Genomic DNA, 57,671 nt, shown 5'->3' with positions numbered 1-57,671 from the left:
GTCAAGCTTGGTGCCATCATTGTAGAAGGAGTTGATGCGGTTCTCCATTTCGTTCTGGGCCTTCTGACGATCCCAGTTGTCGATGCCGATGGACTGCCATTCGGTCTCGTCGGCAGGAACCTTGCCGGACTTGGCCTGCAGCACGCCGGACTTGTAGTACTTGCCGAGCACGGACCATGCGCCCTTGAAGTAGTAGCCCGCATTGTTGTCGGTCGGGGAACCGGCCATGAGCTCGACGTTGAACGGGCCCTTCTTGCCATCCTTGAGGCCGAGAGCCTTCTCGATGTACTCGCCCTGCATCTTGCCGACCTCCTCAAGCGAGAAGGTGGCGTAGTAGTCGACGGCGTCGGTGTTCATGATCAGGCGATCGTAGGCGATGATCTTTGCACCGTTGGACTGGGCCTGTTCGCAGGCGGCGCCGGTGGAGGTGCCATCGATGGACGCGACGACCACGTAGTCCATGCCATTGTTGGCCATGTTCTGAATCTGGGAGGTCTGCAGATCGGTCTTGCCGTCCGCGTACTGCAGGGTGACCTTGTAGCCATAGCCTTCCAGCTGCTTCTTCAGATTGGAACCGTCGATCTTCCAACGTTCGAGCATCTGCTCCGGCATGGAGATGCCGATGTTCACATCGGAGGCGTCTTTGGATGAGCTGGAGCCGGAATTACCGCCACGGGAACTTCCGCAGGCAGCCAGAGGGATGAGCATTGCGGTCGCGGCAATGGCAGCGATGGCCTTGGTCCACTTGTTCATGAGATTCCTTTCGCCGATGAAACTGAATCTTGCGATTTCTCTTCCTTGAGAGTCACATGCTCGTTCATGTGACCTGCAACAATTCTAACACTTAGTTCAATGATTAAACATATTATTTCTGCGTTTCCAATGGAAATACTGAAATTCCAGTGAAATTTAGTACACTCATCTAACTTACTAAGTGGCAATTCAGTAAGCGTTGTCACATTTTAAAGATTCAACATTGAGGTCTTATTTCGTAGGTTTCGAAAAAATTTTGTTCTCCAAACTTTCAAATTTTCGCAACACGCCGTATAGGGGTGCATATGTCGTACATATCACCCCTCCATCCCTCCATGAATCGGAGTCCCGTCACGGCCAGCCTTCAGATCATGCCCTCGACCTCGGCGAAGGCGGGGTCGTGATCAGGTATTTCACGGATCACACGAGCCGGATTGCCTACCGCGATGGAGTTTTCGGGAATGTCACGCGTCACCACGGAACCGGCGCCGATGATGGAGTTCGAGCCGATGGTGACACCTGGCGTGACGGTCACGTTCGTACCGAACCATACGTTGCTGCCGATGGTGACCGGCGAGGCATGCTCCCAGCCTGCAAGTCGGGTGGCGGCATCCTTGGCATGGTTCGGAGTGGCGATGGTGCAACGCGGACCAATCAGGCAATCCTCGCCGATGGTCACGTAGCCGCCGCCCACCACCATGAAGTCCTTGTTGAGGAAGGTGCCGCGGCCGATCGTAAGGCCGATGCCATAATCCACGTTGAACGGCGGCGTGAATTGGACACCTTCCCCCGCTCCCGGAATCAGCTCATGGAACAGGCGGTAGGCCTCATCGGGATCAGCGAAGAAGATGCGATTGATCTTCGCACAGGTCTGCATGGCCTGCGCCGTGAACTTCGGCAACGACTTCGACTTGCGGTACTGCGTCGGTTCGCCGCCGAACAGCTTGGTCAGATCCTCATCGGACGCGATCAACGCTTCCAGATCCCGTGCCATACTCTCCCACCTTCCGCTTTCCGTTTATGCTGTGAACGCCCACGCAATATGTTATTTCGACCATCTAACAAATTGGCGAATCGGGCAGGACGATACGGAATGGTGGCAGCAAAGTACCGTCGTCATCGCAGATGAGACCGGATTCAAGATCGTTGCACCATGCGTAGCGCACTTCGCGCGGCCTGCGGGCCGGTATACGCACTTTGATGTCGGCACCGTCGATGACGGCCTGGGCCCTCCTCTGTTTTTCGGCATCATTCCAGAAAAGGACGATCCCTTCCGGATCGGCACCATCCAACGTGGTCAGACTGAGGTCAGTAGCTTGCAATGGACGGCCTGCATACGTTGCCCATGTGGTATGAACGGTCAGCCACCCTTCGCCGCATTCCACGGTATCGGCACGGGGAACGGACCGACACCTCTCGCCATACACCAAATCCAACGCTGCCTCATACAGGCGCGTGGCGATGAGCCGCTTATCATGCGGATGCAGGTCGTTCCATTCACCAGCATCCAAAGTCACCACCGTGGCCACATCCGGGATCCGGCACGCAACCTCCCATTGCCCTTCGCGAACCAACGGCCAACCGTCATCTTCAGCGCAATCAATTGAACAGTTCGGCAGCTGCACGACCAGGAACGGCAGACGATCCTGCTTCCATTCGCTCCGCCACAGACCAATCATGGCTTCCAGCATGTCAGCGTATCTTGACGCCGATTCCCCTGTGTTGGATTCGCCCTGATACCACAACGCGGCACGTACCGCATAGGGGAAGCAGGGCGCAAGCATGGCATTGTACAGACCGGTCGGCTTCCAGCGTACAAAGTCCTCGAATGGGCAATCCTCCTGCACTTTGGCGGTGACGGCATACCGCCATTCGCCGGACAGGTCGTAGGTGATACCGCCCACGATGAGGATCATCGGCTTGTCTGGAGTCACACGTCCGCCCGGACGTTCGACAACAAGACGGACGCGAATCTCATTGATACCCTCATGCAGGATGCCGGCATCCAGGGAGTAGTCACGCGGCTCGTACAGGTTGCTCCGGCCGCCGACCAGCATACCGTTGACCCATGTATGGTCGGCATCGTTCATGGTACCCAAGCGAAGCAACGCATCGTGCGCATCCACACCGACTGGAAGTTCCACGGTTCTTTTCAATTCCATTTCACCACGGAAGTCATCCAGACCACGTTCAGCGAACCAGCCGGGCAGCGTAATATCCCGCCAAACGGCACCAGCGGGTTCCTCGGCCTTGTCTTTTGGGCAAGGCCAGTCGTTCATCGGCACCCACTCGTGATGGGCATCCCCCACGACCGGGTATCCCAACGCCTGATACCAGTGATCGCGAGCAACGATGGAATCGGCGCTGCGACGTTCTGCCACGCCCTCACCAAGGTATGGGCCGAGTTCGGCCAATGCCTCGGGAAAAGCTTCCAACGCGGCTGCATCCATCCACGATTCGATTGGCGACCCGCCCAGCGAAACGTTCAGCAGGCCGACCGGAACATCGAACCGTTCGCGGATTCTTTTGCCGAAGAAGTAGGCGAGCGCGGAGAAATCCCCCAATGTTTCGGCATCGCAGCCGTACCAAGCGGCACGACCATGGTCGGTATGAGGGCCGGTGAAGTCGCATTCGGGAATCACCTTGTACTGGCGCAGCAACGGATCGGCTGCATGCTCCCATTCCTGCGGATAGTCGGCATGCACCCACTTCATGGGCAATTCCATGTTCGATTGCCCGGAGCACAGAAACACCTCGCCGACATAGCAATCGCGTTCCAAGCGCTCACCTGAAGAGGAGCGGATTTTCATTGCAAACGGCCCACCGGCATCGAGCGGTCCAAAATCGACGATCCAAGAACCATCCGGTTGCACAATCGCGGTAGCGGACTGTTCCTGCAGAGTAGCCATGACGGTATCACCGGCATCGGACCAACCCCATATATGAATGGTCTGTCCGGACTGCAGCACGCATCCGTCATTCAATAATTTCGGTAAAGTCAGCGCCATGGTCCATTTCCCTTGCATGCACACGTTCCGCCGACGCCCACTGAACGCGGCGGGAGATATGTATAGACATCCGTCCGCCGCCTTGGCAAGGCGTGACTATTCGTTATCGGGCAGCTCCCTATAGTCGAAGTAGCTGAAATCAGCCGTCGCATCATAACCGGACAGATCGCAGCAGGCCATGCCGACGAATGCGCCGGTGAAGAAGCCGCCATACCGCTGCACGATGTAATCGTCGGAGAGGATTTTCGCATCCAGCCGTACCGGAATCTCGGTGAAATGCTCTCCGTCGAGGGAATACTCATAGGAATAATATTCCGTGCGTACCTTGGTGCGCAACCATATGGCCTCGGCTTCCTGCGGCACCACGATGGCGTTGTCTTTGAGGAACGAGGTGTACTGGTTGAAGTCGTTCTGAGCCACTTCGATGACGCGGGTCCCGCGCTTCTCGTCCCAGGTTACGAACGCCCATGACCAGCACAGATCGTCGTAATAGTTCGTCAGTCCGGCCATCTGCATGTAGTTCGCCGGGTCGAAACGCACCTTGGTCTCGGCATTGAAGTTGAACGCCTGCCATCGGCGGGCCACCATCGACCGTTCGAATGTATTGCACAGAGATCCCTGTCCACGCAACGTAAGCTTGCCGCCGCCGACCTTGCCCATGGCTTCGGTGAACGGCACGCGTACGGTGTTCCAGTTCACGCCAAGCGTGTCGGATTCGAATTCATCATGTTCGTCGCGACTTAGTGGAGCCGTGGTTCCAATGGCATCCTTCGGAGCGTCCACATACCGCTGCCCACCTCGGCCACCGATAACGCGAGGCCAACCATCTTCATCCCACCGCACCTTCTGGATGGAGGTTTCGCGCCCAAGCGTACACCAGCCGCGTACGCCATGCGACGGTTCGGTGTCATGACGCCACGGGCGACCGCATAGGGAGGCGTAGTACCACTCCCCTGATGGCGTGTCCACAAGCGCGCCATGCCCTTGTTTCTGCAAGTAGAAGTCAGGAGTGTCGTAGTTGCCGATGAACGGACCGTCGGGCATGACGTCAAAAGAGCGTTCGTCGAGCGTACGCGAACGGGCCACGGATTCCTGATGCTCATACTGGGTGCCGCCTTCGGCTGCGAACAGGTAATACCAACCGTCCTTCTTGTACAGGTGCGGGCCCTCCACCACCTTCACCGCGGTACCGTCCCAGATCGTCCGCGCCGTTTCCGGCTTGAGCCGCATGGTATCCACATCGAACTCAGTAAGGGTGATGCCGTTGAACGGATGATGGTATTCACGGAAATCCCAGGTCTGCTGCACGAGGTACTTGCGCCCGTCATCGTCGTGGAACAGGCTGGAATCGAAGCCGACGCCATTGACGCGGATCGGATCACTCCACGGCCCATGGATGTCGTCGGCGGTGACCATGTAGTTGACGCAGTCCTTGAATGCGCCGTTGACCACCTTCACGTCGGTGTAGATGAGCCAGAATCTGTCATCCGCATAGCTGAGGTCGGGAGCCCAGATCCCGCCGGATGATGGATTGCCCTTCATATCAAGCTGACTGACACGGTTCAGCGGACTTGGCAATGTGTTCCAATGCACCAGATCCTTGGATTCATGCAGACGCACGCCGGGAAACCATTCGAAGGTGGAATTGGCGATGTAGTAGGTGTCATCGACTCGGATCATTGACGGATCGGCGTGGAAGCCAGTGAGTACGGGGTTGGAAATCTTCATGGTTTTGCCTCTTATGTGGGTAAAGGCCCGGAAGACGGAGAAGGAAGTACGCCCCAGGCACATTTTTTTGGTTTCGTCAGCCCTTGACGGCGCCTGTCAGACCGCCAACGATCTTCTTCTGGAAGATGGTGAAGCAAATTAGGGCAGGAAGCATGGCCAACGAGGTGAAGGCCAGCACTTGGGCCGTGTCGACGGAGTGTTCGGAACTGAACATCTGCACGCCAAGCGGCAAGGTGTACTTGCTCTCGTCGCTGAGCACGAACAGCGGCAGCATATAGGCGTTCCAACTGCCCACGAAAGTGAGGATGCCGGTAGTGGCTACGCCGGGCATGGACAGAGGAATGACCATACGCCAAAAGAATCCGAGACGGGAGCATCCGTCAAGCAGGCAGGCTTCCTCGAGCTCGTCCGGAATGGACTGGAGGAACGGCACCAGAATGATGATGGTCTGCGGTAGACCGAAAGCTATCTGGGGCAGGATCAGACCCAGTAGGGAGTTCGACAGGCCCAGGTTGCGAATCAGCAGATACAATGGCGTAATGCCGACGGTCATCGGGAACATCAGACCCGCAGAGAACAGCGCGTACATGAGCGGCGCATAACGAAACTTATATCTGGCGATGACGAAGCTCACCATGATGCCGAGTACGACCACACCGACCATGGTGGCAAGACCTACGATGGTGGAGTTACCCAGTTCGGTCCAGAAGATGTCGCTGGTGAATACGGAGACGTAGTTGTCAACCACCCATGGATTGGGCAGACCGGACGGATGGTTGGTGATTTGTGAGTTGGTACGGAAGCCACCGAAGATGATGTACAGCACCGGAGTGACGCAGATGGCCACCAATACCAGCGAGAAGAAATATACGATTGGATGTCCCCATGGCGTCTTGGAGGATACATGATAGCCGTTTTTCGCGGTGTACTTGCTTTTGACGGAACGCTTTGCGATATTTGCGGTAGTCATCACTTCACCTCACTTGCTGTTGCGGCGGCCTCGAGACGCCGTGCTTCCTTCGCACGCTTCGCCGTGCGCTTCTTGGCTTCCTTCTGCTCGGTCACGGCACCGTCCAGATCGCGATTGAGCACGTATTTTTGATAGGTCAGGGCAATGACCAAGGAGATCACGAAGATAATCAGAGCCACGGCGGAACCGTAACCATAATTGCCAGCTCCTCGGCCTTCGCGCACCATATAGGTGGCCATGGTGGACACACCTGCCGTGGTGGACACGTACTTGCCCCATACGATGTAAACCAAATCGAATAGCTGCAACGAACCAATTACCGACAGGAACACCCAGATGCGCAGAGTCGGAGCGAGCAGTGGCAGGGTAATACTTTTTTGCATCTGCCAGAATCCGGCACCATCAACGCGAGCCGCCTCGTAGAGTTCTTCCGGAATGGACTGCATGCCGGCAAGCATGAGGATCACAGCGAAACCGATGTACTTCCAGCTGATGAGCAACAGCAGAGTGAACATTGCGATTTTCGGATCGGCAAGCCAGTCGGGGCCATCAACGCCGAAATTTGCCAGGATCTCGTTGATGGCGCCTTTCTTCTGCAACAACAGGCTCCAACCGGTGCCGACAATCACTTCGGAGACAACGTATGGTACGAAGATGAGCGTACGAATCAGACCGCGCCCCTTGAACTTCTGGTTGAGGAGCAAAGCGAACAGGATGGCGAGAGGGGCCTGGATCACCAGAGATCCGATCACCACTTCGAACGTGTGCAAAATGGCCGCCTGGAAAGAAGGATCCTTCAATGCCGTGACATAGTTCTGGAATCCGACGAATTTACCGGTCTGGGATGGCGACCCGTAACCCTTCCACTGGTAGAAGCCGTAATATGCACCAAGAATGATCGGCAGAATCACGAAGCATGCAAACAGCAGGATCGCGGGCGCCGATAGGATAAATATTTCGATATTGCGACGTGCTTTGCCGTCAGACATGCTTTTGACTCTGCGTGCCTGAGGGGTTGCCCCATTATTGTTTTGAGTCGCCATGATTATCTCCACCACCAAGTTGTTTTATGTGAACAACAAGGCCGGACGAACTTTCAATCCGGCCTTGGATGTATGTGCGATACTTGCAATCAGCCCTTGGCTGCCGCGTCTTCCATTGCCTTGACGATGTCGGCCGCCGTGCCCTGACCGGAGAGCAAGTTCACTACACCGGAGTTGAGCGCGTTGCCGATGTTTCCGCCAAGCGCGGTATCCATCCACAATTGCATATCGTCGGAATTGCTCATGGCTTCGATAATCTGCTTGAGGTTATCGTCCGTAACGGAATCCATGGCCTCCTCAGATGCCGGAATAGTGCTGAATGCAGTGGCATATTCTTCCTGGTTGTCCTTCTCCGCCATGAAGTTGACGAAATCAACAGCTGCCTGCGGAGCCTCGGGATTAACGGAGAATCCGGTTGCGGCACCCATCAGAGCGCCTTTCTCGCCTTTGCCTCCGTCCACATCCGGGAAGGCGAAGAATCCAAGGTCGGCCATGGCCGTCTTATCAGGGGTCAGATCCTTGACCACACCAGGCTCCCAAGTGCCCATAAGCTCCATGGCTGCTTTGTGGTTAGCGAGCAGACCTGCGGAAGAGCTTGCGCCCTGCTGTGCCGTAGTGGTCAGGAAACCTTCATTAAAGGCGTCCATATCCAGCAACTCCTGAAGATCTTCCGCGGCTTTGGTCCAGCAGGAATCGGAGAAGTCCTTTTCATTGACACCCTTGGCATAGGCGTCAGTGGAGCATTCGCGCAGAGAGAGCCAGTAGTACCAATGGCCGGCCGGCCACGCATCCTTGCCTCCAAGAGCGATCGGTTCGATGCCCGCATCGCGTAACTTCTTGATGTCACTCTTCAACTCACTGAAGGTGGTCGGCACCTCGTCAATTCCCGCCTGTTCGAACAAATCCTTGGAGTACCAGATGCCTCCCGGCTGAACGGTGACCGGGACACCGTAGACCTTGTCGTCATAGGTGAAAGACTTCAGAGCGGATGCCATTTGGTTTTTGACCGTATCACTGATCTTGTCCGTCAGGTCCATGGTCTGGCCTGCATCGATCATATCCTTGGTCTTGGCACCGCCTAGGGCCATATACACATCCGGACCGGAAGACGGATCCTGCATGGCCGTAGTCAACTTGCCTTCGAAGTCCTCGTTCTGTATGGCCTGGATCTCAACCTTGACGCCGGTCTTCTTCTCGAAGGCGGCAGCCATATCCTCCCAGTACTGCTTGCCTGTGCCCGCAGTGGCATTATGCCAAAAAGTGATGGTGTTCTCGTCCTTGGCGCTGTTGCTGGAACCGCAAGCACACATGCCCACCACGGTGGCCATGGCAAGCGTTGCAGCTGCAATGGTCTTGAACTTCATTATCTTCTCCTTGTTTTCACTCATCATCGGCGAAATGATGACAACTTCGAAACGAACGATCCGGCAACATGAAACGTTCGGGAGCGCGCCTTCGCGACTTCATTGCCATCTTGTCCGAGCATTGGGGAATCAGTCTTTGATTCCTATCCGAAACTTTCGTTTCGTTTTCGTTGTAAGCTTACAATAGACGATGAGAATATTGAGAGTCAAGTTTTTCATTAAACCAACTAACTAAATTAGTTTCGTTGATTTTTCAGCATTTTTAAGTCTTATCCACTTTTCGAAAGTTTCGAAAATCAAAAACCGAAAGTTTCGTAAGTATCTTCACGTATTATGGAAAATGAAAGGGGCTCACATGGCCGCAGGAACACGCAGACAAACCAAGAAGTCATCCATCAGGCTGGCCGACATCGCCAGGGAAACCGGCTATTCCCTGGCCACGGTATCCAAGGCGCTCAACGGACGTGCGGACGTCTCCGAGGAAACCAGACAGGCCATCAACACCGTCCTCAGAAAATACGGTTATTCACGCAAGGCGACAACCGGCAAAAAACAGAAACTCATCGAAATCGTATTCCAGGACTTCGATAACGTTTGGGCCTTGGAGGTCATGCGCGGCGCCATCCGGGAGGCCAAACTGCATGACCTGAGCGTCATCACCACGGAAGGCGGCGATCGTCAGCACCCCGACTCGACCTGGATAGACAACATGCTACGCAGACAAATCGCCGGCGCCATCCTCGTTTTCTCCAACCTGACCCGCATCGAACAGAACAAACTGCATTCCCGAGGCATCCCCTTCGTGCTGTTCGACCCATTCGGAGATCCGGATCCTGCCACACTGTCCGTACAGGCGGACAATTGGACCGGCGGCGTGATCGCAACACGACATCTGCTCGCCCTCGGGCACAAACGCATCGGCATCATCACCGGCCCGGAGGAAATGATGTGCTCCAAGGCGCGTCTCGACGGATACACGTCCGCCCTCGCGGAACACGGCATTCCAGCCGACCCCGAACTCATCACCGAAGGCGACTTCACCACCCCAGGTGGCTATGCACAGGCCATCTCATTGTTGGAAAACCCGCACAGGCCAACCGCCATCTTCGCCGGCAGTGACCTGCAGGCGATGGGCGTGTACGAAGCGGCCAGGCAGCTTGGACTGCGCATCCCGGAGGACCTGTCGGTCGTCGGATTCGACGATGTACAGACTGCATCGTTCCTAGGACCCGCATTGACCACTGTTAAGCAGCCTCTGCAGGACATGGCTCGTGCCTCGGTGCGCATGCTCGTCGAAGCACTGACCACTGATGACGTACTGCAACCACACGTCATCATGCCCACGTCGCTGGTGGTACGTAACAGCACGCAGCAGCTGGACGAATAATCGGGACGAAACGGTCGGCCCGCACAGTCCCGCATATACGGGATCCGGCCTAGTCGGACAGTCCCGCCAAGCAACCGACAAAACCGCCAGCCCATTCCGTGCTCAGGAACCGCGCATCGAATTCGGCCAGAATCCGATCATCGTCCGCAAAACCGTCGTCAAAGGAAGAGCCGAGACCAACCGATCGTACGTCTTTCGCCACAATGACCATAAGACGATTGTCCCCAAAACGGACCATAACGCGAGATGGCAGGACATCCGACAGTCCAATTCGAGAGCAAACGATCCGCCCGCCACCGGCATGAAGCGAAGACTGCACAGCAGTATCCGTCAACGTGAATGTCGCATAATTGGCGGAATTCTGACGGATTATCAGGGAGCCGGACCCCGGCAGCGGCATCAGGCATGGCAATTGCGAGATCCTCTGATATCGCACGGCCTGCCCGTCACGAACGAAGACCACATCCGAAACGTTTTGCCGGACATCCAGCAGCATGGCCTTCGACTCAGCGGCAGTCCGCCCGACATGCGCCACCATATGGGCACGCCCCTCCTCGCGCAATTCCATCGTGATCGAGTCGGGCAGGCGCCCGATGTCTGCGCCAGCCATCGGCCAGCCCGGGTCATCTTCCGTCAAGATCGGTGTCTCGATCCCCCGCAACTTCCAACCAGCAGGTTCATGCTCCCATCGCATAGGAGTAACGAAACTCTCCCTACCCAAGTAACTCAACAGCTCACCCGGAGCTCCACCCGCGATCTCACGCACGCCAAGGCACACCATCCACCAACCGAATCGCGGGTGGTGCATCAGGTCCGCGTGACCGACGCATTGCACCGGTTCGGACATACCCAAATGACGGTGCGTGAGTATCGGATTCTTCCTATCGGCATGAAACGCGCGAATCGCATTGCCCAAGTAGCAACGTTCGCCTTCTCGCACCTGCGATATTCTTTCCCCTGATTCGACGGCGGTGCACTCATACTCGGCAAACGCTTCAGCAAGGGTCCGCGGCGCATGAATCCGCATGGCCATCTCACTATGCTCGAAGCTCGTCCCACCCTCAGCCGTCAGCAGATACACATAATCACCGATACGGTACAGATGCGGGCCCTCGGCCCATACCGCTTCCATACCATACCCACGCCAGATAACCGTTTTTCCCCGACCCGCTGGCGCGCCGTCCTCAATCAAAGACCAGGATTCCGGATCGATGCGTTGGGTCCAGATTTCAGTTTGGCCTTCCCATTGCGGATGAACGGCAGGTCTGGTTTGCGTCCAATACACGCTGCCGTCCCGGTCCTCGAACACATCCGGATCGATGCCTTCCGCACCGGAAATCCAGAACGGACCACGCCACGGCCCCTCAATCCTGTCGGCTTCGATGACGAAATTGCCATCGGACCGTGCCACATCATCCAGTTCCTCTTGACTGCAGCCTGCCGCAACCGCCTTGGCCATATCAACACGAGCCACCGTGCAGGCGATGACATACTTACCGGCCATCCTACGTAATGTCGGCGCATAGATTCCACCCGAATCCTCAACAAACGGAATCAGCAGACGCCGGGCCATATCGGAGTCGATGGCATCAGCCGCATGATTCCAATGGGAAAGATCTTCCGACACATGAATCGGCAGACCAGGAACAAGTTCGAATGAGGAATTGACCAACACGACCTGCTGACGCAGATCGTCCCAGATCCAACTCGGATCGGGATACATGCCGCTGAGAATTGGATTGGTGATAGTTGTTGTTGCAATCGTCATGGTTCGCACCTTTGCGGACAAACGGATCATATGGCAGAGAATCGAAAATTTCGGATTGATTCTCAAAACGGAAAATCGCCTGCGGGCCAATGCAGTCCCGCAGGCGACCTTCTTGGAAGGAGTATCAGGAAGGAAAAAGATAGGCGGGAACCGGGGCACGTAAGGCCCCGGTCCACCGAATATGACCCTGTTGCAGTCGGGCCGGACTGTGCGATTCAGTGATGAATCGAGTTCGGACGAATCCGGATCTTCGACTCAGGCCTCGGCCAGAGCCTCGACCATGTAGTTGTTGATCGTGGCCTTGACGGACTCGAGGTGATCGGACTTGGTGGCCTCGATGAGCTTGGCCTGCGGGATGTCCAGAGCGTACTCTTCGAGGGAGGCCAGGGTCGCGGTGCCATCCTCGATGGTCGCGCCGATGCCGGAATCGTAGGAGCTGTAACGCTCGGCCTGCAGGTTCTCGATGAACTTGTCCTCGTGCATCTTGGCCGCGACCAGGAGGCCTGCGGCGAAGGAGTCCATGCCGGCGATGTGGGAACGGAACAGATCCTCGGCATAGAAGGAGGTACGACGCGGCTTGGCGTCGAAGTTCAGGCCACCGTGAGGGCCGATCTGGCCGGCGGCGAGGACTTCCCACATCACGGTGGAGGTCTCATACAGGTCGGTCGGGAACTCATCCATATCCCAACCGATGAGCTTGTCACCCTGGTTGGCATCGAGGGAGCCGAGCACGCCGGCTTCGCGGGCGGTGCGTATCTCATGCTGGTAGGTGTGGCCGGCCAGGTTGGCGTGGTTGCCTTCCAAGTTCAGCTTCATGAAGTCGATGTCATAGGTCTTCAGGAAAGCGATGGCGGTGGATGCATCGAAGTCATACTGGTGCATCGTCGGTTCCTTGGCCTTTGGCTCGATCAGGAACTGGGCGTCCAGACCGATTTCCTGAGCGTACTCGTGGCACATGTGGAAGAACTTGGCCATGTGCTCCTGCTCGCGCTTCATCTGGGTGTTCCACAGGTTCTCATAGCCTTCGCGGCCGCCCCAGAACACGTAGTTCTCAGCGCCCAGACGCTTGGCGATCTCGAGGGAGTGCTTCAGCTGACCGCCGGAGTATGCGTAGATGTCGGCGAACGGGGAGGTGGAGGCGCCGGAAACGAAGCGCGGGTTGGTGAACAGGGAGGAGGTGTTCCACAGCAGCTTGACGCCGGTGGACTTCATGTTCTCCTCGATCTTGTCGACGATCTTGTCGAGGTTGGCGTCGGTCTCACGCAGGGTGTCGCCTTCCGGAGCGATGTCGCGATCGTGGAAGCAGAAGTATTCGACGCCGAGCTTCTGGAAGAACTCGAAGGCGTAGTCGACCTTGGCCAGGGACTGATCCATGGCGTTGGAATACTTGCCGTACCACGGACGCTGGGAGGTGCCGGTGCCGAACGGATCGACGAGCTCCTGATCGAAGGTGTGCCACCAGGCGACGCCGAAGCGCAGCCAGTCCTTCATCTTCTTGCCGGCGACGACCTTATCGGCGTCGTAGTAATGGAAAGCCAGACCTTCCTGCGGTCCCTTCTCGCGACCGACGTACGGAATCTTATCGATATCCCACAGACCCATGGGGTGCTCCTTTGCTGTTTGGTTTTACTTTGGTAAAGCATTCTTTCCGGCGGACTTCCGCCCGTCTTGATGTACATAATAAATTCATCTTCCTAAGTTTGTCAATTCGTTGAACTATTCGGCGTTTCCGTTGGGAAACAGCCGAATGCCGGCATGATGATAGAGTTGCCCATGTTTTGTGTGCACCACAGACAATGCAAAGCTGCGTGAAGGAGTTGATACCATGAGCGAAAACGTCGACACCATCTGTGTACAGGGAGGCTATCAGCCGGGCAACGGCGAATCCCGCACTCCCCCGATCATTCAGGCGACGACCTTCAAATACCAGTCCAGCGAACAGATGAGCCGCCTGTTCGACCTATCCGAATCCGGCTACTTCTACACTCGCCTGCAGAATCCGACCAACGACACCGTCGCCGCGAAAATCTGCGAGATGGAAGGCGGCGCGGCAGCGATGCTGACCTCATCCGGGCAGGCGGCGAATTTCTTCGCACTGTTCAACATCTGCAACAACGGCGACCACATCGTAGCCTCCTCCGCAATCTACGGCGGCACGTTCAATCTCATCAACGTGACCATGCGCAAGATGGGTATCGAGTGCACCTTCGTGAGTCCCGACTGCACCGAGGAAGAGCTCGAGGCGGCATTCCAGCCGAACACTAAGGCCGTGTTCGGCGAATCCATCTCCAATCCGGCGCTCATCGTATTGGACTTCGAGAAGTTCGCGAGCGCCGCACACCGTCATGGCGTGCCGCTGATCGTCGACAACACCTTCCCGACGCCGATCAACTGCCGCCCGTTCGAATACGGCGTGGACATCGTGACCCATGCCACCACCAAGTACATGGATGGCCACGGCTCCTGCGTGGGCGGTGCGATCGTGGATTCCGGCAATTTCGATTGGATGGCCCATGCGGAGAAGTTCCCGGGACTGACCACGCCGGACGAGTCCTACCATGGCGTGACCTATGCCACCGAATTCGGCAAGGCGGCCTACATCACCAAGGCCACCGCACAGCTCATGCGTGATTTCGGGTCCACGCCGGCACCGATCAACTCGTGGATCATGGGCATGCACATGGAATCATTGGGTGTGCGTATGGAGCGTCATTGCGCCAACGCGCTGGCCGTAGCCCAGTGGCTGGACGCCGATCCTCGCGTCAGCTGGGTAAGCTACCCGGGTCTCGAAGGCGACAGATACCATGCACTGGCCGAGAAGTACATGCCGAACGGCACCTGCGGCGTGATTTCCTTCGGCGTGCCGGGCGGGCGTGAGAAGGTCTCCGCATTCCTCGACCATCTGAAGATGGTGTCGATCGCCACGCATGTGGCCGATGCGCGCAGCTGCACGCTGTACCCGGCGGGCACCACGCATCGCCAGCTCTCCGAGGAGCAGCTTGAAGAGGCCGGTGTGGGCATCGATCTGGTGCGTCTGAGCTGCGGCATCGAAAACGCGGCCGACATCATCGCCGATCTCGATCAGGCCCTCGCCGCCGTGCGGTAACGCGCAACGGCGAACGGCGAATCTTCAAGTCCTGCTGCAAGGTCGCGGAACGAATCGCCTTCGCTCCGCGACCTTGCTTTGTCGGTTCCCTATCGGTCGGTCAGCGTCGATAGGTCCAACGGCCGTCCAGCATGGTGGCCATCACATGATCGGGCATGGCTCGCATGGCCTCCGGGGAGTCGATGGCGCTTGGGTCACGGTCCAACAGCACCAGGTCGGCGACGTCGCCGACCTGCAGGGTCGAGCGGCCTGTCGACGTGGATGACGCCAGGGCCGTCTCGAAATCAAGGCATTGTTCCGGCTGGAACGGTTCGCGTGCTGAGTCTTCCGTGCCGAACACCGCCGCGGAAACGGCCATCCAGGGGTCGAGCGGGGCCACGGGCGCGTCCGAGCCCATGAGCAGCCTTGTGCCGGTCTTGTGCAATGCGTTGAATGCATACGGGATGCCGGCCGGATCGCCCCAGAACCGTGTAATCACATCACGGTCGTCCATGGCGTGCTGGGGTTGGATGCTGGCGGCCAGACCGAGCCGGGCCAGCCTCGGAATATCGCGTTCCTTCAGCATTTGGGCGTGTTCGATGGAGCCCCGCGCATGGGTGTGTTCGGCGCAGTCGAGCACGATGGTGTTCGCCTCGTCGCCGATGGCATGGCAGGCGATGTCGAAACCGTGCTCGGTGGCAAGGCGCATGTACGATTCGATCTGCTCGGACGTATAGCTGAGCGTTCCGTACGTTTCGGGAGTGACGCCCGAATATGGTGTCGAGCAGTAGGCGGAACGGGTGTTGAGCGAGCCATCCGAAATCATCTTCATCGCACCGACGTGCCCCAGGCCGTGGCTTCCGGGAAGCTCGTCGCCGGTATGCCAGCCGTCGTCGATGGCCTGCCGAAGTCGTTCCGGATATACGCCGGCCTGAATGCGCAGGCCGTCAAGCCCCTTGCCGAAACGGCCGATCCATGCGTCGATGTTCTCCGCCATCTCGTAGTCACGCACCCCGACCACGCCCTTGCCGGCCGCGTCATGTTCGGCGTTGCGTAGCAGTCGCATGAGCTCTTCGTCGGCGCCGGGACCCTTGTCGAGTTTGCAGTAGGCGTCGAACCATTCCAGTTCTCCGACCAAGCCGGATTCGCCGACATGCACGCCCAGCATGCGGGCGGCCGCGGAATTCACCCAGCCGCAGTGCATATCGGCACTTGACAATGCCACGGGCTGGTCGTCCGTCACCGCATCGATCGCAGCCAGCGTAGGCTGTGCATCGTCGGCCCAGAGCGAGTGGCGGAACCGCATGCCGACGACATACCGACCCGGGTCGAGCGCGCCGGCCGCACGGCGTTCATCCAAATGCTTGCGGAGCATGCCGAGCGCTTCATCGGCGCTGCGGGCATCGATCAGATCGAGTCGCCCCAACGTATACGACCACTGGGTGAAATGCGTGTGGCAGTCCCACAGGCCGGGAATGACCCACGATCCGTCGGCATCGATCGTCTCGCCTTCGAACGGCTTCATCCATGCAGGCAGGATTCCGTCAATCGCATGATTCCGGATAACGATATCGACCGGGTCGGCCGACCCGATGCAACGGACGTTCCGTATGCGCAATGATTCACTCATGAGTCTTTCCTTGGAGCACATCAATATTCCCATCGCATACCTTAGCCTGACGGAATTCGAAAAGTCCTGTTTCATCTCAGCCTTGTGCCTCTCCGCGGCTCCACGATGTCGGCCGCAGGCCGATGGCACGGAATCCACCACCGGCGCGAGGGGCATCGAGTCGCCGCACAAAACCATGTAGGCTGAACACAGTATTCCCGACAAGGCGGCGAGACTTATGGACAACGACGACTATACGGCCAAAATGGTCGAGCTCATCGAGCTCATGCGTGCCATCGGCAATGACACCCAACAGTGCGAGGTCAAGGAGTGCGCCCGCAGGATCAGCACCACCATCACCGACACGTTGTCCGCGTTCTCCAACGGCAGCGGCGGGTACATCATTCTGGGATTGAGCGAGAAGAACGGCTTCACGCCGGTCGAGGGATTCAACGCGCGCTCCATGCAGGAGTCGCTGAGCCAGGCCTGCGAGAAGCTTACGCCCGTGGTGCGCCCGGTGGTCGTGACCTGCCCGTTCGAAGGCACGAATCTCGTATTCGCCGTGGTCGATGAGATGCTGCCACGCGAAAAACCTTGCTATTACACGGAAGCAGGCCCCTATAACGGTTCCTACATCCGCACCGGCGACGGCGACCGCCACCTGACGGCCTATGAGGTCGATCGGCTTCTCGAAGAGCAGCACCAGCCGGAAAACGATATCGCAATCGTCGACGGCGCCATAGCCGAAGACCTGAATCCCAAGCTGACCGAAGCGCTGCTCGCCAGCGAGCGCAGAAAGCATCCGCGCGCATTCGAGGGGCGGGAAGACATCGACATGCTGCTCGACCTACGCGTGCTGAGGGCGAAGCCGCCCACGGACTCCGCCGGCCGGACCGCCCGCCGCAAGGGCAAAAGCGCCAACGCCCTGGCGGGCCTGTGCCCCACGTTGGCGGGACTTCTGGCATTCGGCAACTACCCGCAGAAGTTCTTTCCGCGGTTGAATGTCACCGCGGCCATGTTTCCGGGCATCTCACGCGATGAGGTGTTCGCTTCGGGCAAGCGGCTGATTCACTGCGAAACCTTCGTCGGCACGATTCCCGCCATGGTGGAGGATGCGGTCGATGCGGTCATGCGGTGGACGCGCGGAGGCGCGGCCCATGACGGAGCCGCGTCTTCATCCATAACCGCAAGCGCGCCTTATTCCGCGGCCATATTGCGTGAAACCGTAGCAAACGCGCTGGTTCACCGTGACTACTCAGCCGATTCCCTCGGCACGCCCGTGCACGTCGACGTGTTCACCGACCGCATCGAAATCACGAATCCGGGAGGCCTGTTCGGTGCCGTGACCAGCCGCACGCTGAAGCGACCGATCTCCACCTCGACCCGCAATCCGTTCCTGTTCTCGCTGCTGCGTGCCACTACGCTCGCCGGTAGCGCCACGCTCAGCGACGACGGTACCGGATACGAGCAGATCGAGGCCATACTGCGCAATGAGCATCGCCCACCGGTGCGCATCGACAATTCCATCGGCTCGTTCCGCATTACGATTCCTACCGCCGGCCGCGTCGTGACGGGACCATCTTCATAGCAGGGCGAATATGCGGCGTGGAGACGACCGCTGCGCAGGAGGCCGTCATCCGGCGCCCTCTGCGTCGATTCCGTTTCGGCGCTACTGAAAATCGTTTGACATTATTACAATCATCCGTATGATCCATTCGTGATATCAAAGGAGATTCTTATGGACGCCGTCACCGTCTTCAACGATTTCGTGAACCTTGTCGAACGCGACGACCTGCCGATCGAGGCCGTCGCATTGGCGGACGGCGAGCGCATCATCGCCGAAAGGCATTTCGTACCCGACCAAAGCCGCAACATCTACTCGCATACGAAAAGCTACGTGTCGACGGCCATCGGCATCGCCGTCGAGGAAGGGGTGCTGAGCCTTGACAGCAGGTTGGTCGACGCATTCCCCGAATATGTGCCGGCCGATGCGCAACCGGAGTTGGGGCACGTCACGCTGCGCCACCTGCTGACCATGTCGAGCGGCTTCAACCATGCGTATCTGATGAGCCCCGACCGCCGTAGCGGCGTTGGAGCGCCGGATCATCTGCGATACATGTTCTCACGTCGAATCGAGGCGGCACCGGGCAGTGCGTTCTGCTATTCATCCGCCGACTCGTATCTGGCGGGCCGCATGCTTGAGCATGCCTGTGGCGAGCGTCTTGGCGAGTACCTGTACCGCACGATCTTCTCTCGTCTCGAGCAGGGGTGGCCGATTTGGGAGTGCGACCCGCAGGGGCATCCCACCGCCGGCGCGGGCATGTTCATGACGCTGGCCGACATGCTCAAACTCGGACAGGTCTACCTGAACGGCGGCACATGGCACGGCACGCGCATCGTGAGCGAGGCGTGGGTGGATGCCGCATCGAGCAGGCAGATCAAGACGCCGCATGACAACATCTGGACATGCGGCTACGGCTATCAGTTCTGGATGTCGCCGTACAAGGGCGCGTACCGTGCGGATGGCGCGTACGGCCAGATTACGACCGTGCTGCCGAAGCAGGGGCTGGTCGTCGCCGTGCAATGCCCGGAATCCGGCGATTTCGACAAGGTGATGCGCCCGGCGCTGCACGAACGCCTGTTCGGCCCGCTGACCGCCTGACCGAGGTTCCATCCAACCACGGGCCCATAAAAAACACCATTGGCGCTCCGCGTGTAGACGGGATATGGGATAATCGTGGGCGGTACTTTGCGTGAGGCACGGTCCGGGATCCGAACGCGGGATTTCCGTTGACCCATTCATGCAACACGCTGGAATTCCAACGTTTCTTAAGGATGGAACACAACATTGGCTGAATTCATTTATCAGATGATCAAGGCCCGCAAGGCTTACGGCGACCGCGTGATCCTCGATGACGTGACCCTGAGCTTCCTGCCGGGCGCCAAGATCGGCGTCGTCGGCCCGAACGGCATGGGTAAGTCCACGCTGCTCAAGATCATGGCCGGCATCGACACCGTCTCCAACGGCGAAGCCTACCTGACCCCGGGATTCACCGTCGGCATCCTGCAGCAGGAGCCGCCGCTGGATGAGACCAAGACCGTCGGCGAGAACATCAAGATGGCATTCGGCGAAATCGCCGAAAAGGTGGCCCGTTTCAACCAGATCGGTGAGGAGATGGCCAATCCGGATGCCGACTTCGATTCCCTGATGGAAGAGATGGGCAAGCTGCAGAACGATATCGACGCCGCCAACGGCTGGGATCTTGATTCCCAGCTTGAGCAGGCCATGGATGCCCTGCAGTGCCCGGATCCGGACACCCCGGTGACCGTGTGCTCCGGTGGCGAGCGCCGTCGTGTGGCACTGTGTAAGCTGCTGCTTGAGGCTCCGGACCTGCTGTTGCTCGACGAGCCCACCAACCACCTCGACGCCGAGTCCATCCTGTGGCTGGAGCAGTTCCTGCACCAGTACAAGGGCGCCGTCATCGCGGTCACCCACGACCGTTACTTCATGGACAACGTGGCCGAATGGATCTGCGAGGTCGATCGCGGCCACCTGTATCCATACAAGGGCAACTACACCACCTACCTGGAGACCAAGGCCAAGCGTATGGAGATCCAGGGCGCCAAGGACGCCAAGCTCGCCAAGCGCCTGAAGAACGAGCTCGACTGGGTGCGCTCCTCGCCGAAGGCCCGTCAGGCCAAGAACAAGGCCCGTCTGGAACGCTATGACCAGATGGAGCAGGAGGCACGCAACAACAAGAAGCTCGACTTCTCCGAAATCCAGATTCCGGCGGGCCCGCGTCTGGGCTCCACCGTTCTGGAAGCCGAGCACATCCATAAGGCGTTCGGCGATCGCGTGCTCATCGACGACCTGAGCTTCACCCTGCCGCGCAACGGCATCGTCGGCGTGATCGGTCCGAACGGCGTGGGCAAGTCCACCCTATTCAAGACCATCGTCGGCCTCGAGCCGCTGACTTCCGGCTCGCTCAAGATCGGCGACACCGTGAAGATCAGCTACGTCGACCAGAACCGTGCCGGTCTCGACCCGAACAAGAACCTGTGGGAAGCCGTGTCCGACGGCCTCGATTTCATCGACGTGGCCGGTGTGGAAGTGCCGACCCGTGCCTACGTGGCCTCCTTCGGCTTCAAGGGCTCCGACCAGCAGAAGCTCACCGGCGTGCTGTCCGGTGGCGAACGCAACCGTCTGAACCTGGCCCTGACCCTCAAGCAGGGCGGTAACCTGCTGCTGCTCGACGAACCGACCAACGACCTCGACGTCGAAACCTTGGAATCGCTTGAGAACGCGTTGCTTGCCTTCCCGGGCTGCGCCGTGGTGATCTCCCACGACCGTTGGTTCCTCGACCGCGTGGCCACGCACATCCTCGCATGGGAGGGCGATGATGAGAATCCGGCCAAGTGGTACTGGTTCGAGGGCAACTTCCAAGCCTATCAGGAGAACCGCGTGGCCCGCCTCGGCGAAGATGCGGCGCGTCCGCACCGTCTGCACCGCAAGCTGACCCGCTGATCGCACCGTCCGCACGGTTTTCAGCGTTAAGCGCAGATTTCAGCAAAGCACCATTCCTCGTTACGAGGGGTGGTGCTTTGCTGGTATTCCATCGTTTGCCGATTACCTGCCGTTCACTCTTCTCACGCAGTCGTTACAAAACAATCCGGCGAAATTTACCGCTTCTGCGTACACTCGAAGGCATTGAAAGCACGTTTCGCACCATAACAGAACCAGAATCGAGGCCCTTCATGACACAGCCAGAAGTCACACCGTTACAGCGACTGACGAAAGTGCTCAAGCTGGGTGCGCCTTCCACCTACCGCGATCATACGTATGTGAACGGCGAAAGCCTGTACTTCCCCACCGGCCGCGTCTACGGCGGGCAGGTGATCGCGCAGTCGCTGATCGCCGCATCGAAGACGGTGAACCCGTCGCGACTGCCCAATTCGATTCATGGCTACTTCATTTCGGCCGGCGATATTCGCCAGGATCTGCTATTCGACGTGGAAAACCTGCGCGATGGCCGTTCCTTCTCGGCACGCCGCGTGAACGTCACGCAGGCGCAGGGTTCGATTCTGACCGCCATCGCCAGTTTTCAGGAACATGGCCAGGAGGGCATCGAGTTCGCCGATCCGATGCCTGAGAACGTACCGGATCCGGAAACACTGATGAGCGCGAAGGAGATCATGGAACCGTATGCGGACCAATCGTCGTATGCCAAGTATTACGCGCAGAAGTCGCCGTTCGACATTCGTCACGTTACGCAGACCATTATGCTGGGTGCCGATACGAAGAGCGCCAGCAGGGATTCCGGCAAGCAGATGGTGTGGATGAAGGCGGACGGCGAAGTGGAGGTGCCGCAGGTCATGCACCGCGCGATGCTGGCGATGGGCTGCGATCAGGTCATGTTGGAGCCCGTGCTGCGCCGTGCGGGATTGAGTATTTCCACTCCTGGCATCTCGTTTGCCTCGATCGATCATTCGATGTGGTGGTATCGCGACATCGATATCAACCAGTGGCATCTGTACGTGCAGGATACGCCGACCGCCGCGCATGGCCGGGGCCTGGGTCAGGCGAAAGTATATACGCAGGATGGCACGTTGGTGGCGTGCATGGCGCAGGAGGCCATGATTCGCGTGCCAAAAGAGGATCTGCGGTAGGTTGTGAATTCCTCTTTTCGAGGTTCCCGCCTCCCCGTCAGAGGGAGGAGTTACGGGGTGCCCGGCGAAGGGAGGATTGGATGTGGGAGGACTTGGTGGCGGCGGCCGCATAGCGCTGGCGTTGGGAGGCCTCCTTCACCTTGGGGTTTTCGGGGCCGTCGATAGGCGGCAGCTGGCACAGCCACTCCCCCACGATGCCGATGATCATGTCGATCAGGCAGGCCACCGCCGCCACCGCGCATTCGATGACTGCCTGACGGTAGAATTCCGCCTCCATATGCGGCAGACTCGCCAGAATCTGCCCTCCATACCAACCGGCCAATGCCGCTCCCGCCAATCCCATGGCCTTGCATGACACCAGCGTGCCGAACGCCTTCTGCGGATCGAGCGGTTTTAGTTGCGCACGCTTGACCGGATCCTTCGTGGTGTACCTGTGCACCTGCAGCGCAAGGATCAGCACCATGATGCCCAATGCGATCAGCACCACCGACACCACCCACGGCGCGCCGATCAACGGCAGTCCGGAGATCTCACCGTATTTCGCCATGCCAAGCCCGGCAAGCAGGCCGAGTATCAAGGCCAGAACGTAATGCCACCAAGGGGTGCGACGTACTTTCATAGCGTATCTCCAATAATCCAGTTGTCGGTAAGCAGACCGACCCGTGATGCATCCGGGGCCATAGCCAGCAGGAACGATACTGGATCCTTTCCGAGCCGGGCATCCGGGTCCATGTCGAGCCATGGCGCGAGTACGGCCGCACGGCTGCCGGCGGTGGGCCACGGCACCTTGCAATTCGGTTCGTCGCAGACGACGCCCTCCATATCAACCAGATCGAGATCGAGGCCGCCACCGACCGATACCTCGATGGAACCGAGCACGGCAATCAGTTCGGGCGCACCCATTCGTGTGGAAATCTGCATGACGGCGGCCATGTTGTCGGGTTTGCCGTCGAGCTGGCTGACATGGTAAAGCGGCGAAATGCCCTCCACCTGATTACCGGGTATGCCGTCAATCGACACGATCGCCTTGCGGAACTGCCGTTCGGCGTCGGTGGAAGGGCTGTCCATGGAGATCACGGCTCGGCGCGATCGCACTGGGGATTCGAGTTGCCGTTGGTCGCCTCCGCCCTGTTGCGAAGCCGGTTCCCGACCGTGGGAGGCGGCGACGGAAGACGGATCAGTGCCGTCGGCGACCATCCAATCCTCGGCGAGTTCGCTGATATGTTCCCGGTCGGAGGATTCGAACAGCAACTGCGCCACGGAGCCGGCATGATCACCGACCAGCTCGGCGTCGGGGTCCAACGCCAGCCAAGGACCGAGCACAAAGGCGCGTTGCCATGCGCGTGGATGCGGCAACGTCAGATCCGGATCGTCGCTGACGGTGCCATCGAAGTCGATGATGTCAAGGTCGAGCGTGCGCGAAGTCCAATGGTCGGTGCGCACACGGCCATGGGAGGCCTCGATCCGCTGCAATCCCGCCAATAGTTCGGGTGCGGACAGTCTGGTGTTGACGGAGACGACCGCATTGTAGAAGTCGGGCGTGCCCGCCGGCATGCCCCATGCGTCGGTGCGATACAGCGGTGAGATGCCGGTGACCTGCGTGGACGCGAGTCCGTCGATGCAACGCACCGCATCACGCAGCGTGGAAACCACATCGCCTTGATTGCCTCCGATGGCGATGACGGCATGATGCGTGTCAGTGGTTTCGGGACGAGCCGTTTCGCGGGAGCGTTCCACGGTGACGCTGACATCGTCGAACGGCACGACGATCGGCGCATTCGGCTTGTGCACGGTAACCTGCGTACGTTGCACGGCGGGGTATCGCAGAATCATGTCGGCGATGCGGGCCGCCAGTCTCTCGATCAGATCGACATGCTCACCTTCGATGATGGCCACGATGCCCTTGGCGATGGCACCATAGTCCACGGTGTCGTCGAGGGTGTCGGAATGGCCTGCGGGAGCCAAATCAAGGGATAGCGTGGCGTCCACCACGAAGGTCTGTGCGCGTTCATACTCGAAGTCGAGCACGCCATGCCTGCCCGCCGCGCGGATTCCCGTCAGTCGAATCTGATCCATGCCGACCTTTCGTCCATCATTGCCTCCGTCAGAGGAGACATTACTTACCATATGCGCGCCAGGCGCTGCCGATGGCCACGGCATCGCGGGTTTTGGCCACGTCATGCACGCGCACCGCCCAGGCACCGTGTTCGGCGCTCAGAGCGCTGATGGCGGCGGTGGCGTTGTCCTTATCGGCCATGGTTGGTTCGTCGATGCCCGCCGCAGCCAGCATCGCGCCGACGAAGCGCTTGCGCGAAGCGCCGATCAGCACCGGATACCCGGTGGCGTTGAACCGTTCCAGCCCGGCCAGCAACGGCAGGTTATGCTCGATGCCCGGCTTGGAGAACCCCAAGCCCGGATCGATGATGACCTGTTCCGGCCCGACACCGGCGGCCAGCACCGCATCGACCTGCGCCATCAGCTCGTCGTATACGTCATTCAGCACGCCGTTCGCGTACACGGAGGTGTCGGCATCCGGCACCGTTCCGGCCGCCCCGGCCAGCCAACCCCGCCAGTGCTGTACGATGTACAGGCATTCGGAATGCGCGGCCACCACATGGGGCAGTTCGGCATCCAGCCGCCCGCCCGACACGTCATTGATGATCTGCGCGCCATGATCCAGCGCCGCAAGCGCCACCGAAGCGCGCGTGGTGTCGATGGACAGCACGGCGCCTTCGGGAATCAACGCGTCCACGGCCCCCAGCACGCGGGATCTCTCGTCTTCCTCGCTGACGCGTTTGGCACCGGGGCGGGTTGATTCGGCCCCGATGTCGATGATGTCGGCCCCCTGCCTCATCATCGCCTCGCCGTGCGCTTTGGCCCTTGCCGGGTCGAGCCACAGTCCGCCGTCGGAAAACGAGTCTTCGGTGATGTTGAGCACGCCCATCACCAGAGTGTGTTCGCTATCGTGAATCGCCTTCATATCCTGTGCCATCCTGTTCCCCTTCCGTTATATGGCCGCGCGGCATCTCACGAATGCTGTGACAGAATCAGGCTCATCGCCTCGGATCGTGTGGCGGCATCCCGCATACAGCCTCGCACGGCGGAGGTCACGGTACGCGACTGTGGCTTCTTGACGCCTCGCATGGCCATGCACATGTGGTCGCATTCGGTGACCACGATCACGCCACGCGCCTCGATGCCGGTCATCAATGCGTCGGCGACCTGCTGGGTGAGGCGTTCCTGCACCTGCGGGCGGCGGGCATACAGCTCCACCAGCCGTGCCAGCTTGCTCAGACCCGCCACCTGCCCGTTCGATGGAATGTAGCCGACATGGGCCACGCCGTGGAACGGCAGCAAATGGTGCTCGCATACGGAGAACAGTTCGATGTCGCGCACCAGTACCATTTCGTCGGTGTCGACCTTGAACTTGGTCTTCAGCACCTCCTGCGGACCATGGCCCAGACCCGCGAACAGCTCCTTGCAGGCACGACCGATACGGTCGGGGGTATCGAGCAGACCTTCACGGTCCGGATCCTCGCCGATGGATCGCAGAAACAGACGTACCGCCTGGCGAACGCCTTCCTCGTCATAGCCGACAGGCCCGGCCGCATGAGCGGCGCGGGCCTTGTTGTCGTCAAGCGTGGTATCGAATACTTCGGTATCGCTCATCAGTTGGTCAATCCTGCGCTTTTCTTCAGGGATTCGGGAATCTCCACCGGAGGCTTGTCCGAATCGGGACGCCGGCTGTCGCTCAGCCACACGTCACGCTTCGGCGCCTTCTTGATGTTGGCGAAGATCGCGGCCAGTTCCTTTTCGTTGAGCGTCTCCTTGACGAGCAGCTGACGTACCAGCTCGTCGAGGATGTCACGGTTCTCGTTGATGACGTTCCACGCTTCGGTATGCGCCGTCTCGACGAGCTTCAGGACCTCCTCGTCGATGATTTCGGCGGTGCGGCCGGAATACTTGTGGTTGAGGGATCCCAGATCGCCCTGGTCGTCGTCGGACCATTTGATGGCGCCGAGCTTGGAGGAGAAGCCATAGTCGAGCACCATCTGGCGGGCGATGCTCGTCGCCTTCTCGATGTCGTTGGATGCACCGGTGGTCGGGTCGTGGAACACGACCTCTTCGGCGGTGCGGCCGCCCATGGCATAGGCCATCTGGTCGAGCAGCTGGTTGCGCGACATGGAGTAGCGGTCCTCGGTGGGCATCACGGCGGTATAGCCGAGCGCACGGCCTCGCGGCAGAATGGTGACCTTGGTGACCGGATCGGTGTCGTTCATGGCGGCGGCGACCAAGGCGTGGCCGCCTTCATGGTAGGCGGTGTTGCGCAGTTCCTCGAGGGCCATGCCCTTGGAACGGCGCTTCGGACCGGCCTGCACGCGGTCGATGGCCTCGTCGATGGCGCGGTTGTCGATCAGCTGGGCACCGGCACGGGCGCACAGCAGCGCGGCCTCGTTGAGCACGTTGGCCAGATCGGCGCCGGTGAAGCCCGGCGTACGCACGGCGATCATGTGCAGATCGACGTCCGGCACGAACGGCTTGCCCTTGGCATGCACCTTCAAAATGGCCTCACGGCCTTCCAGATCAGGCGCCTCCACGGCCACCTGGCGATCGAAACGGCCCGGACGCAGCAGTGCCGGATCAAGCACGTCGGGGCGGTTGGTCGCGGCGATGATGATCAGGTTGGTGTCATTGTTGAAACCGTCCATCTCAACAAGCAGCTGGTTCAGGGTCTGCTCGCGCTCGTCGTGGCCGCCGCTCATGCCGGAACCGCCACGCTTGCGGCCGACCGCATCGATCTCATCGATGAAGATGATGGCCGGGGCGTTCTTCTTGGCCTCGTCGAACAGGTCGCGCACGCGGGATGCGCCAAGACCGACGAACATCTCCACGAAGTCGGAACCCGCCATGGAGTAGAACGGCACGCCGGCCTCGCCTGCGATGGCTCGCGCCAGCAGCGTCTTACCGGTGCCCGGAGGGCCGTACAGCAGCACACCGCGTGGGATGCGGGCGCCCAGTGCCTTGTATCGGGACGGATCCTTGAGGAAGTCCTTGATCTCTTCGACCTCCTGCACGGCGGCGTCCTCGCCGGCCACGTCGGAGAACTTGGTGGTCGGGGTCTGGCCTTCGAGCAGCTTGCCGTTGTTCTTCTTGCCGCCCATGCCGAACATGCCGCCGGCTCCGCCCATGCGGCTCATGAGGAACCAGAACAGCGCGAAGAAGATGATGAACGGCAGGATCGAGGTGAGCAGATAGGTCCAGACACTGGTCTGCTGCATGGTCGCCGTCCACCCCTGGGTCGGGTCGGCCTTCTGCACGGCCTTGACCACGGCGGCGCTCTGCGCGTACGTGTAGTAGAACTGTACGTTCTTGCCGTAGTTCTTGACCTTGCCGGTCGTGGGATCGGTGGCCGAATAGTCGGACTTCAGCTTGAGCTTGACCTGCTGCGTGTTATCGACGATCTGCGCGTACTCGACGTTGTTGCCGTTGAGGATCTGCATGCCGTCCTTGGTGTCGATGGTCTGCGATCCGGTGCCCGCGAACAGCTGGAACATCGTCACGGCAAGCAATGCCACGACCACCACCCATAGCCATGGGGACTGCCAGAACGGACGGGGGCCATTGCCTCCATTGCCGTTGTTGCCGCCATCGTTGCCACCGCGTCCGAACGGATTGGTAAACGGATTACCGTTGTTCGGACGGTTCGAATTGCCGCCGTTGTTCTGCGGCGGCTGGCCTGAAGGAAAACTCATGCCTGACCTCCTTGGTAAACTGCCGGCTTCAGCACCGCGATCGAATCAAGATTGCGGTAATGTTCGTCATAATCCAGACCGAAGCCGACCACGAATTCGTCGGGAATCTCATATCCCTTATATTTCACATCCACATTCACCTTGCGGCGGGCGGGCTTTTCCAGCAGCGCAAAGATCTCCACGGAAGCGGCACCGCGGCGCTTCAGCTCGTCGACAAGCCACGCCAACGTGATGCCGGAATCGATGATGTCTTCGACGATCAGCACGTGGCGCCCACGCACATCGGTCGACAAATCCTGACGAACGGTGACCGTACCGCTTGATTCGGTGCCGGACCCATAGCTTGATAGGCTCATGAAGTCCATCTGCACCGGAATGCTCATCGCCTGCGCAAAGGCGGCGATGGTGTTCACAGCCCCCTTGAGCACGCACACCAGCAGCGGATTCCTGCCGCGGTAGTCTTCACTGGCCTGGGCCGCGGCATGGTTGATGATGTCTTCAATCTGTGTTTTGGTGATCAGTTCGTGATCGATGTCTTCTTGTACGTCAGCGATTCGCATGCCCACCATCTTGGCACACGCGAATGACGTGTTTCTGGCGATTGGCTGAATATCCACTGGGAAGTGTCACGCCGCGCTGGCCATGCCAGTCGGTGATGAGCCGGTCAATCTGTCTGACCTGCCGCGCGGAGCACGCGATGCCGGCCTGTCCGAGCGCATGGGCGATGACACGCAACCGGATCGCCTCATGCTGCGTCCGCAACGTAACGACATCGAACCGCACTTGGTCTCCATCGAACGTCACGGCCCGTTCCATGATCTCCTGCGCCCGCTCGTTGAGATACTCCCGGTCGGTTTGCGCAAGCCCCGCACCGATCGAAAGCCGCGACACGACATCGGCCCCTGCAAAACGCCGCAGGTACGGCATCAGATCATGCCGCACACGCGAACGAAGCGGATAGTCCGCCGGCAACGGGTCGCTCGGCGGCAAGCCGTCGCCTTGGACCGTATCGGGGCCGTTGGTCGGATCGTCCCACCATGTGAGCTCCAGATCCCCGCAGATGCCGGTGGTCTCCTCCCGCGTCACGTCCAGCCAGGGGCGCAGGAACGTCACGCCGTCACGGCTGAACGAGCCTTCCATGCCGGCGATGGCGTCGAGCCCGGCGGAGCGCAGCAGCCCGATAAGCACCGTCTCGGCCTGATCGTTCCTCGTATGCGCCAGCAGCACGGCCGCTGCATCCGAGCATTCCTCGACGATGGCGGAATACCGGGCCTCCCTGGCTGCGGCTTCGACACCCTGCCCGGTGCCGTGCACTTCGATGGCGCGCACACGTACCGGATCAAGTCCCAGCGCCCTGCAACGGCGCGCGGTCATCTCGGCCACATCCGCGGAACCGCTTTGCAGCCGATGGTCGATGATGACGGCGCCGCAGCGCAATCCCAGGCTGGCGCATACGGTTGCGGATACCGCCGCCAACGCCATGGAATCGCGCCCGCCGGAGCATGCGACCATGATCAATGGCGCGTCCGTGCTCGGTTCATGCTTGCCATGCCGGGTGAAGCGCGCATCCTGCAGGCCGAATCCGGCGTCGGCCAACGCGGTTCTGAGTTGTCCTATGGCCTTGCGCAGTCGTGAGGAGTACACCATTGGGGCTCACAGCTTCGGCAGGCCGGCGATGAACGTGTTGATGGCCTCACGTGCGGACTGCATGTCGTTGGGGTCATTGATGATGACGGCGAAGGTCAGCGCTCCCCCACGAGTGCGCGACACGTTGCCGGCCATGGAGGTGACATCGCCGAGACTGCCGGTCTTCACCCGCAGCAGCCCCGCTTCGGAAGCGTCGTCCAGCCGGTCGGCAGCGGTGCCGACGAAGCCTACGATGGACAATCCCTCCGCCGCCGCGGCACCGGCTCCGGCGGTGAGGTTACGCTGCTGCACCTCGAGCAGCGTGCGTACGGTGACCTTGGATTCCTCTGCAAGACCGGAGCAGTTCATCATGCGCAGCCCGTTCGTGGAGATTCCCGCCTGTTCCAGAACCTTCTTGACCGCACGGGTCGCGCCCGCCGGGGAATTGTCGGTTTTTTCGCTGATGGCCAGCAGCCGGCCGAACTCCTCGGCCAGGGTGTTGTCGGAATGTCGCAGCATGAATGCCATAACCTCGCTCAGCGAGGCTGACTGAACCTTCGCGATCGGACTGGTTCCCGCAGGTGCGCCGCCTTGTTCGGCATCGCCCTGCACGGTGATGCCTTGCTCCTCCAAGCGCTGCCGGAACGTCTGCGCGGCGTCCAGGGCCGGCTGCATGCTCAGGACGGGATAGTCGGAGAACACGTCGGGATTCCGCGGATTCGCGCCATTCCATTGTCGTCCGCCATCCACAGCCATGGATGAGACCGGTGCGTAATACAGGTGTTCGGTGTCGAGGTCGGCTATGCCGGACGGCCAGCGGTCATCGCCGAACAGCGAATCGTCGTAGCTCAGCGTCACCTTGCTGATGCCACGCTGCTTCAACGCCCGCGCGGTGTCGCTGGCCAGTGTGCCGAGTCCGGCCCGCCCGTTGACGTGCGCGGTGTCGCTGTTCCCTGCTCCAAGCAGCATGTCGCCGTTGCCGACGAGCACCAGATTCGCGGTGCCGTCCTGCTTCTGCTCCATATAGACTTCGGTGGCGAGTGTGCTTCCCATGTCAAGCGTGGTCGCGGCGGCGTATGCGGTCAGCGTTTTCATGGTGGAGGCCGGCACCCTGGCCTTGTCGATGCCGCTTTCGGCCACCACCTCGCCCTTGGCGTCGGCGATGGCGATGGAATAGTCGCCCCCGATGCCTTCGGTCGCAGCGAACTCGTCGATAAGCCGTTGTGCGGCCGTGGCGTCCACGGCAATCGACGAATCCAGCCGTTTGATGGCTTTCGACGCGGACAGCACGGTACGGGGATTCGTGATTGTGGTGCGTTCCACCTCTTTGAGCGTCAACACGCCCGGTAGCACGTCATACAGGTCGCATGCCGCATACCCCAGGCACAGCGCTGCGGTGAGGATCACGGAAAGCGATACGGTGATGCGGCGGCGAATCGTCCCGTGATGGAATGTTCCTGTTCTGCGCGTCACCGACCGCTCCCCCCTATCAATCCGATGGCATCCGTCCTTACTGCTGCAGGGACGCGAAGGAGTCCAACGTGGCGAGAATCCTCGGCATCCGAGCTTCCAACAGCTTACCGCCAAGCCATGTACCAATCGCAAGCACGGCGGCGCCGTTGACCAGCGCCACCGGAGCCAGCAGCCAGTACAGGTCCCAGTTGCCCGTCAATCCCAGCACCAACGCAACGATGCCGGTGGGCAGCATCAGCAGGATCATACCGAACATATGCAGGAAGGGAAACAGCATCTGGGCGCCCACCCTGCCCTGCGGCGACGAGAACGGGTGCGAAATGGACGGCACCGGATACATGAACACGCAGGAGACCACTTCCGCCAGGCCCAATCCGCAGAATCCCAGGCACAGGCTCAGGCAGCCGAAGACCAATCCCGTGGCCAGTCCTCCCATGCTGCGCCAATCGCCGGTAATCACATAGACGATGACCATCAGCACCGCGATATAGGCGACCGTCATGATCGCATAGACGCGCACGCGGCCGAGACGGTCGTCCACGCCGCGAACGCCGCTGATCACCTCCATGGTGAAGCCACGGCCGTCGTAGGACAGTCCGTTGCCCTCAAGCAGCACCAGGAAGAAACCGGACCAGATGATCGACTGCCATATCATCACGTTCATGCCACGCGACTCTATGGTGAAGATCACGATGAACAGCAGCGGCATAAACAGCATCGGCGCCTGTCGCGGGTCCCTGCGCAGATAGGTGAGCATACGGGCCGAAATCGCACCGGACGGGGAATCCGGCATCATGGAAAACAGGCCGATGCCCTTTGTGGCGGCGACGCGCGTGGCGGCACCGGCGATGGTGCGGTCCTTCTTCAGGCACCACAGGCAACCGAGGTAGCATACCGCCCATGTGGCGACGAGTATCAGCAGGCGGAGCGCCGCGGGCCCCCAGGAACCGGCGACCACGTCGAACGGCAGCTGGAACGCCGCACCCAGCGGCGTCCATGAGAACACGTCCGCGACCATCACGAACGGTTTGAAGCTGAAATGCTCCATATCCTGGCTGTTCATCACCATGCCGGGTACCTGGCACAGCACCACGAACAGCAGGATGGTGATGACGGTGATCGTGCTTTTGCCGCTGCTGGAACTCGTCAACGTGGACAGCAGCGAAATCACAAGTTTCGACAACGCCAGTATGGTGATGACGGCCAACGGGACCGCGATGGCGCCCGCCACGATGCCGACGGTGCCCGCGCTCTGATAGATCGGCACCAGACCGAGCAGGATGAGTATGCCCCAGATCGCGCCCATGCCCGTCAGTCCGGATAGGAACAGGCCACTGGTCAACGTGCGGTCGTCAATGCCGTACAGCTCGAATCTATGCGGATTCATGGCCGTACCCTGGCCGAAATACATGATCTGCATGATGATCACGATGACCGTGGTGAAGGTGCCGCCCAGCACCATCACCATACGCAGGATCTGCCAGATCATGCCGCCGGGACCGTCGATGAGCGGGCCGAGCATGAGACCCAGCGCCACGGAACCGACAAGCGCTCCGACGCCGAATATCGCGCCGATGATGTAGCTGACGAGCATCATGGTCGATTTGCGCATGGTCGCCCGCATCAGCGCCCAACGCAATCTCATGATGGTTCCGACGGTGTTCACTGCGCACCACCGTCCAGCCACGACAGGTGCGCCGCCGCGTGGCGGCCGCCGACCAATTGCAGGAAGCGCTCCTCGAGATCCTCGCCGGCCGCGACCTGCTCCACGGTTCCGGCCGCACAGACCTGCCCCTTGTTGATGACGGCCACATGCGTGCACATCTTCTCGACGAGTGCCATGACGTGCGACGAGATGATGACGGTGCCGCCGGTGGAGGCGTATTCGATGAGGATGTCCTTGAGATTCGCGCTGGAGACCGGATCGACCGATTCGAACGGCTCGTCGAGCACGAGGACGCGCGGGCTGTGGATCATGGCGCTGGCCAGGCAGATCTTTTTGGTCATGCCGGCCGAGTAGTCGGCGACCATCACGTTCGCGGCGCCGGTCAGGTCGAAGGCCCCTAACAGGTCGTTGGCGCGTTTGACCGATTCGGCGCGTTTCATGCCACGCAGCATGCCTGCGTAGACGAGCAGCTGCAGGCCCGTCAGCCGGTCGAAGATCTGGTCGGGCTGCGGCATCACACCGATGGAACGCTTCACTGCGTTCAGGTCGCGCCATACGTCACGACCGAGAATCATGGCCGCACCGCCATCAGGCACGAGCAAGCCGGTCACCATATTGAGTGTGGTCGTCTTGCCGGCACCGTTCGGTCCGACCAATCCATAGAAGGAACCCACCGGAATGTCCAGAGACAATCCATTGACGGCCACCTTCTGCTCGAAGCGCTTGAACAGGCCGCGAATCGAAACCGCCGCGGAGGCATCCAGGGGAACGGCCGGGGCAAATCCCACAGAGGGAGTCATATTGTCTAAACTCATGTCAACACCCTATCACCCCCGAAATAAAACATACATTACGCTCGTAGCGAACTTTCCATATAAGCTACGCCGTCAACGAAATGTTTTTTCTCCCAATACGTACGAAAAACCGCGGTATCAAGCGAAAAGTGGCTCCACCGGCGATCGGCCGTCAGCCCTTGTGTTCGATTGGCTTCCACTCCGCCTTGGAGAACACCGCCTGGAATGAAATCGGCACATAGCTGAACATGTAGATCGGGAAGCTCAGCACGTAGGCGAACAGCTCCTTGTTGGTGGCCCCCACATGATCGCGTTCCACGATGATGGTCAGCGCCGCCAATCCCATCATGCCAACCACCGACATCACGATGCCGGATGTCCACCCGGTAAGCGAATTGAGCTGGCTCTGCCAAGTCACGAATCCGCACAGCGCGAACAGCAGGCCGAGCAGGATGCGGGCTATGCCGAGCACGGTGAACGGGCAGAGCAACAGCGTGAAATCGACGGCGGAGAAGTCACGTTCGCGAATCGCACGTTTGATCAGGGCCGGACCGTAATAGCGGAACACCTGCAGGAATCCCTTGCTCCACCGCAGACGCTGACGCCAGCTCTGCGAGAAGGTGACGGGCTGCTCGTCATACAGGATGGCGGTGCCGCAATAGCCGATGCGGTCGCCATGCAGCACGGAATCCATGGTGAATTCGAGGTCTTCGGTCAGCAGATGGAACTTCCAGCCGTTGTTGCGACGCATGATCTCCTGCGAGAACATGAAGCCGGTGCCGCCGACATGGCAGCTGTTGCCGAGCCACATGCGTGAGGCGCTCAGGAATCGCGATTCGCGGATGAACCACAGTGCGGAGCCCGAAGAGACCCAGTTGTCGGACAGGTTTACGGAATTGCGGTAGCTGGTCAGAATCTTGAAGCCGGACTGGAACGCCTTGTTCATCTCTTCGAAGTAGTGCCGGTCAAGCTTGTTGTCAGCGTCGAACACGAAGAAGGCGTCATATGGGTCGGACGCGCCGGACTCGTTCATCCGGTCGAGCAGATAGGTCAGCGCATATCCCTTGCCGATGAGCTGCTGGTTGAACCGTTCGATGACATGGCAACCCATGCCGCGCGCCACTTCGGCGGTGGTGTCGGTGCAGTTGTCGGCCACCAGCCAGATGTCGATGAGATCCTTCGGGTAGGTCTGAGTCTGGATGCAGGTGATGAGATTGCCGATGACGTTCTCTTCGTTGCGCGCGGAGATCAGTACGGCATACCGCTTGTCCATCGGGGCTTCGGGGAATCTAACCGGCTTGGTGAACAGGGAGATGAGAATGCACACCGCCTGGTAAACCATGCCCGCGCCGCCGAGGACGACCAGGATCACGTCCAGTACGCTCAGCAGTACCATTAGCGCCACCTACTTCTCGGATTATCGTCGGATGCGTCATGCGTTTCGGGGTCGGGAGTCTCGCCTGATTGCGTTTCGTCCGCGTCTTGCGTTCCCTTCAGCGGATTGTTGCCGCGTGCGGAAAGCGCGTTCTTCGGAATGGCGAGCGTCTGCGAATCGTCGGCATCGTCCGAACCACCCGACGGGCTGATATTGTACGCCTGTTCCTGCAGTTGACGCACCTCGTCCGAGATCGGCACATTCGCGGTGGAGCCCTGCACGGCACGCGGTATATGGTGCAGTACACGCTCGCTGATCGCCTCGGCGCCCTCCACCACCTTCGATTTCCTTTCCGGAACCGGATCGTTCATCAGCGGGGAATCAACCAGATCGTACCGCTTGGTGTAGGTACGGAAGATGGTCTGGATGGAGGCGGTGACCGGCAGCGCCAGGAATGCGCCGAGCGCACCGAACAACGAGCCGAAGGCGAGTACGGCAAGGAAGGCGACGGCATCGTTGATGTTCATGGTGCGCTGCGAGATCTTCGGCGCGAAAATCAGGTTTTCGATCTGCTGGTAGACGCAGATGAATGCAAGCACGGCGATACCATACCAGATACCCCGGTTGCCCCAGGCGAACAGCACCGGCAGCGCGCCGCCGATATAGGTGCCGAGCATCGGGATGAACTGCGAGGTGACGCCGCAGAACAACGCCAACGGCAGCCAATACGGCACATGCAGGACTTCCAGGCAGATGGCGGTGAACACGGCGTTGAGCAATGCAAGAAGCGCACGGGAGAACAGGAATGACGAGATCTGCCCCTGGCTGACGGTCCATACGAACAGGAAGCGGCGCTGTGCGGCCGGCGCCATCCACTGGCAGGCGGCGCGGCGCAGCTTCGGGCCGGCAGCGGAAATGTAATACGTGGTCATCACGATGGTCATGAGATTCAGCAGGAAGGAGAACAGGCCGGACACCGTGCTCAGGGCCGTGCCCGCGAAATCGGTGACCCAGGAGGTCTGTATGTTCTTGAGGATCTCACTGCCGAGACTGTTGATCTCAGGCAGTTCGAAATTCGTGTACTGGCTCACGAAATCGCAGATCTGCTTGTACAGGTCAGGCAGGCCGTTGATCATGGCGATCACCTGCTGCACGAACATGTTGCCGAACAGGCCGAGCAGCGTGCACAGGATCACCGCCAGCAATACCAGCGCGAACAGCGAGGCGAAGGCACGCTTCCATCCGTGTTTGACCAGCGGCATCACCACCGGTTCCACCGCGAGCGCGAGGAACAGGGAGATCACGATGTCCATGACCAGATATGCGATCTGCCCCCAGGAACGCCAGCAGAAGCTGAACACCACGATGGCGATGGCGATGTACAGCAAGGCTCGGCCCATCCATTCCGGCGGTCTTCTGGGATCGCCCTTCGCCGGGAACAGGGTGCCCAAATCCCAACGCTGCCCGTCATCCGGTGTGGTTTTCGCCGTATTCGTGGTGTTTGTGGCAGTCGCCGTATCGTCTGCCGTATCGTTCGTATGCCGTACGCGTTCGCTCATGGCTCCTTATTGTAGCGACAGACGCCGTGTACGGGCTGGCACATATTCTTGTAGGCATGCTGAACGTTTCAATTGTCATCCCTGCATGGAATGAAGCGGAGCGTATCAACGATTGCCTGCTCAACGCCACCAGGCAGACCGTGATGCCACATGAGGTGATTGTCGTCGATAACCGCTCCACCGATTCGACCGTCGCCGTGGTCGAGCAGTTCATGAGGGATCATCCCGAGGCTCCGGTTCGTCTGCTGCATCAGGATGAGGAGCAGGGCCTGATTCCCACGCGTGATTACGGCTTGAACCATGCCACTGGCGACGTGCTGGGCCGTTTCGACGCCGATTGCATGATCCGCCCGGACTGGGTCGAGGTGGTTTCCGGCATCTTCACCGAGGATCCGGAGGCCATGGGCGCCACCGGTCCGGTGATGTACTACGACATGCCGAGCCGCCATTTCGGGCTCCGCGGCGACAACTCCACCCGCAAGCGCATCTACAAGGCCGATGATGGCCAGCCTTTGCTGTTCGGATCGAACATGGCGTTACGCGCCTCAGCCTGGCGCGAAATCGCGGGTGAGGTATGCCGCGACAAATCGGATGTGATGCATGAGGACATCGATATCTCGCTGCATCTGCTCGGCAAGGATCTGAAGACGGTGTACTGCCCGCGCATGATCGCCGGCATCAGCGCGCGCCGCATGGACACCTCCCCCACGTCGTTCCTGAACTACATGCGCCGGTTCAAGAACACGTTCAACGCGCACCCGCAGCATTCCCGCAAGCATAAGCCGGAGATCCTCATCACCGCGCTCTATCCGGTGATGCACATGCTGTACCCGGTATGGCAGAAGGTGCTTGACACGGCCGACATCAACCCCGCCGAGGCCGCATGGATCAACGAGCAGATGGAACTGGCCGAGCAGGAGGGCCGTGAGCTCTATGACGATACCCCCACCGATGAGGAGTGGAGCGTACGGCACGAATAGGGGTTCACGGGCCAGCACCGCAGGTCACGGCGCCAAGCCCCATGAATTGGCCCGAAAAGGAATTGTGGTGCCGATTCCATGGAGCACACCCGGGTTTCCGAGGTGGATTCATGGAATCGGCACCACAATCGATTGTCGGCGTCGATTTCCTCACGATTCGCGCCATGACCGGCTCATTATCGTGAGGAGCCACATCACATCAGGCTCTTGTAGATGGCGAGGATGTCTTCCTGCGTGGCCTGACGCGGGTTGCCCGGCGTGCATACGTCGTGGAAGGCGTCATGCGCCAACGGCTCCAGATCGGCCTCGGTGGCGCCGACTTCGGAGATGGTGGTCGGGTTCTTCAGGTCGACGGTGAGCTTGTGCACGGCCTGCACGGCCTCTTCGCGCACCTTCTCGAGGTCGCCGGTGTAGGCGTCCTCGACGCCGAACGCATCGGCGATGTCACGGTACTTCTCGCCGGTGAAGTCCTTGTTGTATTCCATGACCGGCGCCAGCAGAATGCCGTTGGCCACACCATGGGCCACGCCGAGGCGGCCACCCAGCGGATGCGCCATGCCATGCACCAGGCCGAGGCCGACGTTGGAATAGGCCATGCCGGTGATGTAGGAGGCATAGGCCATCTGCTCGCCTGCGGGAACATCGCCATCGGCGCTTTTGGCGAGGTTCTTGGCGATCATGCGGATGGTCTGCATCGACAGGCAGTCGGACAGGCTCCATGCGCCCGGGGTGATATAGCCTTCGATGGCGTGGGTCAGGGCGTCAAGACCGGTGGCGACCTTGAGGCCGCGCGGCATGGAGTCGGTCAGATCGGGGTCCACGAAGGCTACGATCGGAATGTCATGCGGGTCGACGGCCACGAACTTGCGCTTGTTGGCCGTGTCGGTGACCACATAGTTGATGGTGGTTTCGGAGGCGGTGCCGGCGGTGGTCGGTACGCCGAAGATCGGCACGGACGGATTCTTGGTGTCGGCGACGCCCTCAAGCGAAAGCACGTCGGCGAACTCCGGATTGGCGGTGATGATGCCGATGCCCTTGCAGGTGTCCTGCGGGGAGCCGCCACCCAAGCCGATCAGGAAGTCGGCGCCGGATGCGGCGAACTTGGCCACGCCATCCTGAATGCATTCGACCGGCGGATTCGGCTTGACGTTGCTGAACACCTCGTACGGCATGCCCGCCTCGTCAAGCACGTCGGTGACCTTCTTGACGGTACCGGTTTCAAGCAGCACCGGATCGGTGATGATGAACGCCTTGGTGAAGCCGTGGGACTTGGCCACGCCCGGAATCTCCTTGATGGCGCCACGGCCGAAGTATGCGGTCTGGTTGAAAATCATGCGATAGACCATAAGTGCTCTCCTTTAAGCAAAGGTACTGTGTTCGGGGGTCGCAATCACCATTGTTGCGACCTGACGAGAATCATCATAGACCTGATTAAGGGGATTTTCGAGACAACGACACAAAGATTCCCGTGAACGTTCCCGAAAGTTTCGGCATATCACTTGGCATGACCGTCGCATACAGTCATACCGTCCGTTCATCCACCAGCGCGAAAAGAGACAGTGATATTGCGGAAAAGAAAAACATGCCCGAAACCACAAGATACTACGAAAGAACGATTGTCGCCCCGACATGTCTCTTATTATCAGGGGGATTGGCATCCACAAATCCGAATACGGATAAGGTATGAGAAACGAAAAAGCCCGCAGATATGCGGGCTTGCCATGGTGGCTCCGAGCGGCATCGATCCGCTGACCTAACGATTTTCAGTCGTTCGCTCTACCAACTGAGCTACAGAGCCATGAACAGATGACATCGTTCTTCTGTTCCAGCGACCCCGGCCGGACTTGAACCGGTGACCTCCGCCGTGACAGGGCGGCGCTCTAACCAACTGAGCTACGGGGCCATTGCCACCTTGTTACCAAGGCAAGTACCCCCTGAGAGAGTCGAACTCTCGTTGTCAGATTGAAAGTCTGGTGTCCTAACCGTTAGACGAAGGGGGCGCTTTCAGCGTTTCCGCTTGACAACTCGCCCTACTATACGCGAATCTCAACGACATGCAACCCCGGCGTGTCGTATCACAAACCGTTGCAATGGCGGGAATGAGAGCCGTAACCATACTCACCCCCCGCCATCATCAGACCTTGCGGTAGGTGAAATCGTGAATCACCCGACCTGCGGCAAGGCCCTTCTTTTCAAAGTTGGTGAGCACGCGCCCGTCGAAGCGTGCGGACTCAGTGAAATCGGCATGCTCAAGACCGGCCGCCTCATCCGCATTACCTTTGCCGACGTGTTCCACCGGCAGGCTCACGGTCACGTCGCCGTCGTTGCGGAACGACCCTAGCCCATCCATCACCTCGTGCACATGCAGCGCGTAGTCCTCGATGTCGGTGGCGATGCGCCACGCTCCCCCGGCCTTCAATGTGCGATGGATCTCACCGGCCAGCTCGGGCTGCACGATACGACGCTTGTGATGGCGCATCTTCGGCCACGGGTCGGGGAAGAAGGTCCACACTTCGGCGATCGCACCATCCGCGGTCACCTTGAACAGCTCCGGTGCGTTGACCTGGGCGATGTGCAGGTTCCCGAGCCCCTGCTTGCCCGCCAGCAGCATCGTGCGTGCCACGCCCGGATCGTAGACCTCCAGCGCCAGGAAGTTGGTCTGTGGCTCGGCGGCCGCCGCGGCCACGATGTTCTCGCCCTGTCCGGAACCGATCTCCACGACCAACGGATTGCCGTTGCCCCAGGTTTCGCGGATATAGGCATCATCCAGCACGAACCCCTCGCGCACGTCGAGCGAGCCTTCGCCTGCATTGATATTCAGCAGATACGCGTCCGAATATGCATCCCATGCGCGCTGCAGGCGCGCGTCCAGCCTTGCGGAACGGCGCACGAACGAAAGCACCTTGCGTCCGTACAGCACCGGACGTCGCTCGTTTGCATTTGCCTCATCGTGCGCGTTTGCGTCGGATTCCCGACCATCGGTCGGCGTGTTCATCACTTCTTGCATACCCTAATTTATAGAGGAAACGCAGGAACGGACGGATTATGTGCGTTCGTGTTCACGTGTTATACTCAAATTGTTCAAAAGGTAACAAACCTGAGCAAAAGTGAACAACGGTTATGCTTTCGACGTATTCGCCGCAACCGCATATCCGCACTGACGCTCAACATAGGAAAGGCCAGACATGACAGTTCTCGTCACTGGTGGGTGCGGCTACATCGGCGCCCATGTCGTCCATGCTCTTCATCAGGCCGGTGAGCAGGTCGTCGTCGTAGACGATCTGAGCTACGGCAAGCCCACCCGCATCGAAGGCTCCCGACTGTACGGCATGGACATCGCCGCCCCGGGCGCCGGCGAGCGCCTCGCCGAGATCATGAAGGCCGAGGACGTAGATTCCGTAATCCACTTCGCGGCCCGCAAGCAGGTCGGCGAATCCGTCGAAAAGCCGCTGTGGTACTACCAGCAGAACATCAACGGCATGCTCAACGTGCTCATCGGCATGCGTGATTCCGGTGCCAAGAAGCTTGTGTTCTCCTCCTCCGCAGCCACCTACGGCGTGCCGCCGGTCGACGTGGTGCCGGAAGACGTGGTGCCGATGCTGCCGATCAACCCGTACGGCCAGACCAAGCTGTTCGGCGAGTGGATGGCCCGCGCCTGCGAGGAACCATACGGCATTCGCTTCTGCGGACTGCGCTACTTCAACGTGGCCGGCTGCGGCCCGGTCGAACTGGAGGACCCGGCGATCCTGAACCTCATTCCGATGCTGTTCGACCGCCTGAAGAAGGGCAAGGCCCCGGCGATCTTCGGTGATGACTACCCGACCCCGGACGGCACCTGCGTGCGCGACTACATCCACGTGTCCGATCTGGCCGATGCCCACATCGCCGCCCTGAAGTATCTGGACCGCGACGAGCGCAAGTACGACGCCTTCAATGTCGGCACCGGCGAAGGCACCTCCGTGCGCCAGATCGTCGACGAGGTCAAGAAGGTCACCGGACTGCCGTTCAAGGAGGCCGTCATGGGCCGTCGTGCCGGCGATCCGCCGCACCTGATCGGCTCTCCGAAGCGCATCAACGAGGAGATGGGCTGGCACGCCAAGTACGATGTCGAAGACATCGTGAAGTCCGCCTGGGCCGCATGGCAGGCCAACCCGGAGCACCACATCGACGTCGAGACCTGGAAGCAGGCCGACTGAGACCGGTGAAGACTGCCGAAACGTGATGCCGTGAGCAACGCACGGCATCGACACCTGTAACGGGTGCCGCATGGGAAGTTTTCCCCTCATGCGACACCCGTTCTTTCTTAGCCCTCAGACAAGCCATTTCCATCGATATCGGCTACACTTGCCTTATGAGTGATTATCAAAACAGCCCTGCGCCGCAGCAGCCGCAGGATCAGCCCACCGAGTCCATCCCGCAGAATTTCCAGACCGTGTCTCCGCAGTCTGAAGTTCCCCAGCCCTCACAGCAGCAGGAGTACGGCCAGCCGGCGTATGCGCAGAATCCGTATCAGCAGGCCCCACAGGCAAACCAGCCATACCCTCCGCAGGGCGTGTATCAGGCATACCCGCAGCCTGCGGACCAGCGTTGGAACAACCTATGCATCGTCGGCTTCGTGCTGGCGTTCTTCATACCGCTGGCCGGCCTGATCCTCTCCATCGTCGCCATGGTGCAGATCAACAAATCCGGCGAACGCAGCAAGGGCATGGCCGTTGCCGGCATCATCATCAGTGCCGCCATCATGGTGTTCAACCTCATCGTGGCCATACTGGTCGTGAACACCTTCCTCAGTCTGATGCGACAAGGGCTCGAGAATTTTGATTACAGCAGCTACAGCAACAGCAATTACGACTCCCCGCTTGACAACCAGGATCGTCAGGAGCTTGAGAACCTGCTGAACGAGTTGGAATCGGAGCAGCAGTCCTGATGCCCTACGGCAAGGGTGACACGCCGTGATTTGCGTGATGTCGACTTTGCCGTAATATATCTATCTGTTGCCAGTCGGAAACGACCTGCAGCAACGGCCCCGTAGCTCAGTTGGTTAGAGCGCCGCCCTGTCACGGCGGAGGTCACCGGTTCAAGTCCGGCCGGGGTCGCGAACGAAACCCGGTTATGCCGGGTTTTTTAATGTTCACGGCTCTGTAGCTCAGTTGGTAGAGCGAACGACTGAAAATCGTTAGGTCAGCGGATCGATGCCGCTCGGAGCCACCATCGATACCATAAAGCCCCGGAACAATCCGGGGCTTATTCGTCCGTCACAGTTGTTGTTCGACCCAATCGACGATATACGGCGCAACCTCTTCGATCTGATCTATCGCCACTTCGAACTCGTGGGCCCCGCCATACCACGGGTCCACCAGGTCGATTTCGCTCTCGTACCCGGCCGGCGGCTTCGGCAGATTCGGATCGAAGCTGCGGTACATGTGCACTTCACCGCGCTTGGACTGCGGCAGCTGGCGGAGCAGCGCGCGCATATGCGAGGCGGTCATCGGCAGGAACAGATCGGTGCGTTCGATCTCATCGCGGGTGATGCGATGTGCGAAATGATGCGCCGGCAGCTCGTAGCCACGTTCCTTCAGCACCTTCACCGCACGGCGGTCGATCGGATTGCCGTATTCCTCATCGCTGACGCCGCTGGATTCGACGTTGACCCTGTCGGCCAGACCACGACGTTCGAATTCGGTGCGCAGAATGATCTCGGCCATGGGGGAACGGCAGATATTGCCCGTACACACGGTCATCACGGTATACATGAACGGATTTACTCCTCGCGGGTTCTCTCGTATGTCACAAAACGGAATCCGGCGATGTCGTCGGAGCCCTTCTGCGTGCCTTGCCACACGCCTTCCTCAGTCATATGCCATGCGCCGGACTCAGCCAGCGAAGCGATGTCGGGCGCGTAGGTGTCGGCATCGACGTGCATGCTGATCTGCGTCACATACGCCTTGTCGGCAAACGGCAGCGCATCGCGGAACACCTGCGCTCCGCCGATGATCCAGATTTCACTGCGATCGAGGCCGTCGTCCGGAATGGCCTCCTGCCGGGCCAGGTCGAGTGCGTCATCCAACGTGTCGACCACGGTCGCGCCCGGTGCGGAATATGCCGGATCATGCGAGATCACGATATTGTCGCGATTCGGCAACGGGCGGAACTTCGGGCTCAACGATTCCCATGTTCTTCTGCCCATGATGACCGGATGCGAGACGGTAAGTTCCGTGAAATGCTTCATATCCTCCGGCAGACGCCAAGGCATGCCACCCTCGAATCCGATGGCGCCGTCGCGACCTTCCTTGTCGCGTGCCTGCGCCCAAATCAGATTCACCGAAAAGGTCTTGGGAAAATCGTCGCCCCAATCCTCCTCGTCCTCAAGCCCGGCATGTCCGGGCTCGGGTTCGTGATAGCCACTGCGGCTACTATCATGCTCCATTTCATTCACTCCTTGAGATTGGACTAGGGTCAGTAGTCTAGCGTCTGGCGCAGACGCTCAGACGGCCACCGGCGCCTTGATGGTGGGGTGGTGCCGGTAATCGATGATCTCGAAGTCACCGTAATCGTAGTCGAACAACGATTCGGCCTTGTGAATGCGAATCTTCGGGTACGGATACGGTTCGCGGCCAAGCTGCTCAAGCACCTGGTCGATGTGATTGTCGTACACATGGCAGTCGCCGCCGGTCCATACGAACTCCCCCGGTTCCAGGCCGGCCTGCTGCGCCATCATGAGGGTGAGCAGCGAATAGGAGGCGATGTTGAACGGTACGCCGAGGAACATGTCGCACGAACGCTGGTACAGCTGGCAGCTCAGCCGGCCGTCGGCCACGTAGAACTGGAACAGCGCGTGGCATGGCGGCAAGGCCATATGCTCCACCTCGGCGGGATTCCAGGCGGACACCACCATACGACGCGAATCCGGATGATGCCTGATCAGATCAAGCACATTCGTGATCTGATCGATGGTACGGTTCGGATCGTCCGGCGTGGGCGCGGGCCAGCTACGCCACTGCGCGCCGTACACCGGGCCGAGATCGCCGTTCTCGTCGGCCCATTCGTCCCAGATGTGCACATTATGCTCCTGCAGCCAGCGCACGTTGGTGGAGCCTTTGAGGAACCACAGCAATTCGTAGGCCAATCCTTTGAAGAACACGGTTTTCGTAGTAAGCAACGGGAAGCTGTCTTTCAGATCGAAACGAATCTGCTGGCCGAACAGGCTGATCGTACCGGTGCCCGTACGGTCGGACTTCAAGGTGCCTTCCGTCAGGATCCTGCGCACGAGATCCTCATACGGCATAGGGATGTCGGTATCGGGGCGTGCGGGGATACGGGTACGAATGTCTGCAAGTTGTTCCGGTGTCAAAGCCATGCTTGCAAGCATAGCCGGCAAACGCAACATCGAGCGGGACTGCCTATGCATTTACCATCACAATCCACACGGGCATGTTCTTGGCCATGTTCCCTCACGCTTTTCGGAACGTTCCGCAGCGAACGAATCCATATGGACTACATTAGGATAGGTGAAGAGGAGCGAACGGCGCTCCCTGCAAGACGATGAGGAGGTTCCATGGGCAAGCGACTGTGGGTTGAGCGCAATAAAGACGGTTCCTGGGATGCGTTCAGCGAGGACGGCGCCCATATCAAGTTCGGCAAGGGCCGTGGCCAGTTCACTCCTGGCGATCTGATGAAGATCGCCTTGGCCGGCTGCGCGGCACTGTCGAGCCAGTTCGCCGTCGAGCACACGCTTGGTGAGGGCAAGGGTGCGAAGATCGTTGTCGACGGCACCTATGACGCCGACAGCGACGCCTACATCGGTTTCGACGAGCAGGTCGAAATCGACGCCACCGAGGCGGGCCTGAGCGACGAGGACGTCGACAAGCTCAAGGAACGCGTCACCCGCCATATCGACAAGGGCTGCACGGTGAAGCACACGTATGTGGAGCCGACCCCAGTGCGCATGAACGTGACCATCAAGCACTAGGCCGCGTTTCAAGACAAGACATGGCAAAGGGCTTGCGATTCCCGTTTCGATTGGAATCGCAAGCCCTTTGCCATGTCTCCCGTTACGCCCCGATCGGAGGCATTGGCGTATCAGTGACGCTCCGGGTCGATCTTGGTCTCAATGGCTTCGACCACATCCGGTTCCGCCTTGGTGACAGGAATCTCCTCGACGCCCTTGATGTCTTCAAGGGACTTCGGCTTGACATCGGCCGGAGAGCTCGGCACCGTATCGAGACGGCTTTCCGCGGCCTCCACATACTTGCGTGGCACCACGTAGACCGGCCCAACGGCATGCTGCAGCAGGCCCTGGCTGGTGGATCCCAGCAACAGACCGGTGAAGCCGCCGCGGCCACGGGAACCGACCACCACAACGTCATGATCGTAGCTGGCCTTGGTAAGCGCGCCGACAGCCGGGCCGGGCACGATCTGCTTGTTGATCTTCAGGTTCGGATGGGCCTCTTCCAACGGCTTGATGCGAACATCAAGATCCTCCTCGAAGGACGCCATGACGCCTTCGTCCTCCGAGCCCTTCATATTCGGCACCGCGGAGATCACATCGAGCTCGGCGCCCCAGGCATCGGCGAAATCGGCCGCGATTTCAAGTGCCTTCAGACCCCACTTGGACTCATCCGAACCAACGGCCACCTTGGTGATGGTGTTGTTCAGGTGCATCAGATTGCCGTCATCATCGGTATACGGCACGACCACGATCGGGCAGTAGGCGTAGGCCGGCAGGCTGGAGCTGGTGGTCCCTAGCAGGCGTTCCGCCAGACCGCCCTTGCCGCGGTTGCCGATGACGATCAGATTGTAGTTGCGAGACAGTTCGACGAATACGGATGCCGGATCCCCCGTAACGATCAACGTTGCGGCCTCGACACCCTGTTCGTCGGCGATGGCCTTGGCCTTCGACAGGATCTCCTGCGCATCGCTGTGCGCCGCATTGTCATCGCCCATTGCCGTATAGGTGGCATCGAACGACACCGCGGCATAGCTCGGCAACGAGTATGCACAGACGATCTGCAGCGTCAGTCCCGCATGCTTCGCATAGTTCGCTGCCCACCATGTGGCCTTGTAGCTGGCGTGGGAACCATCAACGCCAACGAGGATTGCCTTGTCGTTAATCATGGACGACCTCCTTGAACCTAGTACAGCGCCGCCATGCGCTGCCCCTATTCACAACAATACCGCGCGACATGCGCGTTCAACAGTAGCGACGCGGCCGAGTTGCGGTCGTCCATACGACAAAAGGTGCATCCCCATCAGGGAGATGCACCTTCAGTGAAAGCCACCAGTCGTCAGAAAATGCGGCGGATGCTGTAGCTGCTCGTAAAGACCCAGGCAATCGGATCGTATCGAGTGCCGTTCAGCTGCGAATTGATCACCATGCCATTGCCTACATAGATGGCGGCATGCTGCGAATTGGCGATGATGTCACCCGGCTGCGCCTCGGCGAGGCTGCCGACCGCACGGCCCGCAGTCGCCTGTGCACCGGAATAATGCGGCAGGGAGACACCCATCTGGCCATACACATACTGCACGAATCCGGAGCAGTCCCAACCGGACGGGGTATTGCCGCCGGAAACGTACGGCACCTTGCCTACGAACTGGCCGGCGAACGTCAGCAGGCTGGACACGCTCGCATCATTCGGCGGGGTCACGGTAACGGTGGAGGTGCTGCTGGAATTGTCCGTAGCCAGATCGCTACGGTCGGCACTACGGGAGGCCTGCTGGGTCTGCTGAGCCTGCGCAGCGGCTTGTTCACGCGCCTGCTGCTCGGCAGCGGCACGTTCCTCGGCATCCTTTTCGGCCTGAGATTTGGTTTGCGGGACATCAAGGCTTTCCACACCGCCCCAGTCGGAATCCTGTTCGACTTCGGTGGAGGTGGATTCGGCCAGAATGTTCTTCTTCACGGCGCTCACCTTGGGGAACGACCGTGTGGCGACAACAGAACCCTGGTCTGTTGCATCACTGGCGGCAAGGGCCACGGGCGCCGCACCGGAGAACAGCATGGTAGCGGCGACGACAGCGGTGAGCATTGAGCAACGTTTAGTCAGATTCTTCATCAATAGACAAGTGTACGACAGGCCGACTACAAAACTCGAATCAGTAGTGGATGTACTGGAAATCGCTCACATTGGTGAGCGTGCGGGAGTAGGTCTTGCCGTTCATCACGGAACCGCACTCGGACGTGACGATGGAGCCGTCGTCATTGATCTTCTCGACGATGGCGACATGGCCGTAATAGGAGTCGGAACCCTCCTGGCCCGCGGCAAACACGATGATGTCGCCGACATGACGAGGCGTGTTGTCGACCCAGTAGCCCAGAGCCTTCGCGGAAGCGGCCCACTGGCAACCGTTGCCGAAGTGGGAGCCGGCAGGCAGGCCGAGCTGGTGGCGACGCACGTACGCCCACCACGTGCACTGGCTGAATTCGTATGCATTGCCGGAATCGCCGGTGGCATGCTCGGAATCGAATCCGGCGGGCAGCGACTCGGTATCCTGGTCCATCAGCACCGCAACGTTCGGATTGCTGGCCTTGGATTTGGAAAGCTGGCTGACATCGGCGATCGTGCTGGTGTCGCCCAGCTGCCATTCACCGTTATTGGAGGTCTGCGACTCTTCGGAGGAGTCGACCAGCGAGCTGAGGGCGGTACGTTCCTCGGAACGGGACGCGGCGGAAGTGTCGGACACACGCTTGAGCTGCGTAGTGGTGGTAGCCGCATCGGCCACCAACAGATTCGACGAATTCTGCTGGCTGAACGCCAACGCCGTGGCGGCGGTACCGACCAGGGCGGCCAGCGATGCGGAGGTCACGATCGTGGAACGGCGTTCCGACGCGCGTGCGGCCTCACGCATGGCGCGACGGGTCATCGGCGCCACTTCGTTGAGTTTTTCGGCAACCGCCGGATCGAGTCCGACAACGGCGCTCTCGCCATTGGCCAGCTGAACCATACGAACGGCCTTGGCGGTATGGGAACCACGACTCGACGCGAACAGCGCCTTGGCGGCACTGAAACGCTCTTTCGAACCCGGGGCAGCTTTATGCGCCGCATGACTCATAAATCAATCACTCCTTGCGGATGTACCTTAACCCACACGCGCCTACGGCACATGGAGTTATAGAACCGTCACGATAAGACACGTTACACCGTGGCCGAGATTTAGCTCGGAAGCAATCCCCCTTACTGACGAACGCCTTCAGTCCGCCTGGCGGTCATGGCGACGCCCAATCCTCATATCTGGCTACCCTAGGAACCATGACGAATACCGTAACCATTCCTTCCAAACTGCTGCCGGAAGACGGGCGTTTCGGTTCGGGGCCGAGCAAGATCCGCCCCGAGCAGATCCAGGCCCTCGACGACGGGGCCCGTAACCTGCTGGGCACCTCGCACCGCCAGACGCCCATCAAACAGGTCGTGGCCTCCATTCGCGAAGGTCTGTCGAATTTCTTCCAGGTTCCCGACGGCTATGAGATCGTGCTGGGCAACGGCGGAGCCAGCACCTTCTGGGATATCGCCTGCGCTTCGCTGATCACCCGCAAGGCCGCCTTCGGCACCTACGGCTCCTTCAGCACCAAATTCGCCAAGTCCGCGCAATCGGCGCCGTTCCTCGAAGAACCGGAGATTTTCGCGGGGGAACCGGGCACCTACCGTCTGCCCGAACTCACCGAATATGTGGATACCTACTGCTGGGCCCATAATGAGACCTCCACCGGCGTGGCCGCACCGGTCAGGCGCATCGCAGGCTCCAAGGAACGGGGCGCGTTGACGCTGATCGACGCCACCAGCGCGGCAGGGGCCCTGCCGGTCGATATCTCACAGACCGACGCCTATTATTTCTCCCCGCAGAAGGCCTTCGGATCGGATGGAGGCCTGTGGGTGGCCGTGCTCTCCCCCGCGGCGATCGAACGCGCCTACGGCATCGCCAAAAGCGTGGATCTGCCAGGCGTACGCCGTTGGATCCCACCGTTCCTGTCGCTCACCTCGGCCATCGAGAACTCCCGTAAGGACCAGACGCTGAACACCCCGGCCGTGGCCACGCTGGTGATGATGGAGAACCAGGTGCGCTGGCTCAACGACAACGGCGGTCTGGCATGGGCTTCGGCACGTTGCGCCAAATCCGCCTCGCTGCTGTACACGTGGGCGGAGCAGTCCGACTACGCCTCACCATTCGTCGCCGACAAGACCGCACGCTCAAACGCCGTGGTCACCATCGATCTTGACGAGTCCATCAACGCCTCCCAAGTGGTGGCGGTATTGCGCGAAAACGGCATCGTCGACACGAACGGCTACCGCAAGCTGGGGCGTAACCAGTTGCGCGTAGGCGTATTCCCCTCCGTGGAGCCGGCCGACGTGACCGCACTCATCCACTGCATCGACTACGTGGTCGCACATCTCTAGAACGGGGTGGACGCGACGATGAACGAGCCGGAGGAATCCTCCGGCTTTGCCGCATCCCGCACCGCATCCACGGACAGCCAGCCTTCGTCCGCCGGCACAAACACCGCCTCGCCGGCGGCAAGCGCACGTGAATCCCGCTCACTGCGGCACAACACCCTGCCTTCGGTGCACAGCACCACTCGCGGACCACGGTGCGGCAATGGCTGATGGGTGGCCTTCATGTAATCGGCCAGCCTGCCGTAGCGCTGCACCATGCTGTCGAGTATCGGCCATGGACGCCTTGCGCCATCCACATGGCCGTAGGCGAGCATGAATTCGTCGGCAGGCGGACGATAGAACACGATGTCGCGCATGATGAACGTACCCAGGCGCGCATCGGAGGGATCGATCGGGCCGACGGACGCGCAATTCAGGCATTGCAGCAGATTGTCGATATCCCGATGCTTCACCGTCATGCCGGCGCGCAGCACATTGTCGGAATTCGTCATGATTTCCGCGCCGGTGCCCTGAATGTACGCATGCGGGGTGCCCGCCGGAATGAATACGGAATCGCCCTCATCCAACGACACGGGATTCATCATCAGCAACGTCAATACGCTGGCGTCGCCGGGGAACGCCTGCGCGGCGGCAATCGCATGGTCAAAGGCCATCCTGCATTTCGACGACGTGGCCGACTCCCGTGCATGAGCCAGCGCCTCCGGCAATCCGGACGCCTGATCGGCACTCGCGGCAATCGCCTCATGGAAGGCGCGAAAAGTCCTTATATGGGAAGTCGGCCACACCACGGAGGCAATCGGCATACGGGAGTCGGCCTCGGAAAAATCAGCTTCCCCCGGCCGCTCGTCATGCCGCGGGCGGGAACCCAACGCGTACTCCATGCGGCGGGCCAGCGGATGATCGACGGCGTGCAGGTTCCGCAGGGCGAAGGCGCGCGACGCGAACCCGACCGAAGCCTGAAACGAGGTAAGCGCCACCACCATCTCGCTTTTCTCGTTCACATCCTTGAATGAGCGCACCGGCGAATCCAGCGGAACCCCTGCGACGTTCTCGGCGTTGAAGCCTGCCCGGGCCTGGAATCCAACCGGATGCACCTGCATCGACAGCGGAATCCGTGCGGAGATCACTTTGAACAGGTACGGCAGTACCGGGCCGAAGCGTTCGGAGCATATCGGACCGACCATCATATCCGGCGCATTACGAATCGCCTGAGGCAGCGGCATATGAACGCCCGGGGTCAACGTCACTTCGGAGGGGGACTCCTCATGCCCGCTGAACCACATCTCGGCCAACGGCTCACCGTTCGCCGGTAGCGAAAACAGACCCTGCAGCTGTGTTTTCGAGCCCCAAGCATAGCGCTTTGGCACCGGGCCGATCGAAAACACCGCGTTCCTTTCGCCTATCTCACAATTCCACCTTACAAGGTTACCCCGCGTTGTATGGTGTCCGTATGAAATTAGCCCCCATCATCGATCCCAGCGTGCGCAAGCCTTCGCCGAAACCGGTACGTGTGGACCTGCGCAAGGTGTTCATGGTCGGCACGTCGCTATGGGCCATCGGACTGGTCATCTGCATGATCCTGCTGGCGCTCGGATTCGATGTCGGACGCGGCCAGACGATGTGCGCGGCGGGCACGGTGATCGGCGTGCTCATGCTGGTATGGGAGCATTTCGACCGCTGGGATTACCGCAGACTCGGCGAGTAGACTCGTTCAGATCCGCTCGTTGCCAGCCTTCCGCGCCAGCGGCAGCGTCAATGTGAACGTGCTTCCCTGCCCCGGGCTGCTCCACACCGATGCCGAACCGTGATGCGTCAGCGCCACATGCTTGACGATGGCCAATCCCAAGCCGATACCATCTTCCGAATGACCGTTCTGATTGCCGCCGCGGTAGAATCGCTCGAATACGCGCCCCTGCTCCTTGGCGTCGATGCCGACACCATGATCGAGCACCCGAATCGTCACCCGTTCGCCGTCCTCGCTGGGCTTGGCCGTCATGTTGACACTTGCTCCATCCGGGGAGTAGGTGATGGCGTTCTCCACGAGTTTGGCGAGCGCGGTCTGGATCTGCTCGGCCTCGCCATTGATCTCCAGCGATTCGTCGCCGTTCACGTTGATGGCGATGCCCCGCAATGCGGCTTTATCCGTATGCTCGGACGCCACCGCCTTAAGCTGCGCCATGACGTTGATACGGTTGTCGGCGGTCGGCAGAATCGGCTCCTGCGCTTTGATGAGCAGCAGCAGGTCGGAGACCATATGCTCCAGATGCGCGCATGACCGGCGTAGTTGCGCCGCGTTCTCCTGAATGTTGTTCCGGTCGGCTCCGTCGCGTTCCAATGTGTCGGCGAGTCGTTCCAACGACTGCGTGGGCTTCAGGAGCTGCTCGGACACGTTGGTGATGAAGGAGTCCCGCACCTGGGAGAAGCGGATGGTCTCGCTCACATCGGAGATCAGCACCACCACGAACCGTTCGTTGAGCCTGCCGACGATGACTTTCAGCCAGTTCGGGCGAGACACCGTGGACACCGGCTCATCCTTGCGCCGGCCGATCAGTGCCTGCCTGGCGGCCTCGCGCGTGGTCGGCTTGCCGGCCTTCGGTGCCGATTGGGCCATCTGCGCGGTGGTGGTGGTCAGGTCGAACTGCTTCTTGCCGCCTTCCTTACGCACCTCACGCACGGCCTTGAGCACGGATTCCTCGACGATGGCGTCGTCGCGCACCACACCCAACGTGTAGGCCGAGGGGTGCGCACGTATCACCTCATCGGCGTCATCGACCACGATGGAAGCCAACGGAAGCATGGAAAGCAATGCGTTTGCGGAGTCATCCAGCGTATCGTCATCGGCGTTCCTCATGTCATCATCGCGGTGCAGCAGGGAACGCCACCACAAGCTCAGGGATTCCAACATGCCTTCATTCTCGCACACTCCCCTATATCACCCGACATGCCCTTGCCTGTCCAGCCGCATGAACATCAGGTGAACGCGTCGGTGAACTTTATCGGAACAACACGGGGAACGTCTGTGCGATCCACGGTTTGCTAATAGACTTGGGAGAGGTTATATCAGACCCGTATTCGTGAATATCGTTATGAAAGGCAAGTCATATGCGCGTTATTTTCAACGAAGAGCTCAAGGCCGTTGCCGATGACCTCGATCGCATGGCACAAGGCGTTCGCAAGGCGATCAACGGTGCCGGCGACGCGCTGCTGAATCAGAATCTTGAAGCCGCACAGGCCGTCATCGACGGCGACATCGAAATCGACGCCCTGGAATCCAGCGTCATCGACCAGTGCGTGAAGCTGCTGGCCAAGCAGAACCCGGTCGCCACCGATCTACGCGTGGTCGTCTCCACTCTGCGCCTGGCCGCCACCTTCGAGCGTATGGGCGATCTGGCACGCCACATCGCCGAGGCCGCCCGACGCACCTACCCGGCCTCCCCGCTGCCGGAAGACGCCCAACCGCTGTTCGCCGAGATGCAGGCGTTCCTGAACGAGACCGCGGATCGCGTGGTCTCCATGCTCTCTGACCGCGACACCAAGGTGGCCGAGCAGATCATCCTCAACGACGACAAGCTTGACGCCCTGCACAAGAAGACCTTCGAGCTGGCCCAGTCCGATGATTGGCAGGGCACCAACCAGCAGCTCATCGACGTGGTGCTCATCGGCCGCTTCATGGAGCGTCTCGGCGACCACGCCGTCTCCGCGGCTCGTCGCGTGGTGTTCATCGTCTCCGGCTTCGACCCGACCAAGGAACCGAGCCGAGACGAAGGCACCGACATCGACTGACCCCGCCGGCATCCGCATCTCCTTGGTGACGAATGGGTGGTTTCCGCATCGCGGGAGCCGCCCATTTCGCTTATGCACGACGTGCATAAGCGAAAGTCGAAATCCTGGCCGAATCCGCCATGAGGGAATGGACGCCGGAGAATCCGCCGTTTTCCTCCAGTAAAATCACACATCATGTCTATTTTCTGCCTATATACTTTTGCGCGATGCCGCGGCACAATAAAGGGCAGTGACATCCAAAGGAGGCAGTCATGTACTATTCCAACGGCAATTACGAAGCATTCGCCCGCCCGAAGAAGCCGGAGGGCGTGGATTCCAAGAACGCCTACATCATCGGCACCGGACTCGCGGCATTGAGCGCGGCCTGCTATCTGGTACGCGACGCGCAGATGCCCGGCGATCATATCCACGTATTCGAAAAGGATGCAGTTCCTGGCGGCGCCTGTGACGGCGCGAACATTCCGGGTGTCGGCTACGTGATGCGCGGCGGCCGTGAGATGGACAACCACTTCGAGGTGATGTGGGACCTGTTCCGTTCGATCCCCTCCATCGAGACCGATGGCGTGTCCGTACTGGACGAATACTACTGGCTGAACAAGGAGGATCCGAACTATTCGCTATGCCGTTCCACCAGGGCACGCGGCATCGACGCCGGCACGAACGGCAAGTTCGCCTTGACCGACAAGGCCGCCATGGAGATCATGAAACTGTTCTTCACCCCGAACGAGGAGCTGTACGGCAAGAAGATCTCCGACTTCTTCGACGACGAGGTGTTCGATTCGAACTTCTGGATGTACTGGCGCACCATGTTCGCCTTCGAGAACTGGCACAGCGCGCTGGAGATGAAGCTGTACATCAAGCGCTACATCCATCACATCGGCGGTCTGCCCGATTTCAGCGCCCTGCGATTCACCCGCTACAACCAGTACGAGTCGATGATCCTGCCGATGATCAGGTATCTTGAGGGCTTCGGCGTGCAGTTCCACTACAACGTCAAAGTCGACAACGTCGAGTTCGCGATCGGCGGCGGCATGGGCCCGGCGCGCCCGCACACCGGTACCGGACAGGACACGATCCTGAAGAAGCAGGCCGAATCCGGCGCCTTCGTGCGTAACCCGTACAGTTCACCGACCAAAAAGATGGCCACGCGCATCGATCTGACCGAAGCCGACGGCACGACGCGCAGCATCGACTTGGGCAGGAACGATCTGGTGTTCATCACCAATGGCGGCTGCGTGGAGAATTCCTCGATGGGCTCGCAGACCGAACCGGCCGCATGGGATCCACAGATTCGCGAAGGCGGCGGTTGGGACATGTGGCGCCGCATCGCCAAGCAGGATCCGAGCTTCGGTCACCCGGACGTATTCTGCGGCGATCCGGAACATTCGAAATGGATGAGCGCCACCGTCACCACGCTTGACATGGAGATCCCGCCATATATTCAGAAAATCTGCAAGCGCGACCCGTTCACCGGCCATGTGGTGACCGGCGGCATCGTAACCGTGGAGGATTCCAACTGGCTGATGAGCTGGACCCTGAACCGTCAGCAGCAGTTCCGCAACCAGCCGAAGGACCAGCTGTGCGTGTGGGTATACGGCCTGTTCCCCGACAAGCCGGGCAACTATGTGAAGAAGCCGATGCAGGACTGCACCGGCGAGGAAATCTGCGAGGAGTGGCTCTACCATATGGGCGTGCCGACCGACAAGATCAAGGACCTTGCCACGAACCACGCCAACACCGTGCCGGTGATGATGCCGTACATCGACGCGTTCTTCATGCCGCGTTCCGCCGGCGACCGCCCCGACGTGGTGCCGGATGGCGCGGTGAACTTCGCATTCCTCGGCCAGTTCGCGGAGACCCCGCGCGACACGATCTTCACCACGGAATACTCGATGCGCACCGGCATGGAGGCGGTGTACACACTGTGCGACGTGGACCGCGGCGTGCCGGAGGTGTGGGGTTCGGTCTACGACGTGCGCGATCTGCTCAACGCCACGGTGATGCTGCGCGATGGCAAGCCGATCACCGACATGAACCTCAATGTCATCGAGAAGACGGTGCTCAGGCAGATACTGAAGAAACTGGAGCATACCGACATCGCCATGCTGCTCAAGGAGTATGGCGTGGTCTGATCCGAATCGGTCAGATCAGAGAGCCGCTGTGCGGGCACGCGATTCCGACGCGAGCCCGCACAGCCGCAATCGTTCACTCGGTCGCGTTCGGTCAATGCCGAGGAGAACGCAGAGGGCGGGAACCCACATATTATGTGGATTCCCGCCCTCCGTTTGTCGAATGCGGTTAGCGGCTCAGGCTCACTTCTGCCCCTGAGCTGCGACGGCGGCGGCACCGGCGGCGGCGGCCTCCGGATCCAGATACTCGCCACGCGGCTTGATCGGCTTGAAGTTCTCGTCCAGCTCGTACAGCAGCGGCATCGCGGTCGGAATGTTGACCTTGGCGATCTCCTCTTCGGAGAGGTTGTCAAGCATCTTCACGATGGCGCGCAGGCTGTTGCCGTGGGCGGCGATCAGAACGGTCTTGCCGGCCTTGAGCTGCGGCTCGATGTCGGACTTGAAGTACGGCTCGACGCGCTTGACCACATCGGCCAGGCACTCGGCTTCCGGAACCGGATCGCCGGTGTAGCGCGGGTCGTTGTTCTGCGCGTACTCGTCGTTCGGATCGATGTCCGGCGGCGGGGTGGCATAGGAACGACGCCACAGCATGAACTTCTCGTCGCCGTACTCCTGACGGATTTCGGTCTTGTTCTTGCCCTGCAGAGCGCCGTAGTGGCGCTCGTTCAGACGCCAGCTGCGCTGGACCGGGATCCACAGGCGATCTGCCTCGTCCAGAGCCACGTTGGCGGTGTTGATGGCGCGGCGCAGCATCGAGGTGAAGACGATGTCCGGAAGGACGTTCTTCTCCTTGAGCAGGCGGCCGCCGTTCTTGGCTTCCTCGACACCCTGCTCGGTCAGCGGGACGTCGACCCAGCCGGTGAACTGATTGGTTTTATTCCATGCGCTCTGTCCGTGACGGAGCAGTACTAGTTTGTAAGTCATGCTTGCCAGTCTACCGCCCCTGCCGCCCAAAAACGAACGGTTTCTCGATTATTCAGGTTACGTTTGTGCAACAACCTGATTTTGCCGCGGATTCCGCCTTTGCCCGACCGACCGCGGTGGCCGTTGGCGGATCCATCGCTCGCTCACCGCAATCCGATCGGCTACATGAGCATCGACGACATCACGAACGTCACGGCAAGCACGAGCGACCCCAGCGAGCAAAGCGGCAACGCGGTCCCGTAGCGCTCCTTTGCGATGGCCACGATGGCCGCGGCGTGGATCGCATACATGATGAGGATTGCCGCGATCGACACGATGGACATCGCCGGAACGCCCTCCGCAACGAGCACGGACCGGCAAAGCACGAGAAAGAACAGTACCGCCATGGCCGGGGCCATCGTCAGCAATGCGATGGCCAGGACGGCTCCTTTCGAGCGCCCCAGAGCCGTCATCCAGGTGTGTTTGCCGTGGTTGCGGTCCGATTCGATGTCGCGCAGGTTATTGACGCACAGGACCGCCACCGCGACAAAACCGGCGGCACATCCGCCCCAGATGCCGGAAAGCGAGACCGTGCCGGTCAAGGCGAACATCGTGCCGCAGGTGGCGACGAGGCCGAAGAAGACGAAGACGAATACCTCACCCAGGTAGTGATAGCCATAGGGGTGTTTGCCACCGACGTAGCACCAGCCGACCACAAGACAGGCGAAGCCGACCAGGATGAACCACCAGTATCCGGTTAGCGTGCATACCGCCAAGCCACACAGGCAGGCAATCAGTGCACTGATTCCGGCCGCCGCCAGCACTGTTCCGGGATTCACGCCCGAAGCGACCAATCGGGCCG

General features: G+C 60.1%; 48 protein-coding genes and 5 tRNA genes (2 of these 53 only partly in view). 16 read left to right on the top strand and 37 right to left on the bottom strand.

The genetic code is table 11. The features are described 5' to 3' along the window. The 7 genes from BMOU_RS09215 to BMOU_RS09185 form a co-directional block, all read right to left on the bottom strand. Positions 1-753 carry the 5' portion of a substrate-binding domain-containing protein gene (locus BMOU_RS09215; protein ID WP_034876934.1) on the bottom strand. The gene continues 363 nt to the left of window position 1, outside the view, so only the first 753 of its 1,116 coding nucleotides appear in the window; the start codon lies at positions 751-753; the stop codon falls past the left edge of the window. Between the two features lie 364 nt (positions 754-1,117). After that, on the bottom strand, positions 1,118-1,747 hold the full coding sequence (locus tag BMOU_RS09210; protein ID WP_034876933.1) for a sugar O-acetyltransferase: 630 nt from the start codon (positions 1,745-1,747) through the stop codon (positions 1,118-1,120). Positions 1,748-1,811: 64 nt separating this feature from the next. Then, the gene (locus BMOU_RS09205) at positions 1,812-3,761 is read right to left on the bottom strand and encodes a sialate O-acetylesterase (protein ID WP_034876931.1); all 1,950 of its coding nucleotides are present in this window, start codon (positions 3,759-3,761) and stop codon (positions 1,812-1,814) included. 96 nt (positions 3,762-3,857) lie between these two features. Beyond that, a complete protein-coding gene (locus BMOU_RS09200; RefSeq protein WP_034876929.1) occupies positions 3,858-5,489 on the bottom strand; it encodes a glycoside hydrolase family 43 protein in 1,632 nt (543 codons plus the stop codon). 76 nt (positions 5,490-5,565) lie between these two features. Further along, positions 5,566-6,459, bottom strand: a complete 894-nt coding sequence (locus tag BMOU_RS09195) for a carbohydrate ABC transporter permease (RefSeq protein ID WP_034876928.1) — start codon at positions 6,457-6,459, stop codon at positions 5,566-5,568. Then, a complete protein-coding gene (locus BMOU_RS09190) occupies positions 6,459-7,448 on the bottom strand; it encodes a carbohydrate ABC transporter permease (RefSeq protein WP_371851376.1) in 990 nt (329 codons plus the stop codon). The genes BMOU_RS09195 and BMOU_RS09190 overlap by 1 nt, the downstream gene beginning before the upstream one ends. Before the next feature lie 143 nt (positions 7,449-7,591). Next, positions 7,592-8,866: an ABC transporter substrate-binding protein gene (locus tag BMOU_RS09185; RefSeq protein WP_034876924.1), complete on the bottom strand. Its 1,275-nt coding sequence runs from the start codon at positions 8,864-8,866 to the stop codon at positions 7,592-7,594. Between the two features lie 355 nt (positions 8,867-9,221). Between BMOU_RS09185 and BMOU_RS09180 the strand changes: the two genes are divergently transcribed. Next, positions 9,222-10,253: a LacI family DNA-binding transcriptional regulator gene (locus BMOU_RS09180; RefSeq protein ID WP_034876922.1), complete on the top strand. Its 1,032-nt coding sequence runs from the start codon at positions 9,222-9,224 to the stop codon at positions 10,251-10,253. Between the two features lie 49 nt (positions 10,254-10,302). Here the strand turns inward: BMOU_RS09180 and BMOU_RS09175 are convergent, their stop codons facing one another. Both BMOU_RS09175 and xylA read right to left on the bottom strand, forming a co-directional pair. Next, a complete protein-coding gene (locus tag BMOU_RS09175; protein WP_034876921.1) occupies positions 10,303-12,021 on the bottom strand; it encodes a glycoside hydrolase family 43 protein in 1,719 nt (572 codons plus the stop codon). A gap of 255 nt (positions 12,022-12,276) precedes the next feature. Beyond that, positions 12,277-13,623 carry a xylose isomerase gene (gene xylA, locus BMOU_RS09170; protein ID WP_003837160.1) on the bottom strand — a complete coding sequence of 449 codons (1,347 nt, stop codon included), beginning with the start codon at positions 13,621-13,623 and terminating at the stop codon, positions 12,277-12,279. Positions 13,624-13,846: 223 nt separating this feature from the next. Here xylA and BMOU_RS09165 point away from each other — a divergent pair, with 223 nt between their 5' ends. Continuing rightward, positions 13,847-15,127, top strand: coding sequence for an O-acetylhomoserine aminocarboxypropyltransferase/cysteine synthase family protein (locus BMOU_RS09165; protein ID WP_034876917.1), 1,281 nt, complete (start codon positions 13,847-13,849; stop codon positions 15,125-15,127). Between the two features lie 100 nt (positions 15,128-15,227). Here the strand turns inward: BMOU_RS09165 and BMOU_RS09160 are convergent, their stop codons facing one another. Further along, positions 15,228-16,631: an amidohydrolase gene (locus BMOU_RS09160; protein WP_235143776.1), complete on the bottom strand. Its 1,404-nt coding sequence runs from the start codon at positions 16,629-16,631 to the stop codon at positions 15,228-15,230. Between the two features lie 322 nt (positions 16,632-16,953). Between BMOU_RS09160 and BMOU_RS09150 the strand changes: the two genes are divergently transcribed. The 4 genes from BMOU_RS09150 to BMOU_RS09135 all read left to right on the top strand — a co-directional run bounded on the left by BMOU_RS09150 (position 16,954) and on the right by BMOU_RS09135 (position 22,382). Next, a complete protein-coding gene (locus tag BMOU_RS09150) occupies positions 16,954-18,303 on the top strand; it encodes an ATP-binding protein (RefSeq protein ID WP_051428953.1) in 1,350 nt (449 codons plus the stop codon). A 150-nt stretch (positions 18,304-18,453) separates the two neighbouring features. Continuing rightward, on the top strand, positions 18,454-19,377 hold the full coding sequence (locus tag BMOU_RS09145; protein ID WP_034876911.1) for a serine hydrolase domain-containing protein: 924 nt from the start codon (positions 18,454-18,456) through the stop codon (positions 19,375-19,377). A gap of 186 nt (positions 19,378-19,563) precedes the next feature. Continuing rightward, complete coding sequence (ettA, locus tag BMOU_RS09140; RefSeq protein WP_034876909.1) at positions 19,564-21,240, top strand: energy-dependent translational throttle protein EttA; 1,677 nt, start codon at positions 19,564-19,566, stop codon at positions 21,238-21,240. 230 nt (positions 21,241-21,470) lie between these two features. Further along, positions 21,471-22,382, top strand: a complete 912-nt coding sequence (locus BMOU_RS09135; protein ID WP_034876907.1) for an acyl-CoA thioesterase — start codon at positions 21,471-21,473, stop codon at positions 22,380-22,382. A 37-nt stretch (positions 22,383-22,419) separates the two neighbouring features. On the opposite strand, the gene BMOU_RS09130 is transcribed toward BMOU_RS09135, so the two are convergent. From BMOU_RS09130 to BMOU_RS09075, 12 genes are all read right to left on the bottom strand, one after another. Beyond that, entirely contained in the window at positions 22,420-23,001 is a 582-nt protein-coding gene (locus BMOU_RS09130; protein ID WP_034876905.1) for a DUF3180 domain-containing protein, read from the bottom strand. After that, complete coding sequence (gene folK, locus BMOU_RS09125; RefSeq protein ID WP_034876903.1) at positions 22,998-24,458, bottom strand: 2-amino-4-hydroxy-6-hydroxymethyldihydropteridine diphosphokinase; 1,461 nt, start codon at positions 24,456-24,458, stop codon at positions 22,998-23,000. The genes BMOU_RS09130 and folK overlap by 4 nt, the downstream gene beginning before the upstream one ends. A 40-nt stretch (positions 24,459-24,498) precedes the next feature. Next, positions 24,499-25,374, bottom strand: a complete 876-nt coding sequence (folP, locus tag BMOU_RS09120; RefSeq protein ID WP_034876901.1) for a dihydropteroate synthase — start codon at positions 25,372-25,374, stop codon at positions 24,499-24,501. Positions 25,375-25,409: 35 nt separating this feature from the next. Then, positions 25,410-26,051 (bottom strand): GTP cyclohydrolase I FolE, encoded by a 642-nt coding sequence (gene folE, locus BMOU_RS09115; protein ID WP_034876899.1) that lies wholly within the window; start codon positions 26,049-26,051, stop codon positions 25,410-25,412. Then, the gene (gene ftsH / locus BMOU_RS09110) at positions 26,051-28,135 is read right to left on the bottom strand and encodes an ATP-dependent zinc metalloprotease FtsH (protein WP_034876897.1); all 2,085 of its coding nucleotides are present in this window, start codon (positions 28,133-28,135) and stop codon (positions 26,051-26,053) included. Before ftsH ends, folE begins: the two co-directional genes overlap by 1 nt. Further along, positions 28,132-28,704, bottom strand: a complete 573-nt coding sequence (gene hpt / locus BMOU_RS09105; RefSeq protein ID WP_034876895.1) for a hypoxanthine phosphoribosyltransferase — start codon at positions 28,702-28,704, stop codon at positions 28,132-28,134. Before hpt ends, ftsH begins: the two co-directional genes overlap by 4 nt. Further along, positions 28,682-29,782, bottom strand: a complete 1,101-nt coding sequence (gene tilS, locus BMOU_RS09100) for a tRNA lysidine(34) synthetase TilS (protein WP_034876893.1) — start codon at positions 29,780-29,782, stop codon at positions 28,682-28,684. The genes hpt and tilS overlap by 23 nt, the downstream gene beginning before the upstream one ends. Positions 29,783-29,788: 6 nt before the next feature. Beyond that, entirely contained in the window at positions 29,789-31,234 is a 1,446-nt protein-coding gene (dacB, locus tag BMOU_RS09095) for a D-alanyl-D-alanine carboxypeptidase/D-alanyl-D-alanine endopeptidase (RefSeq protein ID WP_034876892.1), read from the bottom strand. Positions 31,235-31,271: 37 nt separating this feature from the next. After that, complete coding sequence (locus tag BMOU_RS09090; RefSeq protein ID WP_235143761.1) at positions 31,272-32,879, bottom strand: ABC transporter permease; 1,608 nt, start codon at positions 32,877-32,879, stop codon at positions 31,272-31,274. Positions 32,880-32,896: 17 nt separating this feature from the next. Continuing rightward, complete coding sequence (locus BMOU_RS09085) at positions 32,897-33,700, bottom strand: ABC transporter ATP-binding protein (protein ID WP_235143775.1); 804 nt, start codon at positions 33,698-33,700, stop codon at positions 32,897-32,899. Between the two features lie 166 nt (positions 33,701-33,866). Beyond that, positions 33,867-35,090 carry a glycosyltransferase family 2 protein gene (locus tag BMOU_RS09080; protein WP_034876885.1) on the bottom strand — a complete coding sequence of 408 codons (1,224 nt, stop codon included), beginning with the start codon at positions 35,088-35,090 and terminating at the stop codon, positions 33,867-33,869. Beyond that, positions 35,090-36,628 (bottom strand): AI-2E family transporter, encoded by a 1,539-nt coding sequence (locus BMOU_RS09075; protein ID WP_034876882.1) that lies wholly within the window; start codon positions 36,626-36,628, stop codon positions 35,090-35,092. Before BMOU_RS09075 ends, BMOU_RS09080 begins: the two co-directional genes overlap by 1 nt. A 56-nt stretch (positions 36,629-36,684) precedes the next feature. Here BMOU_RS09075 and BMOU_RS09070 point away from each other — a divergent pair, with 56 nt between their 5' ends. Beyond that, entirely contained in the window at positions 36,685-37,608 is a 924-nt protein-coding gene (locus tag BMOU_RS09070) for a glycosyltransferase family 2 protein (protein WP_034876879.1), read from the top strand. Between the two features lie 194 nt (positions 37,609-37,802). Here the strand turns inward: BMOU_RS09070 and fucO are convergent, their stop codons facing one another. The 5 genes from fucO to trmB form a co-directional block, all read right to left on the bottom strand. Then, complete coding sequence (gene fucO / locus BMOU_RS09065; RefSeq protein ID WP_034876876.1) at positions 37,803-38,954, bottom strand: lactaldehyde reductase; 1,152 nt, start codon at positions 38,952-38,954, stop codon at positions 37,803-37,805. A 376-nt stretch (positions 38,955-39,330) separates the two neighbouring features. After that, positions 39,331-39,406: transfer RNA gene (locus tag BMOU_RS09060), tRNA-Phe, on the bottom strand. A 31-nt stretch (positions 39,407-39,437) separates the two neighbouring features. Next, positions 39,438-39,511 (bottom strand) — tRNA-Asp (locus BMOU_RS09055). Positions 39,512-39,536: 25 nt separating this feature from the next. Continuing rightward, positions 39,537-39,608: transfer RNA gene (locus tag BMOU_RS09050), tRNA-Glu, on the bottom strand. A 134-nt stretch (positions 39,609-39,742) separates the two neighbouring features. Continuing rightward, positions 39,743-40,615, bottom strand: coding sequence for a tRNA (guanosine(46)-N7)-methyltransferase TrmB (gene trmB / locus BMOU_RS09045; protein WP_034876872.1), 873 nt, complete (start codon positions 40,613-40,615; stop codon positions 39,743-39,745). A 178-nt stretch (positions 40,616-40,793) separates the two neighbouring features. On the opposite strand from trmB, the gene galE reads away from it, so the two are divergent. The 4 genes from galE to BMOU_RS09025 all read left to right on the top strand — a co-directional run bounded on the left by galE (position 40,794) and on the right by BMOU_RS09025 (position 42,819). Continuing rightward, positions 40,794-41,804 carry a UDP-glucose 4-epimerase GalE gene (galE, locus tag BMOU_RS09040; protein ID WP_034876870.1) on the top strand — a complete coding sequence of 337 codons (1,011 nt, stop codon included), beginning with the start codon at positions 40,794-40,796 and terminating at the stop codon, positions 41,802-41,804. 155 nt (positions 41,805-41,959) lie between these two features. Then, positions 41,960-42,535 (top strand): DUF4190 domain-containing protein, encoded by a 576-nt coding sequence (locus tag BMOU_RS09035; RefSeq protein WP_034876868.1) that lies wholly within the window; start codon positions 41,960-41,962, stop codon positions 42,533-42,535. A gap of 95 nt (positions 42,536-42,630) precedes the next feature. Continuing rightward, positions 42,631-42,704 (top strand) — tRNA-Asp (locus tag BMOU_RS09030). Positions 42,705-42,743: 39 nt separating this feature from the next. Next, positions 42,744-42,819: transfer RNA gene (locus tag BMOU_RS09025), tRNA-Phe, on the top strand. A 44-nt stretch (positions 42,820-42,863) separates the two neighbouring features. Here the strand turns inward: BMOU_RS09025 and BMOU_RS09020 are convergent. The 3 genes from BMOU_RS09020 to BMOU_RS09010 are packed head-to-tail and all read right to left on the bottom strand — an operon-like array spanning position 42,864 to position 44,965. After that, on the bottom strand, positions 42,864-43,361 hold the full coding sequence (locus BMOU_RS09020; protein WP_034876866.1) for a low molecular weight protein-tyrosine-phosphatase: 498 nt from the start codon (positions 43,359-43,361) through the stop codon (positions 42,864-42,866). A gap of 8 nt (positions 43,362-43,369) precedes the next feature. Beyond that, positions 43,370-44,035 (bottom strand): dihydrofolate reductase, encoded by a 666-nt coding sequence (locus tag BMOU_RS09015; RefSeq protein WP_034876864.1) that lies wholly within the window; start codon positions 44,033-44,035, stop codon positions 43,370-43,372. 57 nt (positions 44,036-44,092) lie between these two features. Then, on the bottom strand, positions 44,093-44,965 hold the full coding sequence (locus tag BMOU_RS09010) for a thymidylate synthase (protein ID WP_034877462.1): 873 nt from the start codon (positions 44,963-44,965) through the stop codon (positions 44,093-44,095). Between the two features lie 198 nt (positions 44,966-45,163). Between BMOU_RS09010 and BMOU_RS09005 the strand changes: the two genes are divergently transcribed. Continuing rightward, the gene (locus BMOU_RS09005) at positions 45,164-45,577 is read left to right on the top strand and encodes an OsmC family protein (RefSeq protein ID WP_034876862.1); all 414 of its coding nucleotides are present in this window, start codon (positions 45,164-45,166) and stop codon (positions 45,575-45,577) included. 110 nt (positions 45,578-45,687) lie between these two features. Here the strand turns inward: BMOU_RS09005 and BMOU_RS09000 are convergent, their stop codons facing one another. The 3 genes from BMOU_RS09000 to BMOU_RS08990 all read right to left on the bottom strand — a co-directional run bounded on the left by BMOU_RS09000 (position 45,688) and on the right by BMOU_RS08990 (position 48,657). Further along, complete coding sequence (locus BMOU_RS09000) at positions 45,688-46,722, bottom strand: universal stress protein (protein WP_034876860.1); 1,035 nt, start codon at positions 46,720-46,722, stop codon at positions 45,688-45,690. 170 nt (positions 46,723-46,892) lie between these two features. Continuing rightward, positions 46,893-47,660: a C40 family peptidase gene (locus BMOU_RS08995; RefSeq protein ID WP_371851377.1), complete on the bottom strand. Its 768-nt coding sequence runs from the start codon at positions 47,658-47,660 to the stop codon at positions 46,893-46,895. Between the two features lie 40 nt (positions 47,661-47,700). Continuing rightward, positions 47,701-48,657 carry a CHAP domain-containing protein gene (locus tag BMOU_RS08990; RefSeq protein ID WP_034876855.1) on the bottom strand — a complete coding sequence of 319 codons (957 nt, stop codon included), beginning with the start codon at positions 48,655-48,657 and terminating at the stop codon, positions 47,701-47,703. Between the two features lie 197 nt (positions 48,658-48,854). Here BMOU_RS08990 and serC point away from each other — a divergent pair, with 197 nt between their 5' ends. Beyond that, on the top strand, positions 48,855-49,997 hold the full coding sequence (gene serC / locus BMOU_RS08985; protein ID WP_034876852.1) for a phosphoserine transaminase: 1,143 nt from the start codon (positions 48,855-48,857) through the stop codon (positions 49,995-49,997). Here the strand turns inward: serC and manA are convergent. Then, complete coding sequence (manA, locus tag BMOU_RS08980) at positions 49,994-51,379, bottom strand: mannose-6-phosphate isomerase, class I (RefSeq protein ID WP_034876849.1); 1,386 nt, start codon at positions 51,377-51,379, stop codon at positions 49,994-49,996. The two genes, serC and manA, sit on opposite strands and share 4 nt — an antisense overlap. A 65-nt stretch (positions 51,380-51,444) precedes the next feature. Between manA and BMOU_RS08975 the strand changes: the two genes are divergently transcribed. After that, positions 51,445-51,699 (top strand): DUF2530 domain-containing protein, encoded by a 255-nt coding sequence (locus BMOU_RS08975; protein ID WP_034876846.1) that lies wholly within the window; start codon positions 51,445-51,447, stop codon positions 51,697-51,699. Positions 51,700-51,705: 6 nt separating this feature from the next. On the opposite strand, the gene BMOU_RS08970 is transcribed toward BMOU_RS08975, so the two are convergent. Then, a complete protein-coding gene (locus BMOU_RS08970) occupies positions 51,706-52,899 on the bottom strand; it encodes a sensor histidine kinase (protein WP_051428952.1) in 1,194 nt (397 codons plus the stop codon). A 197-nt stretch (positions 52,900-53,096) separates the two neighbouring features. Here BMOU_RS08970 and phoU point away from each other — a divergent pair, with 197 nt between their 5' ends. Further along, positions 53,097-53,777 (top strand): phosphate signaling complex protein PhoU, encoded by a 681-nt coding sequence (phoU, locus tag BMOU_RS08965; protein WP_034876841.1) that lies wholly within the window; start codon positions 53,097-53,099, stop codon positions 53,775-53,777. Positions 53,778-54,028: 251 nt separating this feature from the next. Next, the gene (locus BMOU_RS08960) at positions 54,029-55,909 is read left to right on the top strand and encodes an oleate hydratase (RefSeq protein ID WP_034876839.1); all 1,881 of its coding nucleotides are present in this window, start codon (positions 54,029-54,031) and stop codon (positions 55,907-55,909) included. Positions 55,910-56,089: 180 nt separating this feature from the next. On the opposite strand, the gene BMOU_RS08955 is transcribed toward BMOU_RS08960, so the two are convergent. Further along, entirely contained in the window at positions 56,090-56,830 is a 741-nt protein-coding gene (locus tag BMOU_RS08955) for a phosphoglyceromutase (RefSeq protein WP_034876837.1), read from the bottom strand. Between the two features lie 161 nt (positions 56,831-56,991). Then, positions 56,992-57,671 carry the 3' portion of a 1,4-dihydroxy-2-naphthoate octaprenyltransferase gene (gene menA, locus BMOU_RS08950; RefSeq protein ID WP_034876835.1) on the bottom strand. It continues 406 nt past the right edge of the window, so the window shows 680 of its 1,086 coding nt (coding positions 407-1,086); its start codon lies off the right edge, out of view; the stop codon is at positions 56,992-56,994.

This window comes from Bifidobacterium moukalabense DSM 27321 (genome assembly GCF_000522505.1).
Classification (GTDB): domain Bacteria; phylum Actinomycetota; class Actinomycetes; order Actinomycetales; family Bifidobacteriaceae; genus Bifidobacterium; species Bifidobacterium moukalabense.
This window is presented reverse-complemented; position numbering and strand designations above follow the sequence as displayed.

Excerpts from the sequence above, each read along its gene's own strand:
- BMOU_RS09210 (WP_034876933.1), bottom strand. The coding sequence starts at position 1,747 with ATGGCACGGGATCTGGAAGCGTTGATCGCGTCCGATGAGGATCTGACC.
- BMOU_RS09205 (WP_034876931.1), bottom strand. The coding sequence starts at position 3,761 with ATGGCGCTGACTTTACCGAAATTATTGAATGACGGATGCGTGCTGCAG.
- BMOU_RS09200 (WP_034876929.1), bottom strand. The coding sequence starts at position 5,489 with ATGAAGATTTCCAACCCCGTACTCACTGGCTTCCACGCCGATCCGTCA.
- BMOU_RS09195 (WP_034876928.1), bottom strand. The coding sequence starts at position 6,459 with ATGACTACCGCAAATATCGCAAAGCGTTCCGTCAAAAGCAAGTACACC.
- BMOU_RS09190 (WP_371851376.1), bottom strand. The coding sequence starts at position 7,448 with ATGTCTGACGGCAAAGCACGTCGCAATATCGAAATATTTATCCTATCG.
- BMOU_RS09185 (WP_034876924.1), bottom strand. The coding sequence starts at position 8,866 with ATGAAGTTCAAGACCATTGCAGCTGCAACGCTTGCCATGGCCACCGTG.
- BMOU_RS09180 (WP_034876922.1), top strand. The coding sequence starts at position 9,222 with ATGGCCGCAGGAACACGCAGACAAACCAAGAAGTCATCCATCAGGCTG.
- BMOU_RS09175 (WP_034876921.1), bottom strand. The coding sequence starts at position 12,021 with ATGACGATTGCAACAACAACTATCACCAATCCAATTCTCAGCGGCATG.
- xylA (WP_003837160.1), bottom strand. The coding sequence starts at position 13,623 with ATGGGTCTGTGGGATATCGATAAGATTCCGTACGTCGGTCGCGAGAAG.
- BMOU_RS09165 (WP_034876917.1), top strand. The coding sequence starts at position 13,847 with ATGAGCGAAAACGTCGACACCATCTGTGTACAGGGAGGCTATCAGCCG.
- BMOU_RS09160 (WP_235143776.1), bottom strand. The coding sequence starts at position 16,631 with ATGAAGCCGTTCGAAGGCGAGACGATCGATGCCGACGGATCGTGGGTC.
- BMOU_RS09150 (WP_051428953.1), top strand. The coding sequence starts at position 16,954 with ATGGACAACGACGACTATACGGCCAAAATGGTCGAGCTCATCGAGCTC.
- BMOU_RS09145 (WP_034876911.1), top strand. The coding sequence starts at position 18,454 with ATGGACGCCGTCACCGTCTTCAACGATTTCGTGAACCTTGTCGAACGC.
- BMOU_RS09135 (WP_034876907.1), top strand. The coding sequence starts at position 21,471 with ATGACACAGCCAGAAGTCACACCGTTACAGCGACTGACGAAAGTGCTC.
- BMOU_RS09130 (WP_034876905.1), bottom strand. The coding sequence starts at position 23,001 with ATGAAAGTACGTCGCACCCCTTGGTGGCATTACGTTCTGGCCTTGATA.
- folK (WP_034876903.1), bottom strand. The coding sequence starts at position 24,458 with ATGGATCAGATTCGACTGACGGGAATCCGCGCGGCGGGCAGGCATGGC.
- folP (WP_034876901.1), bottom strand. The coding sequence starts at position 25,374 with ATGGCACAGGATATGAAGGCGATTCACGATAGCGAACACACTCTGGTG.
- folE (WP_034876899.1), bottom strand. The coding sequence starts at position 26,051 with ATGAGCGATACCGAAGTATTCGATACCACGCTTGACGACAACAAGGCC.
- ftsH (WP_034876897.1), bottom strand. The coding sequence starts at position 28,135 with ATGAGTTTTCCTTCAGGCCAGCCGCCGCAGAACAACGGCGGCAATTCG.
- hpt (WP_034876895.1), bottom strand. The coding sequence starts at position 28,704 with ATGGTGGGCATGCGAATCGCTGACGTACAAGAAGACATCGATCACGAA.
- tilS (WP_034876893.1), bottom strand. The coding sequence starts at position 29,782 with ATGGTGTACTCCTCACGACTGCGCAAGGCCATAGGACAACTCAGAACC.
- BMOU_RS09090 (WP_235143761.1), bottom strand. The coding sequence starts at position 32,879 with ATGAGATTGCGTTGGGCGCTGATGCGGGCGACCATGCGCAAATCGACC.
- BMOU_RS09085 (WP_235143775.1), bottom strand. The coding sequence starts at position 33,700 with ATGACTCCCTCTGTGGGATTTGCCCCGGCCGTTCCCCTGGATGCCTCC.
- BMOU_RS09080 (WP_034876885.1), bottom strand. The coding sequence starts at position 35,090 with ATGGTACTGCTGAGCGTACTGGACGTGATCCTGGTCGTCCTCGGCGGC.
- BMOU_RS09075 (WP_034876882.1), bottom strand. The coding sequence starts at position 36,628 with ATGAGCGAACGCGTACGGCATACGAACGATACGGCAGACGATACGGCG.
- BMOU_RS09070 (WP_034876879.1), top strand. The coding sequence starts at position 36,685 with ATGCTGAACGTTTCAATTGTCATCCCTGCATGGAATGAAGCGGAGCGT.
- fucO (WP_034876876.1), bottom strand. The coding sequence starts at position 38,954 with ATGGTCTATCGCATGATTTTCAACCAGACCGCATACTTCGGCCGTGGC.
- trmB (WP_034876872.1), bottom strand. The coding sequence starts at position 40,615 with ATGCAAGAAGTGATGAACACGCCGACCGATGGTCGGGAATCCGACGCA.
- galE (WP_034876870.1), top strand. The coding sequence starts at position 40,794 with ATGACAGTTCTCGTCACTGGTGGGTGCGGCTACATCGGCGCCCATGTC.
- BMOU_RS09035 (WP_034876868.1), top strand. The coding sequence starts at position 41,960 with ATGAGTGATTATCAAAACAGCCCTGCGCCGCAGCAGCCGCAGGATCAG.
- BMOU_RS09020 (WP_034876866.1), bottom strand. The coding sequence starts at position 43,361 with ATGTATACCGTGATGACCGTGTGTACGGGCAATATCTGCCGTTCCCCC.
- BMOU_RS09015 (WP_034876864.1), bottom strand. The coding sequence starts at position 44,035 with ATGGAGCATGATAGTAGCCGCAGTGGCTATCACGAACCCGAGCCCGGA.
- BMOU_RS09010 (WP_034877462.1), bottom strand. The coding sequence starts at position 44,965 with ATGGCTTTGACACCGGAACAACTTGCAGACATTCGTACCCGTATCCCC.
- BMOU_RS09005 (WP_034876862.1), top strand. The coding sequence starts at position 45,164 with ATGGGCAAGCGACTGTGGGTTGAGCGCAATAAAGACGGTTCCTGGGAT.
- BMOU_RS09000 (WP_034876860.1), bottom strand. The coding sequence starts at position 46,722 with ATGATTAACGACAAGGCAATCCTCGTTGGCGTTGATGGTTCCCACGCC.
- BMOU_RS08995 (WP_371851377.1), bottom strand. The coding sequence starts at position 47,660 with ATGAAGAATCTGACTAAACGTTGCTCAATGCTCACCGCTGTCGTCGCC.
- BMOU_RS08990 (WP_034876855.1), bottom strand. The coding sequence starts at position 48,657 with ATGAGTCATGCGGCGCATAAAGCTGCCCCGGGTTCGAAAGAGCGTTTC.
- serC (WP_034876852.1), top strand. The coding sequence starts at position 48,855 with ATGACGAATACCGTAACCATTCCTTCCAAACTGCTGCCGGAAGACGGG.
- BMOU_RS08975 (WP_034876846.1), top strand. The coding sequence starts at position 51,445 with ATGAAATTAGCCCCCATCATCGATCCCAGCGTGCGCAAGCCTTCGCCG.
- BMOU_RS08970 (WP_051428952.1), bottom strand. The coding sequence starts at position 52,899 with ATGTTGGAATCCCTGAGCTTGTGGTGGCGTTCCCTGCTGCACCGCGAT.
- phoU (WP_034876841.1), top strand. The coding sequence starts at position 53,097 with ATGCGCGTTATTTTCAACGAAGAGCTCAAGGCCGTTGCCGATGACCTC.
- BMOU_RS08960 (WP_034876839.1), top strand. The coding sequence starts at position 54,029 with ATGTACTATTCCAACGGCAATTACGAAGCATTCGCCCGCCCGAAGAAG.
- BMOU_RS08955 (WP_034876837.1), bottom strand. The coding sequence starts at position 56,830 with ATGACTTACAAACTAGTACTGCTCCGTCACGGACAGAGCGCATGGAAT.